We start from the raw sequence: 54,617 nt of genomic DNA on the forward strand, positions 1-54,617 counted from the left end.
CGCTCAAGCTTTAGTGGAATGATCGTCGTTGCTCCCAATTCAGTAGCTTTCTGCACTAGCCAATCCAATCGATCATTCTTACTAATCCCAACAGCTAAGCACACATTCACCGGCAACTCACTAATAGGGGTATCTAGGCTCTCTAATATAATAAGGTCGGCTTGCTTAGTCTCATTTGACTCCTCAACCTGGGCTAAATATAAGTGACCGGCTGAATCCACGATTTCGACCATATCGCCAGCTTTTGCCCGCATTACCTTGAATAAATGATGGTGATCCGTGTCCTCAAGTTCGACCAGTGAACTCGTCTCTAAACTACTTTCTGGTATAAAATATCTCTGCATCTTAGTCCTCAATTCGTTGATAGATATAACATAACCATTGTCCGGTAACAAAGCGGTGACTCAAGGAGAACGCATAGGCTTCCATGGCTTCTTCAATCTCTTGACCTTTGTCAACGAGTATGCCCGACAAGATTAGATACTTGCCGATGGCCAGTCTCTTCTCGGCATCCGCTAACATATTGACTAGAATATGGGGCAATATATTGGCCACAATGATATCCACTTGGTCTTCAAAGCCATGCATTAAGTCATTGACTTTGAAGTCTAATTTATTTTCATGAATTAAGCGATTGAGGGCCTGGTTCTCTTGTATTTTAAGATTTTCTTGGGCGGCATGAACCGCTTGTGGGTCTAAATCAAAGCCCCAAACCTGACTAGCTCCTAACGCACCGGCAATAAAACTCAAAATCCCTGATCCCGTTCCCAGATCCAGCACCCGATCGCCTTTACGTAGGACTAATTCCAGGGCCAAAGCTGATAGACGGGTGGTTTGATGGTTACCGGTGCCAAATGCTAGACCTGGATCAAGCTTAATCACAATTTCTTCTGGACTCGCCGCATAATCTTTCCATAAAGGGACAATCTTAATAAATCTTGAAAGATGTTCCACTTGATAATATTTCATCCAGTTGCGCTGCCAATCCTCTTCTTGGACGGTTTGATACTCTACTTTAAACTGAGGATAGGATGAATGGATTTGTTCAATAATTTGATTTAAATCGACTTGATCATCAAAATATGCTCTAATCATCGGGCTTTGACTTATGGGCTTGCTGACTGGTTCTTCTCGTATTTCACCAAATAAATTTAAATCGTTGTCTAAATATTGGTCAATTTCCTCATATTCGATACCTAGAGCCTGATATTCTGTCAGCAGATAAGTGACGTTCTCGATGACTAGCGGATCTTCTGTCAACAAACTTACTTCTATTTTATTCCACATAGTTGTCCTCACTCTTCTTTAAATAATAAACGATGGTCACTAAACAATTGTTTATCTTTCAATTGCTGACGAAGGGCCTCAAATTCCTGCGCATTCCATTCTAATGAGAAAGTTTGATTTGCTTTGTCTTCCTTTAGAAAGTTATACCAAGCAATCCTGACAGAAGCAGACAGGATTTTTAAATAGCGCACAATCGCCAAAGCATCTCCTTGACGAATTCCCTTATCCCAGTCGATGGGAAAAGCCATCAACGCTCCAGCCTTATCTAATTCAATTTCACGAGGATTATAAAAAACCACCGAAAATTGATAAAATATTTCTGGTTCAACACTTTCACCCTGATGATTATCCTCAAGATGGTAACCCTCTTCATTGGCCAAAGGACATTGCAGAACTAATTCAAAGTAAGATTCAGTTTGATCCCAGACCATAAACCATTGTCCATGAAAGTATTCTTCTTCCATCAGGTTTTTGATGAAATCATAAGCCCGCATTTGTATCATCTCATCACCTACTTATGCTTATTATGAAGCAATTTCTTAAATAATTCAATTATAGATATTTAACCCATTGATTTTTAAAATCTTTTGCACTAATATAATAATGATTTTAGAAATTTTGTATTTTTTTCAATTTCATAGTAAACTGAGAGATGTTAGATAGCAATCAATACAAATAAGAGGTGACGATATTGGCAGAAAAAAATCTGACAGCTAAAGATATCCTGCAGAAAGAGTTTACCAAAACCATGCGTGGATATAATACTGCTGAAGTAGATGAATATTTGGATAATATTATCCGTGATTATGATTCCTACCAGAAAGATGTCGTATATTTAAAAAATGAAAATGAACGCTTAATCTCAAAAGTTGACGAGTTGACGAAACAACTTGCACTGGCAAAGAAAAACGCCCCAGCAACGGTGGGCAGTGGCGTGACTAATTTTGATATTCTTAAACGCTTGTCCAATTTAGAAAAACATGTCTTTGGTTCAAAGATTGAGAATACAGATAACACCATCGACTATCATCAAACAAGATTATAAAATCAACGTGTAAATTTCAGGTAATCGCGGTCGTCTCGTCGAGATGGCTGAGGAAAGTCCATGCTCGCACAGACTGAGATGTCTGTAGTGTTCGTGCATAGCAAAGTCATAAGCTATGGTAACAAGATTTGTTAACGGCGGATGAAAGTCCTAAGGCTTAGCTAAGGGTCAGTAGTCTATAAAGTGCCACAGAAACGAGGCTTTCTAGAAATAGAAAGCGTGGAACGGGTAAACCCCTCGAGCGAGCAACCCAAACTTTGGTCGGGGCACCTCTATCATGCAGGAATTCAACTGGCTTAGAGGACACTTCGGTGTAGATAGATGATTACCCATTAGAATCTGGCCTATACTGATTCTAATGACAGAACATGGCTTATCGAAGTTTACATAATAGGCTTTGACTCTGTTTACAGAGTCTTTTTTATTAGATTTTTACAAGTTTATTATTCAAAGGAAAGGAAGACCTATGCAAACATATTCGCTAATAGCCACCTGCGCGGCCGGTATCGAGTCTATCCTCACTCAAGAGCTTAAAGATTTGGGTTACAGCACACAAACCGAAAACGGTCGGGTAAGATTTCAAGGAACGGCCAAAGATATTGCCTACACGAATTTATGGCTTCGAACCGCAGACCGAATTAAGATTTTGGTCGGCGAATTTCCGGCCCGTAGCTTTGAATCTCTCTTCGATCAAGTCTATGCCCTTGCTTGGCAAGATTTTCTGCCGATGGACGCCAACTTCCCAGTAAGTGGTAAATCAATCAAATCACAATTACATAGCGTGCCGAATGTCCAACGCATCAGTAAGAAAGCAATCGCCAAGAAGTTAATGGACTATTATCATCGACGTAGCCCTCTTCCTGAAACAGGTGCCCTATACCCGATTGATGTCGCCCTTCGCAAAAACCAAGTCGAAGTCAGCCTCGATACCAGTGGTTCTAGTCTGTTTAAACGGGGTTATCGCGCTGAGAAAGGCCAAGCCCCGCTCAAGGAAAATATGGCAGCAGCTTTGGTCAAACTTACCACTTGGTATCCAGATCGGCCCCTTTATGATCCAACCTGTGGTTCAGGAACCATTCTTATTGAAGCGGCCATGATGGCTCATAATATCGCACCTGGTTTATTCCGCCATTTTGCCGTGGAAGATTGGGAATATTTCCATCCTGAAATTTGGTCTGACCTGCGCCAAGAAGCTCGCCAAGCCCAGAATTTTGATCTGGACTTGGATATATTGGGGACTGATATTGATCCTAAGATGATTGAGATTGCTAAGCAAAATGCTGAAAAAGCTGGCGTTGCCGAAAGTATTCATTTCAAACAAATGCAATTGGCTGATTTCACCACCGATAAAGAATATGGAATTTTGATTGCCAACCCACCCTATGGCGACCGTATGCTTTCCACCAATCAAGTTCACCAACTCTATCAAGATATGGGAAATCTGTATCGTCCTCTGACAACCTGGAGTAAATATATCTTGAGTTCCGATGAAGCATTTGAAGAGTATTATGGCCAGAAAGCAACTAAGAAAAGAAAACTATATAATGGCGCAATTAAGGTTGATTATTACCAATTCTGGGGCAGTAAATAACATCAAAATATTTAGGTTTCCAAAATATTGATAAATACTTTTTTTATAGGCCCACTTGCTTACAAAATAATATCTTTTGCCCATTCTTTCGCAGATGTTATTGATTAATGACTTTCATATTTTCTCCAACCAGACCCTTTAAGCTAAAACAATAAACTTTCCTTGTTGGTTCAAAGCTTGACGGGCTAATTGATCGGCTCCCCTATTTTGTTTTTCCGGAATCCACTGACTTAAGAATAAAGGATAAGTTTCAATCCGAGCCAATATCTGATTAAGAATTGGCTGATACCGCTCGTCTTTAACATAATTTTTGTGTAGAGAGTCAATAACGAGTTGACTGTCAGAAAAATAGGAAATAATCGAGTCTTGCCACTCATTTTCCGCCAGAATTTTTAAAGCTTGGTCCATAGCCAGGAATTCAAGATAATGATTATCAGGAGCTTGACTTAGATAATACTTGTATTGAAACAGTTTTTGATGTTCAATGATAATACCTAAGCCTCCCGCTTTAGTTTGAGGCCGAAAAGCAGCATCTGTATATATTTTTATCATCATTAACCTCTTTCATGTTTATCTTAATTAGAGAAAGGATTATTATGGTTCAAATCAATCAATTTCCCGAACGATCAGAAGATTTTCTGAGAAAAGGACACCAAGCCCGAAGACAGGCTAAATTCGACCAAGCCCTCGAATATTACCAGAAAAGCTATCAACTGGAACCTACGGTCAGGGGTTTTGAAGAAATTATAGATTTAGCGTTTCATCTAGAGGACAATCAAACTTTGAAAGAATATTGGCAAAATTATGCCCCGAGTATCGAAGAATTTCATGATCATGAAGGCGTCTTCTTCTTATGGCTCGAGTCAATCGACCGAATCTACCCCTTATCAAGAGCGATAGATATTCTCAGCCAACAGATGATTATCTTGACCCAATTAGAGAGTCCTCAAGTTGGTAAAATTCAGCAAGCCTTGCAAAGCCGAATTAGTCTTAAAAATCAATTGAGTCAGATTCAAACTGACGATGTTCAGCAGATTCGCTCTTTTCTCGCTGACTTCCTCACCAAGCCCAGACAAGACCTGTTAGATCTACTTCAAAAAGTTTATCAATACGGGGCTAGTCCTCTTTTCTACCAAGAAATTCTAAAAGAACCGAAGATTGAAAATTTCATCAAAACTGATGTTCTTCATCACTTGATTAACTTGGACTGGGACTTTCCAGTCGAGTTGTCTTGGTTCAATGAAACGAAGCATGTTATGCCCAGCCAATTAACCGTATATTCTAAGCAAACAGCTTATCAAGATAATCTTAATGCACTAGAAAACTATTTCAACCGGGAGAATCCTATTTTCTACGATGAAGCCATCGATTTATTCCGCTTACATTATCTCTGTCTGTATCCCTACGCCGAGGAAATTTTGAACCCAGCCAAAGCCTGGCTCAATTATTTTCTTAAACATTATTTGTACATGAGGAATCGCCCCGTCCCTGACCACTTGGACCAATATATTCAACAAGCCGAAGTTGAATTACAGAATATTTTCCACTCTGAATATTGATGCCATATCAGCCAGTTTATCCGCGCACCGCACATGTATATTTAGTTTAATCAACAAAAAATCTCAGAAATTGCTGATTGACAATCAATTTCTGAGATTTCTTATTTAGTCTTGTTTTAGACTGTCTAAATCAATAATCTTTGGTTGGGGATCGAGAACTATACCATCATCTTCTGCTTGCGGAGGTAATTCAACAAAGGACACAATATCCTTAAAGTTGACAATGGTTCGATCTTCACATAGATCCTTCATGGCCGGATCGGACCGTTGCCAATAGATTTCAACCACCGCACTATTGGTTAAAAGTTTTGTAATAATACCGGTCATCGAACTTTCTCTAAATTTAAAAGTAATTTGATTGCCAATCTCAGGGCGAATATTGTCTTTGACCGCAGAAATTAAATCCATGCCTTCTTCATATGAGACATCCAATAAGGCAGCGATGCGCGATTTACTGGTTCCTCGTCTGAGTTCCCTTTCAATCAAGGCGCTTTGATTCTTGTTTAAGTTATTATCAGTCACATTGATCCCTCTCCTTGTCATACTACTAATAACTCAGCATAGTTATTATACCATACCTTGACAAGGATAGCGGACTTTTAGTCTTTAGCGCGAGGGACGTAGACGTTTAGAGCATTGGCTTCAACACTTAAATTCAATGGCAGATTAGGACCTGCATCCCCATCTACATTACTGGCTACCGGTGCTCCTTCCATTGATTCAATCAGAAATTCATGGTCTTTGAGAATTAATAATTTATCGGTCGGTAGATCGAGCAATTTATTTCCTAAGACAGCTACGCCCATTTCCAATAAGTTACTGTCCTTAAGAGCGGTTAAATACATTAGACCATCATTCACTTCAGCTTCCGTATTCATTTGTTCAAAGCCCCCCACCGAATTTGTCAAGCCAATCACTAAGATCGGTGTTTCAATCTCATGGATACGATCGCTAGAATCTTTGATCTTTAAACGATACGTTTGACCTTCAATGGCGGCGGCTAAACCATCGCGAATATAGGCTAATCGACCGATTTTATTCTTTTGATCAGATGAGGTATCGCCCACCGATTCTGCAATGGTGCCTATCGCAATCGTATTGACAAAATAAGATTGATTAATTTTGCCGATATCAATTTGTTGAGTCTCAACCTTTGCGAACTCGCGGATAAATTGGTCGGTATTTAAAGGCATATGGAGGGCACGGGCCAAATCATTAACTGTCCCCATAGGCACAAAGGAGAAATATGGCCTTTGATTCGGACTAGCCAAGATGCCAGCGACGGTCTTGTTAACTGTACCATCCCCACCCAAGCAAATTACCGTATCATAACCCTGATCAGCCGCTTGTTGCGCCCAATCAAAGGGATCATCCATATCTTCAGTTTGTCTTAACTCTACCTCCGATTGGTGACTCTGCACAAGGACCTTACGTAAGTCTTCGCCATATTTAACCGCTTGACCTTTACCTGAACCAGGATTAACAATTAATAATACTTTCTTAAGCATACTTGTACCTCTGTTCTTTATTTTTGTTCAACAATTACTTTACAAATCATTTACTAGCCGCATTCATTTAGCTAAATAATGATAAGCTATTCTGCTGAATGTAGGCTTCTCCTCCTCAGACTGTATCCGATTAAAGAATGATGAAACCTTGAGACCCTGTCAATAATTCGCTATAATATATCCTTAGAAATACTGTAGCTTGCAACTACAAGGAGGAAAATTTATGTCTAAACCTTATCGTGTTTTACTCTATTATAAATACCAACCCATTGAAAATCCAGAAGATTTTGTGGCCAAACACCTAGCCTTCTGTAAATCCATCGGGCTAAAAGGCAGAGTTCTAGTCAGCCATGAAGGTATCAATGGGACAGTGTCTGGTACTGTACACCAAACAGAAAAGTATATGGATTATGCTCACAGCTTGCCTGGTTTCGAAGACCTTTGGTTTAAGATTGATCAGGCAGAGGATTATGCCCACCGTAAAATGCATGTCCGCGTCCGCAACGAAATTGTCGCTTTAAATTTAGACAAGGATATCGATCATGATCCTAAAGAAATTACGGCGGCTTATCTGAGTCCGAAGGAATTTCACCAAGCGATTCTAGATGAAGATACCGTTGTATTAGATACGCGTAATGATTATGAGTATGATTTAGGTCATTTCCAAGGGGCGGTTCGGCCAGATATTCGTAATTTTAGAGAATTACCTCAATGGATTCTTGACCATAAAGAAGAATTTATGGATAAACGAGTGGTCATGTACTGTACTGGTGGAATCCGCTGTGATAAATTCTCTGGCTGGATGATGAAAGAAGGCATCGGCAAAGATATCGGTCAATTACACGGTGGTATTGATACTTATGGTAAAGATCCAGAAATCCGTGGCGATCTCTGGGAAGGCAAGATGTATGTCTTTGATGATCGCATTTCCGTACCGATTAACCATGTCAACCCTACGGTCATTGGTAAAGATTATTTCGATGGAAGTCCCTGTGAACGTTATGTAAATTGTGGAAATCCTGAATGTAATGAGCAGATCTTATGTTCTGCCGAGAATGAAGCCAAATATGTCCGCGGTTGCAGTCCTGAATGTCGCCGAAATCCTCGTAACCGTTATGTTGCCGAACATCATCTGTCACTAGAAGAATGGGAAAACCGCCTAAACCAAATCGGTGAAAGCCTAAAAGTTGATCATACTGCTTAAAAATTCCAAAGAAAGAGGGTGGATTCATGCCAGAATCGAAGTATCCCAAACAGCAAGACGGGAATACTGAAAAGCATGCTCATTCCCGCCGAAGACGAGACATTCATCAAAAAAATAAATTAAACGAATTTCGTTTCAAGGAAATTAATTTCCAGAAACATAAAAAACAGCCGTCTTCAAATTTTGCTTCAAGATGGAAACAATTCATTCAAGGCCTCCCTTTCGCAAATCAAAACCGTTCAAAAAAGACCGATACAAATGTTGATTCAGACAGCACCAAAAAACAAACATATTTTGTAAAAGAAAAATCAATGAATCCAAACGAAAGTGGATTACAGCTAAAACGCCGTCAAAATGAATCCACAAAGAAAGCGAATCCCTATCAAATTTCAAATCTTGATTCGAAAGAGCGTACCCTCTTTTCATTGAATGTCTTCTTAAATGTTATCGGTAAATTATTAATTTACTTATTAGCCATATTAATCCTAGGTGGTTCAGTTGGTTTGGGAGCCGGTGTTGGCTATTTCGCCCGACTAGTCTCTCAAACCCCACCCCCAAGTCAGGAACAAATGCTCGAAGATATTAATCGGTTAGAACAACAGAGTACCATTTATTACGCTAATGGCACACCGATAGCGAATGTGCAGTCGGACTTGGTCCGTAGCTTGACTCAACTGGATGAAATTTCGCCAGAAATTAAAGATGGTATCATTGCCACTGAGGACGAATATTTCTATGAACACCCTGGAATCGTTCCTAAAGCCATCCTACGGGCCGCGATTGAAACCTTGTTTAAAGGATCAGGAACCGGTGGGTCCACCATTACCCAGCAATTGGTGAAACAGCAAATGCTTTCCAATGATGTTACTTTCTTCCGTAAAGCCAATGAAATTTTGTTGGCCTTACGTTTAGAAAATAATTTCTCGAAAGATGATATCTTAACGGCCTATTTAAATGTTTCACCTTTTGGACGCAACAATAAAGGTGAAAATATTGCCGGAATCGCTAAAGCAGCCGAAGGAATTTTTGGTAGGTCTACCGAAGAGGTCAATTTGAATCAAGCTGCCTTCCTGGTTGGACTCCCCCAAGATCCTTATGCCTACACTCCATACAACCAAGATGGGTCATTAAGGTCCGACGAAGAATTGCAACGAGGTTTAGATCGAATGAAGACCGTCTTGTACCGGATGTACCGGGCGCAGAAATTAAGTAAAGAAGAATATGAACAAGCTTTAACGTATGACATTCGTAAAGACTTTATTCAGCCAGAGGCTAAACGCGAAGATCGACAATCTTATCTATATCAAGCCATGGCTCATGGAGCCATTGAGAAGTTGATGCACATCAACATCCTGGATGATGGTTATACTTTAGACCAAGTCTATAGTGATGATGAGTGGTATAATGAATATTATTTCAAAGCAGAAGAACAACTTCGTACCGGGGGTTATCGAATTTATACCACGATAGATAAAGAAATCTATGACCAATTACAACAATCTGCTCAAGCCTATGAAGATGAATTAGGCGTGCCTTATGAAGGGGTTTATGTCAATCCTGATACCGGTGAAGAAACTTACTACGTTGAACGGGTTCAAACTGGCCTAGTGGTCATCGAGAATCAAACTGGGAAAGTTCTAGGATTTATTTCGGGAACTAATTACGAAGATAATCAAATTGATCATGCTTTTAGAGTCCGTAGATCCCCAGGGTCCACGATTAAACCACTTGCTGTCTATGGTCCTGCGGTTGATAACGACATTATTAACCCATCAACGATTGTTCCCGACACACCTTTTGTTCAAACATTCGAAGATGGTAGTACTTGGGAGCCAACCAATTATGGGACAGCGGTCTCCAACACCTTTATGACCGTCCGCAAAGCTTTATTAAGATCGGACAACCTCCCCGCCGTGCGAGTTTACCAAGAATCATTACGTCAAGGTGTGCCGGTGATTGACTATCTTAAGAAAATGGGCTTTAATCCTGTAGATTCTTATACTGCCGAAGATACTGAGAATTTAGCCTTCGCTCTCGGTGGTGTCACCACTGGACCGACCGTCTTTGAAGAAACGCGAGCCTTCACTACCTTTGCTAATAATGGGAATTATGTGGATGGCTATTATATTGAAAGAATCGAAGACGCCTTCGGCAATACCGTCTTTCAACAAGATGCTGAACCTGTGCCAGTCTTCGCTGAAGACTCAAACTATTTAATGGTTGATATGTTACGAGATACCATGACCGAAGGTACAGGACGAACAGCTAATCAATATAAAGAAGTCCCAGGAGATTGGATTGCCAAGACTGGGATTAGTGAGAATTCAAAAGACATTTGGGTGCTTGCTTCTACCCCAGCTCTGACCGTGGGTTCATGGATTGGTTATGACAGTCGCTACGCTGAATATACAATTGATGTCAATGATGGTTATGGTTTAGAGAGTGTCCGCAGTCAAATTTATTGGGCACGGATTGTCAATGATTTATATGCACTCAGACCCGATATATTCGGCACTGATTTGACCTTTAAACAACCTGATTCTGTAATGCAAACCAATATCGTCGAAACTACTGGAACTTTACCAGGAACGACTGAATTTAATGGCATGCGCTTCAGCGTTAGCCAGCCACTAGTCCAAGAAATCTTTAAGACCAGTAACCCTGCTCCAAGACTCACCTATAACTTTATGATTGGGGCAAATGATGAAGAACTCGCTCAGTTCTGGTCAAATCTAAGAACTCAATATTATCAACAACAAAATTCAAACAATAATCAATCTACTGAAAGTCAAGAATCGACGGATGAAAGTAATGAATCAAGTCAGGATGAAACCGCATCGAGTTCAGAAGAAACCATTCTAGACACCGAAAATCAAGAATAATTCGCCGATCTTATTTGTAGAAACCGATAAAAAGGAGCCTATGACAAACGTCGACTACATTGACTTTGTCACAGGCTCCTTTTTAATTTATTCGATAACTTACTTTAAGAGAACCATTAGCTTACTTTCCGATTGAGGAAAGAACCGAAATTTATAAAGGAATAAAATCATAACAAAAGGTAATTGGTTTAATTGAAAGTGAAATTATAATAAAAGAAGAGATAAAAAGTTTTTTTATACTTCATCATTCAATCTATCCGTTGCTATTTTATAAACTGCATGGTCTGATCGCTTACCAATTGCAACAATTTGGATAATCTGAATCTTTCCCGCTTCTTCCGTAAAAATGATTCTTAATCCCGCTTTACGGTGTTTTAACTTGTTGCATGCTTTGAGATTACCTTGTAAAGGTTGTCCAGCTAACATACCCTTCTGACGGATTCTATTGAGTGATTTATCAATTAACAATTTCTGGCTGCCATCTAAATTTTGATAGTCTTTTTTAGAGAATTCGGTCCATGAAATTTGATACAAACTTATTCCCACCCATCATGATCATCAATAACGATTGGGTCGTTGGCAACAGAACCCCTTACCTGGAAATCTGAATAAGTCTTCACATCATGATTGTTCAATCGCATGGCAACTTCATAATTTAATATTTTTTCTTCAAGTAAATCAATGCGATGATTCAAAGTTTCATATTGCTCCTGACTGAGCATCACGCCACTCACAACGTTACGATTAAATACGTAGACACCTGTCTGTGCTTTTTTGGCTTGTTCGAATATTTTGTTTGGATTTTTCTTTACTTCGGTTACCGATGTGGTAGGTACGTCTAAAATCCTCATGTTAGCACCCTCTCTTTCATTTTTATTTATTCTATATTTATTATAAAACTTTTAAAAGTCTGTGTAAAGTTTTTTAAAAGAAATATAAAACAAGATTTCTCACACACATTGATAAAATCCACGTAGCTTACAAATACTTTACGACTTGTTGATTAGAACTTGTCTAGAGAATCTAGTCCGAAAATGCCAAAGCTATGAAAAAGAGTTACTTGCTAAGTTATTAATTGAATAATTTCTGACAGCAATTTTTATCAGCTATCGTTTTGACAAATTTATAATTCGCTATGCGCTAGCTGGGATTCACAACCAATGGATCAGCCTACTTTACTCACATCAATCCATTGAAGTCTCAGGCTTTTAGGAATTGAATCGTAAAATAAGTCTGAAGCTTAGCTGGCTAAGCGAAAGACGGTGCCCATCAGTTCTATAATCTCAGGTTAAAGACTATCGCGAAATATATTATGTTTCAGTATGATGAACCCTCTATTGGTCGCAGACAAGAATAAAGAGCCTAAGCATCTAAACTGCTCTAGGCTCTTTTGGTTGATAAGATTGAGGATATTTATAGAGTTGACCCTCGTTCAATTAATTGATGTGGTAATACAACTTGGCGTTCATCGACCTCTTCTTGGTTCATCAATTTAGTTAATAAGCGCATCGCTACAGCACCAATATCATAAAGAGGCAATTGAATACATGATAATTGTGGGCGAACCAGTTCAGCAATAATCGAATTATTACTTGAGAAGACAGCAAACTCTTCCGGAACCCTCATGCCTCTATCAAGGGCTGCATTCATCACCGCTGCCGCAATGGTGTCCTGGCTCACAACCACACTGTCCACACCTTCAGCTAGGAACCCGTCTAAGATAACATTCCCATCTTTTTCGGTATAATCTGCTTGAGCAATCAAGTTCTCATTGAATTCAATTTTATTAGCTGCCAAGGCATTTTTGAAACCGTTAAGCCGGACTTCATTATTCATATATTCACTTGGCCCAGTAATCAAACCAACTTTTCGATTACGTTTAAGTAATAAATCAGTGACTTCTTGAGTTGCTTTCTCGTAATCAATGACAACGGAATTAATTTCAGGATCTTCAATCACTCCACCCGCAAAGACGACTGGTGTATGGGTCCGTTTCACTTCATCGACCAAACGTTGATCTAAATTGTGACCAATAATGATAATGCCGTCGACTTGACTGGCTAAGAGAGAATTAAATACTTTGAGTTTTCTTTCCGTGTTCTCATCTGAGTTTGCTAGAATAATATTATAGCGATACATGGAAGCAATATCATCAATCCCTCGAGCTAAGGCGGCAAAGAAGATATTTGTCACACTTGGGATGACCACACCAACGGTCGTAGTCTTTTTGCTCGCTAGTCCACGGGCCACTGCATTAGGACGATATTGTAATCTTTCAATTACATCTGAAACTTTTTTCCTAGTGCTAGGCTTAACATTCGGGTTTCCATTAACGACACGAGAAACGGTAGCCATTGAAACCCCAGCTTCACGTGCAACATCATAAATTGTAATGGTTTGTTTATCCATCAGATGTCCTCCTAATAATCTATACTATAAATCAAAGAAATTTTACCATAGGAAACCTTTAGATGCAAGCGCTTCATTTACAAAAAAATGTTATTTTATGGCATTTTATATGAAAAAATAGAGCCTAGATCAACTAAGCCCTATCAATCAATATTTTTTATTCAAAATGAAATATTTTATTGTTGATCTTTTACTACGTCAACCGTTTCTTCGACTTCTTGCGCACTTTCTTGGGCTTCTTGGCCTAAATTCTCAGCTTCTTCTTTGACCACTTCGCCGAAGGCACCAAATTCGTCTTTAGTAGTGTTGACAACTTCGCTACCTTTTTCAACTAATTTGTCTTTTGATTTTGAGAATTCATCTTTCATCCGGTTCATTTCATGATTTGCTTCATGAGAAACATCTTCAAGTTGAGATTTCAATTGATCGGCTGAATATTTTAAATTCACTTTAATATCATCGGTCGCTTCCGCAGCAGCATCATAGAATTCCATACCACGTTCATAGGCATAATCTTTATAATCATTCGCCCGGTCTAACCAATCTTCGAATTCATCACGTAAGTCTTCTCTTAATTCTTCTCCAGATTTTGGTGCGTATAATAAGGCAGTCAATCCTGCTACCGCTGCTCCAAAAATTGCTCCTAAGAAAAATCCGCCATTATTATTCTTACTCATTGTTCATTCCTCCTAATTAATGAATGGTTATATCTCCAGCTGCACTGGCTGGGGTTTCGGTAGGTCGATAAGCTTCTAGTTTTGATGTTTCAAAGTCTACTGACTCAGGCTCATAATTCGTTTGATTAGGTTTCTTGCGCGACTTAAAGCGATTCAATGATGTTTGAACAATCTTATCAAAGGATGAAGTTTTCTTCTTACCGACCCCTTTCATTAAGTTCACAGTCATCTGTCTCGTGGAATCATTTAAATCTGAAACGGTAATTCCTAAGTCGCCAATGGCAGTAAATAATGGATCAGTCTTGGCAACTTTTCCATTCACATCATCCACTAACCCATTAGCCTTGTTAAGTAGACCCTCCACCTCAATCGATAAATTATCGACATCCTTGGTGACAATGTCTAAAGTTTTGTTCGCTCGTTGTACTGTGGTTTTTAGTTCATCCATGATTTTCATGAGTTTCGCTAAATTTAAGCAAAGATAGATTACTAATACTGCAAAGGCAATCGCAGCAATCAGTCCCGCAATCGCTCCCATTCCCATTAAACTTCCTCCTTTTCTTATCTTGATAGATTAAATATACCATGTTTTATCTTATCTTCCAAAAAATAAGACTTCTTTGTCATAAAGCTTTCATTTCCATTTATCAGGATTTTTGATATATTAAGATTGAGGTGAAGCTCGTGGAAAACTTAGGCTTAAAAATCAATCTTAATAAATTATTTCCCCAATTAAATGAGGCGACCATCAACTTATTATATGTCATTGGATCCTTTTTAGTAGCTAGTTTATTAGCCTTTCTGGCCAGTAAATTGATTCGATATCTTTTCCAATATCGTTTCCAGCAACACCTTTACGATAAGTTTAAGATTCATTCCGTTTCACGCTTGAAAACGGTTAGTGCCCTGATTGAGAATCTCTTATTATATATTATTTATTTTATCTATATTTATCATATCCTTACCCTGATTGGCATTCCCATCGGCACGCTCTTAGCCGGTGCCGGAATATTTGGGGTCGCCATTGGTTTAGGAGCCAAAGACCTCATTACAGATATTATTAATGGTTTCTTTATCATCTTCGAAGGACAGTTTGAAGTAGGAAATTTAGTCCAAATTTACAATCTTTCGATTACAGGAACTATCCTGAGTACCGGCTTAAGAACTACGAAAATTCGTTCCATTAGTGGTGAAGTTTTCTATATTCCTAATAGCGATATCTCGATAATTAATAATATGAGCCAATTAAATCGACAAATTATTATTGAAATTCCCCTACACCCGGAGAATAATTTGCACCTCTTTGAAGAAAATTTAAAAGCGACCAGTAAAATTCTTGAAGAAAACTATAAAGATTTAATTGTTCAATCAGCTAAACATGTTGGATTGGTAAAAAATAAGCAAAATGCGTTTGAATATCGGATATTTATTTCCGTGAAGAACGAATATTATTATGAATTGCTCAGTATCTTCTACCAAACTTATATCGAAAACCTACAAGCAGCTGATTTTAAAATTATTACCCAACCTGCCGTCTTACCGCTAAATTGACTTAAATGCATTAAAGGCTAAAAATTTGGTCTAATTGCGGAATCGGTTGATTATCTTCTGAGTAATAATTAACGATGACTTGATTATTTTCAATCGTTACTAATAAATAAGTTTTTCCTTGATAGTGTCCTCTTGGTCGATTCAAACTTCCTGGATTGGCTAAGAGGATGCCTTCTTTAACTTCTGCATATAGCTTATGAGTATGCCCATGGAATACAAAGCGACAGTTAGAATTCTTAGCTATAGCTAAAAGTTCATCATTGCCATAATTTACGCCGGTCAGATGGCCATGAACTAGAAGAACATTCCCTTCGGCTGTCTCAATGACTTGTTGACGGCGATATTGAGGATCAAAATCCATGTTCCCGGTGACGACGGCATCGACTTGATCCCATAAGGGATCATCGGCTGGAAATTCTGAATCACCGCAATGGAAGATATAGTCGACTTGGGGCCGCCAATGCTTAATAATCTCATCAACTAAAGGCCACTGGCCATGGTTATCACTCATCACTAGAAATTTCATCGTTTAATCCCTCCAACCATTTTGCGAATGCTTCTTGCAATTTTTCAAAAGCTTTAGCCCGGTGTGAAATTTTATTTTTTTCGGCTAAGGCCATTTGAGCAAATGTTCTATCTTGCTCGGGATAGTAGAACAAAGGATCATAACCAAAACCACTCTTACCTTGAGGTTGGTTCAAAATAGACCCTTCAACCTGACCCTCTACCACCAAGCTTTCATGTCCTGGATAAGCCGCGACGATACATGATACGAAGCGAGCGGTTCTTTGTCCCGGTTCAATCTCTGCCAATTCTCTGAGTAACTTTTGATTGTTTCGGTCATCATCTTTGGGTTCTCCGCTATAGCGGGCAGAGTAGACACCAGGCGCTCCGTTCAAAGCATCGACCATCAAGCCAGAATCATCGGCAATCACGACTTGGTGTAAGCGCTGGGCGATAGTTTCGGCTTTTAAACGTGCGTTCTCTTCAAAAGTTGTTCCCGTCTCAGCGACTTCTTCAATGTCAGGATAATCAAGTAAAGATTCAATCTCATATCCAGAATTCCCCAGTAGCGCCTTAAATTCTTCAACTTTCCCTGCATTATAACTGGCTATCAGTATCTTCAATGATCATCTCTCCTTTTATCCGGGCTTGTTTAACAGTTAAATATGGATCTTCCAACCAATTCCGAGCAAATCTAGCAAATCTTTCGGGGTCGCCAGTCGTGTAAATCTGGTGATGGACCCCGTAATCTGCCAAATCAGCTGCCGACCGACTAAGATTAAAATAATCCAAAATGGTCGACACTTCGTTAATCGTCTCAACCCCCGAGTCGATTAATTTAATATTTGGTCCGACGGCTTTTTGAATGGTATCTTTTAAATGTGGATAATGGGTACAACCCAATACGAGCGTATCAATATCCTTATCTTCAAAATAGCTTAAGTCTTCTTTAACTTGATGATATGTTTGGGGGGCTTCCACCCTATTTTCTTCGACAATTGAGACGAAACGAGGAACCGCATGGCTATAAACTTGCAAACGAGCATCTTTCGCTAAGAGTGTTTTGGTATATTGACCACTATGAATGGTTCCCTCTGTCCCGATAACTCCGATATGATTATTATTAGTATGCTTGATAGCAGCTCGACTGCCTGCATCAATCACGCCTAAGACAGGAATCGGCAGCGTCATCTTTAATTCATATAAGGCAGCAGCGGTCCCAGTATTACAAGCGATCACCAACATTTTGATACCTTTTTCCCTGAGGAAATAGGTCAATTGCCAGATAAACTTACGAACTTCAGCAAGCGGTCGAGGTCCATAAGGGGCTCGGGCACTGTCACCCAAGTATAAGACGGATTCATTGGGCAGTTGCTTCAAACATTGCTTAACAACGGTTAAACCTCCAAATCCCGAATCGATAATCCCAATTGGCAATTCTTTCATTTCAACACTTCCAATCTGCTACTTAACAGCAAAGACTTAGGGACTAGTCTTGTGCTTCTCTATCGCTCTTCCATAATTGGAAAGAACGTTTAAGGGTATTAATGACTCCTTTATCAGAATAAGTCAGCACATTACTCCGATAGAAGATTGTTGCAATCCAAAAACAAACAATCGAGAAGATCACTGAAATAATAATGGCAATAATTAATTCGTTTTGGGCCACTGTTTCAGTAGAAATTCTAAATGGCATCACAAAAGGCGTCGTTAAAGGAATATAAGACATGACTTTAACCACAATATTATTTGGGGATTGCATAGCAAACATTCCTGTATACAGTCCTGCTACAGCGAATAAGGTAATTGGTGTAATGGTTTTATTCACTTCTTCCACTTTAGAAACAAGCGAACCTAAGAATCCAGCTAAGGAAGCATAAATCAGGACACCCATTAAAGCGAAGACAGCACCTATTCCAATAATCCCTTTTGATTCAGCAAATATCTGCTTCAAATCAATAAATTCTAGACCTAAGTTAGCCATCAAATCCGTTTGATCAAAGACAAATTGTAATACTAAGAATAATACGATATAAATTACTATTTGAGTTAAAATAACTAAACTGATACCAATCATTTTGCCGTAAAAATGGGTCGTCGAAGAAACACTGGACAGAATGATTTCCATAATCCGCGACCCTTTTTCAGTGGCAATTTCCTGAGAAATGACCGACACATAATTCATAATAAACATAAAGACCATAAAGACGACGAAATAAGCTACGCCGTTGCGGATAAACACTTTAGGATCCTGACTGGATGTTTCCTTTGTTTGACCATCCTTGGATTCAGCTATATTAATAGTTTCTATATTAACGTTTGAACTTTGTAACTGAATAATCTCATCCTGATTGAGTCCAATCTTTTCAGCCATGTTCTTGATCTGTTCTTCATTTAAGGCTTGTTGAATTTTAGTTAAATTAATATTACTGCCGGTCGTGGATTTATAAAATTTAACCACAAAAGGATCTTTTTGTTCAATGGTAATATAACCATCAATTTTTTGATCCATTACGGCCTGACGGGCTTGATCAATACTATAATCTTTAATAATAGTATTCTCTTCATTCGCCGTTTCCACCAATTGTACAATCTCTGGCTGATCACTTATAATCGCAAGCCGGCCAGAACTTTGGCCCATTTCATCTTTACCAATAAAATAAACAATTAAACTAACTATAGCAATTGTAATAATCGGTCCAGCAATCATCCAGAAAAATGACCAAGATTGTACATTTTTACGATAAACTTCCTTAATAATAATCGCTAATTTACTCATAATGACCTCCTCCGGCCTTCATCTTGAATATTTCTTCCAAGCTTGGTGGTTGTTGGGAGAATGTGGCAATATATTGGTGCTGGGTGATGGTTTCGAAAAGTTGTTTACCGGTCTCAGCTTGATCAATTTCCAAACGGAAATGATGGGGGCGCAATTCTTTCACTTTCAATACACCCTCCAAGTTAGCTAGACTTTCTTTCGTCCAACCCGTAGTCTCAAGAAAAATCCGGGTCCGGCCAAAACTTTCGCGAACTTCCTCAACCGTGCCGTATAATAACTGCTCACCATTGTGAATCATTACCAACTTGTCACAGATTTCTTCCACATTATTCATGTTATGACTCGAGAAAATAATGCAAGAACCCTTGTCTTTGAGTTCGCTAATCCCTTGCATTAATAAATCTGCATTCACGGGGTCTAATCCTGAGAAAGGTTCATCAAGAATTAACACCTTGGGTTGGTGGATTAATGTCGCAATCAATTGTACTTTTTGTTGATTCCCTTTTGATAAAGTAGAAACGCGATCTGATCGCTTTCCTTTCACTTCAAACTTATCCATCCAATAATCAATTTGTTGATCAATTTCTGAAGGGGTCATTCCACGTAATTTAGCAAAATATGCAATTTGTTGCTCAATCGTTAGCTTCTCGTATAGACCACGTTCTTCAGGAAGATAACCCACCAAATTATAAATCTGCTGAGCCATCGGTCGACCATTCCAGAGTACTTCACCTTGACCCTCAGGCGTCAAAAAATCCAGAATCATGCGAAAGATAGTGGTCTTTCCCGACCCATTACGACCAATCATTCCTAATATTTGTCCATGATCAATCTCAAATGAGACATCATTGACAGCGACTAAATCGTCAAACGTCTTCCGTAAATGTTTTACTTCGAGCATAAGAGCCTCCTTCAAATCTACTTTGCCTATATCATAACATATTTATACTAGGCTAATCAGTCAATATTTATACCAATCAGCTAAACAATAAGCCGATCAATTGATCGGCTTAAGGTGATTCATCCTTACTCATTAATCTGCTTAATCTCTTTGATTTGGCCTTGTTCATTGGCCTTAAATTCAATCATTTGACCCTCTTTCATAAATGGGAGTTCTCGACTCAGATGGATATCTGCTTGATAAATGTCTCCATCAATCATGAAATAATAAACACTATTGCCATCCACTACGACAGCTTGAATGTTCTCAACTTGGCCTTGAATATCTTTCAGAACTTCCTCATTAGAAACCTCGGTAACATTGACGTTATTATCTGCTTGATACGCGGTTAATAATTGTTCTACAGAAGATTCTACATATACTTTTTGATAGTTTTGCGCATCCACCAAGGCATATTTACGAATCAAGCCTGAATTATCTTTCAAGGTCAATACATACATCGCTCGTCCGTCCAGATTGACTAGCAAGGGGAAAGTGGCTTGATACTCTGTCTCCTGAACACTCCCTTCTGCTGAACGCATGGCCGAGAATTCTTCTGCTGCATCTAAGGTATAAATCTTGCTCTCCTTGGTACGCAAATTCACTAAGACAAAACCAATATTAGAATCATCAGCAGCCACTGAAGTCAAGCCTGTATATAGATATAAATCATCTTTCAACGGAATATAATTATAACCTTCGGTGGGTTCGGTGACACCCGCTTTAGCAAATAATGAGTTAAAGAAGCCCCCCTGATAGAGGCCGCGCATACTGATTTGATGAAGCATAATATCAGCACTATATACACGGTCAATCCAACTTGGAGTGTCTTTCAGATTATATTTCTTCGTTTCGCCGGTCATCGCATTCACCAGGATTACCCCATCAGCTTCCGGCTCACGTAGAATGAAGTTTCGCCGATAAGTTGTCGCAATATAATACGGTTGTCCTTGGTCATCTACCTCAAAAGAAGGCCGTGAAAAGATGGAAAAAGGATAATTAAATCGCAAATGTCGCATAATATTCCGATTAAATTTATCTGCATTAGAATACTTAATCGGTTGGTCTGGCGTCATTACAGTAACATCGCCCGTGACTGTATCGACTTGCAAATAATGAGGAATTCCCGCTTGGAAATTATTTAGCCATTTAAAGAAACCGGCATATTTTAAAGGGGTGACACGCACCGGTTGACTCTTAATATTAATCTGAGTATAGTCATCGGCTACTTCAAATTGAGAGACCAATTTTGACAAGGAACCTAATTTACGACTCCCCAGGCGCATGGCTGTATCCCGATCAATCAGTGGCACCTGACTTAAATCAGTGGGTGGGAAATCCTCGGCAAAATTGGCTTCTTGAATCTTAATCATATTGGCATATTTATCAGCAATAAAGATGGGTGACGTTGCCAAATAGATTACTAAGCCAAGAAGGGCTATCAACGGCCACGGATACAAAAGACACTTGTATTTCAGACTGAGCCCTTTAAAATTCAGAGTTGAATGATCCGCAGACGATTTTATAAATTCACCACCATCATGTAAAAGTTCAATAACTACAATACCCGCAATACCGATGAATAAAAAAATCCAAAATTCTAAAACCGCATAATTTAAGGCCGGCAACTTGATATAGAAATAAAGGAACATAATCAGCGCCCAAACAATATATAAGTAACGAATATTCTTCGGTCCTTGTTTACGCCAATGGGCTTGCCAACGCTTGAATTTCTGCTGAAATCTTAATTTCGCTTCAACACTATCTGTTACATCTTTCATTTCTTATCCCTCACTCTCCAATCGTATGGAACCGCTTAAAGATATCACGCATAGGTATATATAAGACAGGAACGAGAATGGCCGTGACACAAGCCGTAAATAGACTCGCTGGCATGCCGGTCGCTGCTACCGCCAAAGCCGTAGACCAAGTCGCCTTTAATAAGAGTTGTTGAATCACAAATTTGACAAAAATCACCACTACCTTAACCAAGGCACCCACAATTCCCAAAATTATAATATTTTTCAGATCATCTTGTTTATGCATCCAGCTGGCATAAATCCAGTAAACCATCGCAATCACGATCAAATTTTCTAATACGGTAAAGCCGGCGACAGCGATATAGCCATTAAGTGCATCGAAAAGAAACAAGCCGATACAAGCCGCTAAACTGCCCCGCTTAAGCCCCATTAAGAGGACGGCCAATATTACCAGAGCATTCCCGGGATGGACAAAACTATTAGAAATTTCGGAAGGCATCGGTATACGAATATAGGTGATGGCCACAATGATTAAAGCAGCATAGATGCCAATTTGAATGGTTTTAAATAATTGATTAGACTTCAAAGTAATTCCCCCTCTTCAATATATCGTATTGTCTTAGGATAAGTATACTGTCAAAATTCTAGGCTGGTCAGCAAGTTTCTTGCTGCCTTTTTAATTGATCAAAATGATCAAAGATTTCGCCAATCTGGTTCTCAAAAGCAATCCCTTCTTGAGGCGGTTTGTCTTGACTTAGAGTGCTTGAGAGAATCTTTTCAATTAATTGAGCAATCCAAGTTAAACTTTGCTGAATCGAATCATTGTATAAAGCAGAAGCAGCTAACAAACTCACTGTTAAGTCGCCTGTCCCAAAGAAATTGAAATCAAAATAACGATGACTCATATAGTTGCCTGTCTGGTTCTTTGCCGAATAATGATAGAAACCAATCTGATCAGCCTCAAATTGCACGCCCGTTATAATCACATCTTTAATCTGCCCTTCGCCTAATTTAGTCGCGATTTCTAAGACTTCACTTTGAGAGAATTGATTTTTGTATGGGGTTCCTGTGAGTAAACAAGCTTCGGTTAAGTTTGGTGTCAGAATATCAATCATCGGGAATAAATCATGATAGGCTTTCAAATAGGATTCATCAAAACCAGAATAAAAATGACCATGATCTGCCATAATCGGATCGACAATTAATTTGGCCGGGTGGCCTTGCTTTAGTTCTCGTTGGTAGAAAGCTTGAACCTCCTGCAATTGGCTGGGATCAGCACAATAGCCGAGTAAAATTCCATCAAAATGAACTTGATTATCTTGCCAATGGCTAAAAAAGTCAGCAAAACTAGTGTCCAAATCATGTTCAATCGGTGGACTATAATACGATCCTGTCTGGCTGGATAATATTTTGGTCGGCAGGATGGCCGTTTCGAGCTGGCTAGCCACCAAGACGGGAACGTTCACGTTAGCCGCCACCTTGCCCGCTCCTGGAACGTCATTAACTACTAAAATTCTCTGATTCAAACAAATCCTCCTCGCACCATAAAAAATCTACATATCAAATAGCTTTAACCCATTTATGGCTTTCGTTTGATAATAAAACTAAATAGTATCTTTATATAAACAAGCTTGATCGAAAAAAATAAGACCCAACTAGGATGCATCGTCAAGCTAACTTATCAGTATGACCATGCCCAGGGATCTAAGATTTAATACAGTTTCGTTGGCAAATTTCTCTTAAAGACTGGATATGGTCCTATTTACCAAGAAATTTAGCAGAAGCTACACCGACTTAACCCACGATACCTTTACTGGTATCGACCGGTGTCATGATGTGTTCTAAAATTCCTGAAATTTTCTCTAAATCGACATTGCCCCCAGAAACTAGAGCCACTGTATTTTTATTTTTGATCCATTTAGAGTCAATTTTACCACTTAGTAAGGCAGCTGTCGATAAAGCCCCTGCCCCTTCAGTTACCGTTTTAGCACGTTGCATTAACATACGCATGGCTTGTTCGATTTCCACTTCATTAACTAAGACAAATTCATCAACCAAATTCGATACAATCTCGAACGTCAGATTACCAGGGACTTTAACATCACAACCGTCAGCCAATGTCGAATTGGTTCGGTGCGGAGTAATTTGACCTTCTGCAACCGACTTAGCCATGCCGTGGACATTTTCCGCTTGAACCCCAATTAAATGAATCCCCGGGTTGAAAGATTTTAAAGCAATGGCGATTCCAGAAATTAAGCCACCGCCACCGACTGGAACAATAACAGTATCCACATTCCAAAGCTCATCTAAAATTTCTAAACCAATCGTACCTTGTCCGGCAATAATGTAAGGATCGTCATAGGGATGGACAATGGTCAGATTTTTTTCGGCCGCCAATTTTTCCATATATAAGCGCGAATCGTTAAAGTTATCTCCTTCAAGGATGACCTTGGCTCCATAACCCTTGGTAGCCGCTTGTTTAGTTAAGGCAGCCTGTAGTGGCATAATCACCGTCGCATCAATCCCTAACTGTTGACAAGATAAAGCCACTCCTTGGGCATGATTTCCCGCAGAGACGGCAATAATTCCTCGATTTTTCTGTTCTGAACTCAAATGATTCATTTTATTATTAGCTCCCCGATATTTAAATGAACCAGTATATTGCATATTTTCTAATTTCAGGAATACATTACCTTCAGCCACGCTTTGGCTTAGAAAAGTAGAGCGAATTAGGGGTGTCTTACGTATATATGGTCTGATAATTGCCTTGGCTTCTTCAATATCTTTCAAGCTGCAAATATCCTGGATATTACGTAACTCGTTATAAACTAACATCACTTATTCCTCATTTCAACAAAAGATTTTGACAAAAACGCCCAATATAAGCGCTATCAAAATTCATTATATACTCTTATCGAGGCGCTTGCTAGGAGAATCCACTACTTCTAATCAGATTTATAAGCGTGTCTCATCTTCATAGTAAAGATTCATAACATTCTTATTTATCTAAGGATCAATGAAATAAGCTAACTTCCTTGAAAAATATAAAAGCCCGAATCCACATTCTTGGCAAAAAGAAATTTTGCCAAGAAATGAACTCGAACCCTTTTCTATAGTATCCGTCATTCATGGTTAATGTGTACTGATTACAATAATGATTTAAGGTCAGTATAAGGGAATTGACTCGTTTCAGCGACCCCTTCATGAGTTAAATAACCTTGATAAATATTCACCCCTAAGGCCACGGTCTCACTGTTTTGAATCGCTTGTTCAAGTCCCTGATTGGCAATCATGGTGACAAAACGAGCCGAAGCATTGGTTAAAGCCTGTGAGGCGGTTTGTGGCACAGCGCCTGGGACATTCGCTACCGTATAATGAATCACATCGTGCACCTTGTAAATTGGATCAGATAGTGTGGTTGGATGGGTCGAGGTCTCGATATTCCCTCCTTGGTCAATGGCAATATCGATAATCACTGATCCTGGTTCCATAGTTTTAACCATATCTTCACTCACTAGAACCGGAGCCCGGCGACCTGCTACTAGGACACAACCAATGACTAAATCCGCTTCAGCTACGGCTTCCGCAATATACACGGGTGAAGAAACTAAAGTTTGAACGCGATTATTAAATATATTCTCTAATTCAGCCAAACGCTGGGTATTGATGTCAAAAATTTTGACTTCTGCTCCCATCCCCAAGGCAATTTTAGCGGCACTTTCGCCAACATTCCCTCCACCAATTACAACAACCTTACCTCGAGCTACTCCAGGAACCCCGGCTAATAACTTCCCTTTTCCACCATTCTGCTGTTCTAGATAAAAAGCCCCTGCTTGAATCGCGAAACGACCAGCGATCTCTGACATAGGCTGAAGTAATGGCAACTTACCATTCTCAACCATCGTTTCATAGGCAATGCCGATGACCTTATGTTCAATCATCGCTTCAACCAAAGGCTCATTGGCTGCTAAATGCAAGTAAGTCAAAATGATTAAGCCAGGACGGAAATATTTGTATTCACTTTCAAGCGGCTCTTTTACTTTGACAATCATCTCAGCTTCTTGCCAAACTTGGTCCACCGGACAAATTTCAGCCCCAAAATCAATATAATCTTGATCAGGAAACCCTGAGCCCACACCGGCCCCGGCTTGAATTAAGACCCGATGTCCAGCATCTACTAAAGGTTGGACGTTCGCTGGGACTAAACCGACACGTTTTTCATTATCTTTGATTTCTTCAGGTACTCCAATAATCATTAGTTTTGCCTCTTTCCATTCTCATTGTTTTATAATTTAGCTATTATTATGCTATCATACAAAACCGATCAAATCGAGTCATTTCTGCTGAAATATTTTCACTATTTTAATTTTTTGCAGTATAAATTTTATAGTGCAACCATTATCGACTAAGTTTCTCAAGTTCAGGCCAATCACAAGGAGTGTAAGTCATATGAACATCCGAGCAACTCACAAAACTTAGCGACGTGTCACTTAGAAAGTGTCTAGTGGATTGAGTCCGGAAAAGCAAAACTTTAAAGAACGGTCACTCGCCAATTACACAGATTTATTTATCTTTTATTTGGGAGCTATTATTTTTTGAAAGTAACCAGCAAGGTCCACTTGCATAAATATCTATTGTAATTAACCAACTTTATTACTATCTCCATGACCAATCTCTCAGCTCAAAACAAAAAACCTAGGCAACATGCCTAGGTTTAATCATCAAATGTAAATAGAGTTTTTGAACTTCTAACTCTTTAATCAACTTCACTGAGTCTTTGGTTTAAATTGCTGAAGAACCTCACCATTCCGATTTAGGAATGTCTACATATATTGTTTCAAAATTTCTGATAAACGATTTTTATCGTGGAAGCCCACTAATTTTTCAACAACTTGACCGTCTTTTTTAACGATTAAAGTCGGAATTGACATAATCCCAAAAGAACGAGCTACTTCTGTCTGTTCATCGACATTCATTTTGAAAAATTCCACTTGGCCATCCAATTCTTGAGCCAATTCATCGACTACAGGGGATTGCATCCGACAAGGACCACACCAAGGAGCCCAAAAGTCAACCAGTACAACACCTTCTGCTGTTTTATTTTCAAAATCTTTATCTGTAATATCTAATACCATTTTATTTCTCTCCTCTCAAAGTGAAGTTATCTTAACACATTGCTTCTTAACTGTCATCGAATTTGCTTCTATTTAAAATATACCACAGTTGCTCCACTTCCTCCAGCATTGGCCAGAGCATATTCAAAACGGTCAACTTGGGGATGACGTTTGAGTAAATCTTGGATACCTTGTCGCAGCGCTCCAGTCCCTTTCCCATGGACAATAGTTACCATCGGATGGTGGGATAAGAGTGCCTGGTCTAAATATTTCTTAGTATTCTCCATCGCTGCATCAAATCGTTGGCCTCTTAAATCCAATTGTGTTTGAACCTTACTGCCAGCCTGTCGTTGAACATTGACTGTCACTTTAGGTTCAATTTTATTGAGTGGTTGCAATTCATCGGCAGGAATTTTCATTTTTAGAATACCCATTTGAACCACATACTCTTTATGGTCCAAGACTTCAATAATCGTTCCTCGCTGACCATATGAAAGTACTTCGACATCATCGCCAACCTTCAGCTTCTTAGCCCGCTTGGCCTTCTTCAAGACCCGATTTTTCTTTAAGCGTTCGGGTTGTTTTAATTGGTCAAAACGTCCTTTCTTATCAATGAGGACATGTTCTTTGATTGTCTTATCCTGACCTTGCTCTAATTGAAGATCACGAATTTCTTGAATAATCTTCTCAGCTTCAGCCTTCTTCTCTTCAACTTGAGCATTCGCTTGGCGCTTCGTCTTCTCTATGAGCTCATTTTTTTGATTCATGAACCGTTGATATTCTGTCATTAAATCAGCATGAATCTTCTCGGCTTCAGCCAAAATTTGTTGACTTTGATGATGATCTTGTTCGGCCAGACGATGTTCTCGTTCTAGCTGAGAAATCATCTCGTTAACCGATTGATCAGCTTGGGAGATTCCCGATTGAGCATATTGCAGGATCGAAGCAGGTAGACCCAGCCGTTGGGAAATCTCTAGGGCATTAGACCGTCCGGGAATACCGATTAACAAGCGATAAGTAGGCGATAAACTATCACTATCAAATTCCATACTAGCATTTACTGTATCTGCTGCTTGATGGGCATAAACTTTTAATTCTGGATAGTGAGTCGTCGCCATCACCATGACCCGATGTTGCCGTAAATGATCCAAGATGGCCATCGCTAAACTAGCCCCCTCTTGCGGATCGGTCCCTGAACCTAGTTCATCGAAGAGGACCAGTGAATCTGCGGTCATTTGTTCGAGAATCGACACAATATTGGTCATATGACCCGAGAATGTAGACAAACTTTGTTCAATCGATTGTTCATCACCAATATCCGCAAAAATTTGGTCAAACAAAGCTAATTGGCTCCCAGAATCACAGGGAATATGTAAACCTACTTGGCCCATCATCTGAATTAAGCCAAGTGTCTTGAGTAAGATTGTTTTCCCACCGGTATTCGGCCCTGTAATAATTAAAGCCCGATAATGTTGACCCAGAATAATATCATTAGCCACAATCTTATCCTCAGCAATTAAGGGATGACGAGCCTGCCACAAGGCGACATGCTGTTCCTTTGAAAAAATAGGTCGCACACCCTTTATCTCACGAGCATAAAAAGCGCGAGCCTGAATGAAATCTAATTGACCCAAACAAGTTTGATTATCCCTAATATCTTGGGAATAAGGCATCAAGGCTTGAGTATTTTCTTCAAGAATGCGTTCAATTTCTTTACGCTCAGCACTTTGCAAATCGGTCAATTGGTTATTTAATTGAACGACGGCTTGGGGTTCAATATATAAAGTCTGACCCGTAGAAGATTGGTCATGGATCGTGCCACCAAACTGATTACGATATTCGGCCTTAACAGGAACCACATAACGATTATTTCGAATGGTAATCAAAGCATCCGACAGATAATTAGCCTTGGACTTGAGTAATTGATTCAGCTGTTGGCGAATCTGACTTTCTAACTGATTTTGGCGACGCCGGATTCGAGCTAACTCACTGGAAGCTGTGGATAATATATTCCCCGACTCATCCACAATTAGATTAATTTGTTGCAACAATTTAGGCTGTAGAATCAATTGATCCGCCCAGAATTGCAAGGCTTCGATCATAACTTCTTCAGCAGCTAATTGCTTAAAGAAATTGCCTAAGTCGAGAACCGTTTTTAACAATCTCCCAATCTGAGCAAATTCTGGACCATTTAAGCTCGCACCGAGTTCTAAACGCTTCAAAGCAGCAGTTAGGTTATCAATTCGCCCAATCGGCATCGATTTGTCTTGCAGAATTAAATCTAAAGCTTCCGCTGTTTCGGCCTGCCATTGTTCCAGTTGGTTTACATCATCAGACATCTTCATTGCGCTAATATGCTCTTTGCCCATAGGCGTTTGTGCATATTGACTCACTTTCTCTTGAATCCGAGCGAATTCTAAAGTCTGGTATATTTTTGGGGTGTTCAATGTCTACTCCTTTCTTATTATTTAATAAATCCCATTAGCTAAATGGGTTTGCATTCAGCCAAGCATTGGCCGCCAAATCCGATAAGATTGGCGTCTGGGAAACAATCCAATATAATAAAGGATTATTCACAAATTGTTGTTGAATCCATTCAATGGGCAATAAAGATAAGACAAATAAGAGTAAAAATACCATGATATAAGTAATTAATAAATTGACAATACCACCAGCAATCCCGTTGGCCGAATCGAGTAAGTTATAATATTGCACCCGACTGAAGAAGACGGAAACAATTCGAGTCACAATATAGCCAATGACTAAAATGAAAATAAATGAAACCACCCGATAGAAGGCATCATTAATCAGGAAGCTAGTTGCTTCATTATATAAGGTAAATTCGGTATCTGGCTGAATCGCTGGAAAAGGAATCAACATTTCGGCCCATTTTGAAATGGCCTCATAATAACGACTGGCCACAAAAAAACTGATTAAATAACCCAGCAAGCGAATTAACTGCATGGCCAGGCCTTGACGGTAACCTTGATAGAAACCAAGTAATAAAATAATTAAAACAATAATTGTAAACATACTTCCACCTCAAAACGAACTATCCATGATGAAAAGGAATCGTTCGATCAAATTTCTGACTTTCTTTCGTCGGATTTGGTTCATGTCCTACAGAATTCATATCACTATATTCGGCTAAGGCATGTTCCAATTCCATTATTTTTTGTTCTTTAATAAGCTGATCAGACACTGCATTCACTGCCATTAATAAAGCCTTATCTTGAGAAGATAAACGACGATCTAATTGACTCAGTTGCTTTAATTGGGAATTTACAATTTCTACGACGGCTTCAATGTGCTGAGCTGACTGGCGACCAATAATCGTATAATCGCGACCTTCAATCGTCACTTTCACTCTTCGTTTACTTTGCATGCGACATTCCCTTTCACTATATTATATACTCCGATGGTATAGATGCTTAATTCATATTTTAACATTTATCATTGATTAAGTATAATAGATAATAAGTGAAGATGAAAGGAATTTTCTATGAATACAGTGACACTAACTTTAACTGCTCAGCAAATTCAAACGCTTAAAGCCTTATACCCTCAGGCAAAAATTAGCGCCGTTCCCTATGCTCATTATCGCTTGCAAATACCTCAACTTACGATTACTGCCTATCATTCTGGTAAGGTCGTATTTCAAGGAAAGCTCGCCCAAGACCATGCTAATCCTTGGCAAAGCAAGTCCTCCACCTGGCAAAGTCCTAGTAAAGAAAAAAATAAACCTCGGAAAAGTTCAATCCACTCTACCAGTGTATTGATGGGTTCGGATGAGGTAGGTAATGGATCCTATTTCGGTGCCCTAACAGTGGCTGCGGTGTTCTTAACAGCTGATCAGATTAAATATGCTCAGACTTTAGGTATTAAAGATTCAAAACACTTGAACGATCAGCAGATAATTAAACTGAGTCAGATTATCCGGTCTGAATTCAAACATAGCCTACGGGTTTGTAATCCTAGCGAATATAATCGATTAATTGGGCCCTATAATGCAGTCAGTCTTAAGGTCCACCTTCACAACCAAGTCCTCTTAGACCTATTGAACAAGCTCAATCCTAAAGAAAAGTCGCTTCTCCAAGGCATCCTGATTGATCAATTTACCTCTCCGGCTAATTACTATAAATATTTAAATAAAGAAGAGACCCCGCTGAAGCAAGGTCTCCACTTTAAAGTTAGATCAGAATCAATTCATCTATCTGTCGCCAGTGCCTCGATCCTTGCTCGAGCCGCTTTCTTGCAATCCTTACAGGATTTGGGGCAAGCTTATCACACTAAACTGCCTTCCGGTGCGGGTCTACAAGTTGACAATTTTGGCCGACAATTGGTCGCTCAATGGGGCCCTGAAGTTCTAAAAAATACCGCAAAGTTACATTTCAAAAACACACAAAAAATCTTAAATCTTAATACTCGCTAACCGATAAATCGAGAAAGACAAATGATCGGGTGGGATCGACACTCTCCACCTGCCATCTTGAATGGTAGACCACTTGTTCAGTAACTGGATCGAAGACTTCTAATTGATATTCTGTCGCTGAGATTTGTTGTGCTAAATAAATCTTGCCCGCAGCTAAACATACTGATTGATAATCCTCACCAAATTCTTTTATTTTTTCTAATTTTTTATTTTTCAAGTTAAAGCTGGAAAGAATTCCTTTACCCATCGCTGGCATTTGACCTTGCCAAGACAGGGATTCTTGAGGAATTTCTGCTGACTCGTATAGATAAACATGGCCTTCGTGGACCCAATAATGTTTAGTCGATTGATCGATAAATCCTTCGTCGGGTAAATCGACTTCTTTTTCCCCTTGATAATTATATAACTCGTAATTGGGCTGGATTGAATGATAACTAACTGTTTCTGGATTCGTTGATCCATCCTGATAGGCCGAAAGAACCATATATTCCGGATAAATGCCCATCATCGGCCGACTATACTCTAGGTAAAGATTCTGTTGAGGTCGAGAAATTTCTGCGACTTTACTGACTTCCCCGGCTTCGACATCTAAGGTCAATAGCAGCCAATCGCCGGCTGCTTGATATATCCCTGCATTATCCGGTGCTATTCTTTCTATTAATATATTGATCACTTGTTCATGACGGACAAATCCGAGAAATTTATAGTCGTAGTCTCCAGGTTCGAGCGAGTATGCTTTATCGGCAAAGCTTTGTGAGGCTTGGTCGAAGATGGCATAATTGAAAGTCTGCTCGACATTCAACCAATAAGCTAAATGAAGGGGAATCCAGATTTCTTTACCTTTATTCTCAGCCACTTTTGTTAAAGAATCTTGTTTGCTCCGTTTATTCGGAGCGATTTTTTTGAGTTTTTTCTCCCAGACATAGCGGTCGAGTTTCATAATCATTGGATTATCGACTGCTTGTTCAACCCGTCCCTGGTCGATAACAAAATCCAATTCAATGGCATCTTTGTCTTCGGTTGGCTTTTCCTCGAGGACGGAAGTCCGTAACAGTACCTGATCCAGCAAGCTAGAATCGCCACTTGCTTCAATTTGCTTGAATTTCACCGGAACATGATAAGGCATCATTAAGATAATAAAACCAAGACTAGCCAAAATGATTAAACTGAGGGTATATCCTTGACGTTTCATAAGCGCCTCCTTATATGCTGATAACTCGTTGACTGATAAAGGACATCCATAAGCCTTGCAAGAGATTGATAAATAAGAGTTGCCAAATCAGCCAGACGAAAGTTTCCCGATCCGTTAAATGAAATACAACTGAATCCAACCAAATCGCAAAAACGATTAATAAAATGGAAAGAATCAAATAAATCCCTGTCAGGCTGATACTTCGTTTCATTGATTGTTGTTTCAGACTATTAAATAAAATTTGAAGATTACTAGAAATCAAAATAACTAGTGAGATGAGTAAAGCGATAAAGGCAAATCCCTTCAAATTTAAAGGAATCAGTACATTTAAGGGGGTCAGATTTAAGAGTTCTAATCGCCATCCCATACTGATGTAGTTATCAAACAGCGCTTGACAAAGTTGATCCACAATGATGAAAACCAACCATTGAATCACAATCATCGTTAAGGACATTAACATGCTGGCGGACCATTTAGCCCAGGAAATGGCTAAACGAGAACCTGGCAGGCTCAATAATCGATAGATAAATCGCCCCTGTAAATGCCACTCACGAAACCAAATATAATGAACATATAGAATGGTAACCGCTAAACCGACGGCCACAATCATCCAAAAAAGATTGTTCTCAGCAAATAGATTTTCTAAACCAAAATCTTTCTGAGGCTGAAATACTCCTTGAAATTTGATCATGCGGACAAAACTTAGCCCCTCAGCGATTAATAAAATCATCACAAAACTCACGAAGAAATGTTTACTCCGATTCATTTCATCTACAAAAAGATTCCAAAATTTCTTCATTTAATTCACCTCCCGCATCACATCAAGAATAGATTGCCCTTGTTCTTCTCGGCGCTCCTCTGCTTTGAAATTCTCAACGATTTCTCCATCTTTAAGAATTACCACATTATCAATTAAACTTTCAATTTCATTCACTTCATGCGTTGAAATTAAGACCCCCCGCTGTTCCATCAAATTTGAGGTGAAGACTTGAAGAATTTGTTCGCGGGCTAAAGCATCGATCCCAGAAAAGGGTTCATCCATGATTAAATAATCGGTATCGAGGGTCAAACCTAATAAAAGATTCATCTTAGCTACATTCCCTTTGGAAAGACTGCCAATCTTGTCTTCTCGCTTCAAACGAAAGAATTCTAATAATTCACTAGCCCGACGTGGATTATATGTGGAATAGTAGCGTTGCATCATCGCCAAACTTTCTTGGACGGTCATCGAATTTAAGACAATAATTTGATCGGGCACATAGGATAAGCGATCCAAACTATCCGGGCAAATCACTTTCCCATCGATGGTAATGTCCCCACTCTGCCAAGGTAATAAACGCATGATTAAATTCATCAGGGTCGTCTTGCCTGAGCCATTTAACCCCACTAAGCAGGTAATTTCACCCCGAGGGATTTCAAAAGAAATATTATTGAGCACTTGCTTTTTGGCATAAGCATAACTTACTTGATTAATCTTGATCATCTACTGACTCACTCCATTCTGCTTTATTCAAATATTCAATCGCTTCTTGACGTGAAATGTGCATGGCACGAATTTCCTTAACAAACTGACTGACTGCTTGGCCGACCATTTCCTCCCGTAACTGGGCCAACCTTTCTGGGTCCGTGGTTAACTGACTGGGAACATTAGCTTGAGTGACGATCAATGCCTGCTCTTCCATTTCTTTAAAAGCTTTTTGAACGGTATTGGGATTAATCTTGAGTTGTTGAGCAATCTCTCGCCGAGAAGGAAGTGACGCTCCAGGTTGGTAGGCTCCACGAACAAAAGCTAGTTTAAATTGGTGGATCAGTTGTTGATAGATTGGTATCTGCGCATCAAATTTCATAGGCACCCTCCTCTTTTGTATTACCTATGTAATACATCTCGCTTGTATTATACAATTAATACAGATAAAATCAATCACAAAATAAAATTTAACAGAATTTCCAGATCTGTAGCATAAAACATAGCTCTTACACAAAAATACAGCACTAAAAGAGACCCTCAGTAAAACCAGTGATGACTATCCAGGTTTTAGTGACGGTCTCGCTTAAGAAAGCCTTTCATGCATTTATTCAATTAGAAAGTAAAACTGTATTTATTAGCTCATCTTAGTTATTTAGCTTAACAGCTTAGTCTATCATTAAACGGAATTATCCTATTTGTATTAACGAATTTCTAAGCCATCAATCGTGGCTAGCGCTTGATAAATCTTGTCCATAGCCCCATTAATTTCTTCATCACGAATTGTGGCCTCGGGATTTTGGAAGGTCAAATGGTAGGCCAATGACTGCTTGTCCGCATCAATTTGTTCCCCAATATATTGGTCAAATAACTCGACCTCTTTCAAATAACTTCCTCCGTGGCTTTCCAGTAACTTAACAATTCGACCATGTTCAATAGATTGTGGTAAGACCATGGCAATGTCTCGTGTGCTGGCCGGATATTTGGCTAAGGCCGGTGTTTTCTTTATGGTCCGTTCAGTCTTTTGGATTGCTTCCAAGTCCACTTCCATGAAATAGGTCGCTTTGGCTAAATCGTATTGATCACAAATATTAGGATGAACCCGACCCATAAAGCCGATCACTTGCCCATCCAACACGATACTGGCTGTTTGACCCGGATGCATGACCGGAATTTGGTCAGATGGGACAAATTCAATACGATTAAGAAGATTAAATTGAGCAAAATAGGTTTCAACCATACCTTTTAAAGCATAAAAATCATAGGTATTTTCAGAACCATACCAAGTTTTAGCTTGTTCTTGACCGGAAACCATGATGGCTAAACGTTCTTGCTCTAACGGTTGTTGGTGACGGCCTTGATGAATAAAGACCCGTCCCATTTCATAAATAGCAATATCTTTGGCTTGTCGAGCTAGATTATATTGAGTGACTTCAAGCAAAGCAGGAAACATACTTTGTCTTAAGGTTGTTCGATCCGAACTCATTGGCAAGGCCAAATGAACAAGTGGTTGAGCTACGGGTTGAAATAGTTTGGCCTTGTCCTCGGAGGTCAAGATATAAGAAATGACTTGATTCAGACCCAAGCCCTCTAGAATATCCTGACTTCTTCGATTGAACTTCTGATTGGCAGTTAAGGCTCCTGGTTGACCCTTGCTTGCTGGTAAACGAGAAGGAATCCGATCGTAGCCATAAATTCGAGCAATTTCTTCGAAAATATCAGCATCGATATGCAAGTCTCCTCGCCGACTTGGAATCCGAACCGTAAAATCAGCTTCACCATAACTCACTTCAAAATGAAGGCGATCGAAAATTTCTTTCAAGGCTTCACGACTTAGATCAATACCAATTTTTCTAATAATATCCTGATAAGGAATGGTGACTTGATGTTCTGTTTGATCAATGTGTTCAAGGTGGCTAATAGCCTGAACTGAATCCGCTTCGGCATACTGACCAATCAGCTGACCAGCTAATTGACTGGCAGCCAATACCCGAGCAGGATCCAAACCTTTCTCATTTCGTAGACTGGCCTGAGAACGTAGATGATATTTATTAGCCGTTCTACGAATTATCGTCGCCATAAACATGGCCGATTCTAAGAGAATTTCACGTGTTGACTCCGTTACTTCCGTATCAAAACCGCCCATCACCCCGGCTAGGCCGATCGCTTGGTTATTTGAACTAATCACGATATCTTGATCAGTAAGTTGCCGATCTTCACCATCTAACGTCTTTAGCTGTTCATCTGGCTTGGCCAGACGTACGGTAATATCTTTGCCTGGCAATTTCTCATAATCATAAGCATGCAAGGGTTGCCCCAGCAGTAACATGACATAATTGGTCAGATCGACAATATTATTTAGCGGCCGTATCCCCATTTTCATCAAGCGAATTTGAATCTTCAAAGGACTTTCCTTAACGGTCACACCAGAAATATGTCTTAGCGAGAAAATTGGCGCTAGTTTCGAATCAGCCAGCTTAATCACTGTATCTTGCAGAGGTGTTTCTTCGATTTCAGGGAGACCTTGTTGTATGGCAGACAAATTAACGTCTTGTTTCAAAATAGCTGCCACTTCATAAATTAAACCATGCATACTTAAAGCATCGGCTCGGTTGGGGGTCAAATCTAATTCTAAGATTGGATCATCTAAAGCAAATAATTCGACGATGTCTTGACCTACTTCAGCTTCTTCGGGAAGCAGATAAATTCCTTGAGCATATTTCTTAGGCACTACGCTATCGGCAAAACCTAACTCTTGTAGGGAACAAATCATCCCTTGGGAAGCGACTCCTCTTAATTCTGTGGATTGAATCTTGATGCCACCAGGTAGCTTCGCGCCAGGTACAGCGACGATAACTTTCTGACCTTGACCAATATTAGGTGCCCCACAGACTATCTGTAAGGGACTTGATTGACCAACATCTACTTGCGTAATCTTTAAGTGATCACTATCGGGATGAGGTTGACAATCTAATACATAACCAACTTTCAATTGATCTAGATTTTCGCCATAATTATGAATTGTCTCAATTTCAATCCCTGTGCGTGACATTTGTTCGGCTAAATCTATCGCTGACACACCCGTTAAATCTAAATATTCTGCTAACCATTCTAAAGATAAGTTCATTAATAAGCGCCTCCCTTATACTGTTGAAGAAAACGAATATCATTTTGATAGAAGTGGCGAATATCATCGATATTATTTCTTAACATAGCCACCCGTTCAATTCCCAAACCAAATGCAAATCCAGAATAAATACTTGGATCTATGCCTGACATCCGTAAGACATTGGGATGCACCAAGCCGGCACCGAGAATCTCAATCCAACCACTCTTCTTACACATAGCACATCCTTGACCATGACACTTGAAACAAGTCACATCAACCTCTACAGAAGGCTCTGTAAAGGGAAAATAAGAAGGACGTAGGCGGATTTCAGTTTCCTCGCCAAACATTTGTTTTGAAAAGGCTAGTAAGGTACCAGATAAATCAGCCATAGTAATTCCTTGGTCGACCACTAAGCCTTCAATTTGTTGGAATTGGTGAGAATGCGTTGCATCATCGTCGTCGCGTCGGAATACCTTACCTGGAGAAATCATCTTCAAAGGCCCTTTAGAGAAATCATGGATTTCTAAAGTCCGTGCTTGAACTGGCGACGTATGAGTCCTTAACAATACTTCTTCATCAATATAAAATGTATCCTGCATATCGCGAGCTGGATGATCTTTAGGCAAATTCATACGTTCGAAATTATAAGCATCTAATTCGACTTCTGGTCCTTCGATGACTTGATAACCCATACCTAAGAAGAAATCCTCAATTTCTTGTCGCGTTTGGGTCAAGATATGACGAGTGCCATATTTTCTACGTTTACCTGGGAGGGTAACGTCAAGAGCTTCTTTAGCTAAGGCTTGAGCCATTTCTTCGGCCTGAATAGCTTCACTGGCTTCGGCAAAAGCTAGATTAAAATCCTTTTGGAAATGAGAAATCGCTTGGCCAAGTTGCGGTTTTTCCTCCGCAGACAATTGTCCCATTTGTCTGGTAAATTGATTTAAACTTCCTTTCTTACCGGTATATTTCACCCGGATTTGTTTTAACGCATCACTTGAATCTGCTTGATTAATATCGGTTAAGGCTTGTTTCAGTAACTCTTCCATTGCTTGAATTAAGTCGTTAATCTCTTTCATCACAATCATCTCCTTGAATAAAATAAAAAAAGCCCATCCCCCGAAAGGGACGCGCTACCGTGGTACCACCCTTATTTTTAAATCTTTATTACCTAAAAATTCAAACTCTTAAATCTTTAACCGGGATAACGGGATCCTTTTCAACAGATGTCTTAACAGATCAGCTCGGAAATTGAAGGTTGATAACGACTTACTGATCTAGTTTCAGTCATGCTAAATCTCCCTGTGCTTAGCGTTTCAACGGATTTCGTCAAGGCCTTTATTAATTATAGTATAGCGAGATTTAGCTCAAGGGTCAATCAGTTATTTATTTTAAGGAATTAGAAAACCGAAAAGCTGGTTTAATTAATGAACGATAAGTATCCGCAGCTTGCCGCCATTCATTCACGAAGACGGAAAGATAACCATGATACAATTCACTAATCGCGGCTTCTTTATCCATTAAGGTGACAACCCAGCTTTCAGCATAACGTGGTAAATCTAAGGTCGCCCCAAACATATGTTTCAAAATAATATCTTGTTCCATATCTGATAATTCTACCAACTTGATCGCATTAGCCAAGGCTATCCGTGGATGCTCGTAATTATGCCCTTTACCTCCTACGGTTGATTTCTCATGACTTTCATAGAAAAATAAATCATGCAACAAGCCTGCCCGGGCAATCGACCGTCGATTTAAGCCTAGACGCCGCGCCCAACGAAATGAGCGATAAGATACAGAAATTGAATGAGCCAACCGATTGGTAAAACGATGATGGACATACTTCTCTAGACCTTTAACTTCTTCTAGATTCATGATTTCTTCCACAATGGACATATATTCACGATCTGCTTGCCAATTTAAAGTCATCAACAATCCTCCAATACACTATTTCTCAATACCACAGCTATTATAGAGAACCGATGTAAATTATTCATGAAGGATTGGTTAATTTATTGTAAAAATTATGTAAATCTGCCAATCCTGTGTATGTTACCCAAAAAAATCCTCCATGAAGTAGCTTAAAATCAATGTTAGCAAGCTACTTAAGGAGGAGCTTTTAATTTAAAATAGTAATATTTATTAACCTCAATGCGGTCATTTTGCTATGGATAAATAAATATTTTTGAACTTTATTTTTCAATAAAAATTTTCTTTTGAATGAATCTGATGGGCATTGAACAAACTCTTTAGCCTAATCATAGTTCAGTCTCAGGCAAAGAATGAAACATTAAAATGCTGGCTGCCACTGCTGCATTCAAAGATTCAGCTTGACCCGGCATCGGGATATGGACAAGACCATCACTTAAGGCTTGGATTTCTGGCGAAACTCCCTGACCTTCATTGCCAATCACATAAGCTAGGTCTTGATCTCGAGATACTTGCCGATAATCTAGCGATGTCTGATCAAGCGCTGAACTATAAACCTTAATTGCCGCGGCTTGTAATTTTGGGATTAAATCAGCTAAAGGATAACTGATGCAAGGAAGATGCCAGAGAGAACCTTGGGTCGCCCGAATAACCTTGTCATTATAGATGTCCACGGTTTGCGGACTCATAAAGACCGCTGAATAATTCGCAGCATCCGCGGTTCGCATCATGGTTCCTAAATTTCCCGGATCTTGGATATTATCTAAAATTAGGAAGCGACTCCCTTGATTGATTAAAGTTTCAAGATTCACAGAATCACGGTTATTTTTAATTACTGCAAAAATACCCTGGTTTTGTTCCGTCTGACTGATTTCTTTAGCAATCTCTAGGCTAATTTCAATAGCTGGACAACGATCTTGCCAGCTTGGTCTAATAAAATTAGGGTCGATGACCATCATATTCTGAAGTTGACAACCCGCTTGAATAGCTTCTTCTACCAAATGAAATCCTTCAATCAAATAGGCTTGAAATTGTTTACGACCTTTAGCGGTATGCAATTTTTTCCATTGTTTGACTTGAGGATTCTGCTTGGATTGAATCTCTTTCATACTATCTTGTAAGCTCATAAATCGCTTCAGCATAAATAGCCGTTGCTCGTAATAAATCTTTAACCGCTAGGAATTCATTAGCCTGATGCATGGTGTCGATCGAATCAGGGAATAAAGCTCCATAGGCAACGCCACGAGGCATTAGTCGACCATAAGTTCCGCCACCAATCGTTTGTTCGTGAGCTGGTAAGCCGGTTTGACGATGATATACATCCAGTAAAGTGGCTACAAGTGGGTCATCAGCTGGCACATAGTGAGGTTCTTTGTGGGCACCCATTTCAAAACTTAAAGCCGTGTATGCCGTCAATTGATCTTGCATTTGTGTCAGCATTTTTTCTGGATCTGTACCTTCAGGGAAGCGGAAATTCACATTCATTGATACGCCATCTTCAAGGTTGAAATTAACAATGCCAACATTCATTGAAACGTCGCCCATTACTGGATGATGGTGTGCTACGCCCACTTTACTCGCATCAAAACCTTCAAATAATTCTTGACTTAATAATTGAATCAATTGTTGAGCATCGAGACGCGTCCAAGAATAGTCAGCTAAAAATTTAGCCAAATGAGTCGCTGCGTTGATCCCTTTTTCTGGAGTAGATCCGTGTGCGGATTTCCCAACTAAGGTTAAATCAGCGATTTGATCCTTAATATCTATTTGACCCTTAAATTGATGTTGATCGAGGTAATGATTGAAAGCATCTGTCAAAGTCTCTGGTGATAAATTAGTATCAACAAGTTTTACTTGGGCTTGGGCCGATTCCGGCACCATATTCGGTCTTAAACCAGCTTGCCAATTGACTAATTCTAGTTGGCCAGATTGTTCTTCAGTATTCTTGGAAGAGAATAGAGCCGAAACATTCCCTTTCTCTCCATTGATAATTGGGAAATCAGCATCGGGTGAGAATCCTAAGTCTGGCATTTCAGCATGTTTAAAGTAATAATCCATACATTGCCAGCCACTTTCTTCATCAGTTCCAACGATGAGGTGAATGCGTTTATTAAATTCAACCCCTAGTTCACGTAGCAATTTCAAAGCGAAAAAGGCGGCAACGGTTGGCCCCTTGTCATCACTTGAACCACGAGCATAGATCCGTTCATCTTTGATTACCGGATCGAAGGGATCAGTTTGCCAGCCCGAACCTGCAGGAACAACATCCAAATGTCCTAATATTCCGACTAACTCATCTCCCTGACCAAGTTCGATGCGTCCGGCCCAAGGTCCAAATTTTTGGGTCGTAAAGCCATCTTCCTCAGCCATCTGCATAAATTCATTCAAGGCTTTCAAAGGTCCTGGTCCCACAGGAGCTTCTTCACTCGCTAAAGCATCATCGCGAACTGATTCAATCTTTAATAGTCGAAACAGATCGGCTAATAAATCCTCTTTTCTCGCAGTCACTTCGTCTAACCAATGAATTTTTTCCATTTTCCCACTCCTTTTATTCTATTAAGCCAAAAGGCTTTAATTGTTGCATTTCTTCAGGCTTCAAAGGACGGTACTGTCCTAAAGCTAAATTAGGGTCTAAGACTATCGGGCCCATTTGAATCCGTTGCAAAGTCACAACTTGATGATCAAAGGCTGAAAACATGCGCTTGACTTGATGGAATTTCCCTTCATAGATTTCAACTTCAATATATGTCCGATCTTGTGCCGGATCATAATTGATAATCGATAGCTGTGCCGGCAAAGTGATAAAATCGCCTAAGTCAATCCCATCTGCAAAGGCTGTGATGACATTCGCTTCAACCCGGCCTTGGACCCAAGCTCGATAGACTTTACCAATCTCTTGCTTGGGCGATAATAATTGATGGGCTAATTGACCATGGTTGGTTAATAACAATAAACCCGTGGTATCCCGGTCCAAACGGCCGACCGGAAATAAGTCGACATGACTATAATCTGCAGCAACCCAGTCAATGACAGTTTCATAATAATGATCCTCAGTCGCTGAAACGATGCCTGCCGGTTTATTCAGCATCAGATAATAATATTGCTGATAGTGAACAGCCTGCCCTTCACAGGTAATATCAACCAATTTCGGATCTACCTGAAAAGCCGGATCTTTAATGACCTCTTGGTCTATTTCTACTGTACCCGCTTGAATCATCTTTTTGACTTGGCGCCGAGTACCTAATCCTGCATGAGCTAGTAGCTTATCTAATCTCATAGTTTTATCCTAATCTTTTCTTGTAAGGCTTGGTAACGATCACCAATCAAGATTGATAACATCCCCTGAACGGCCAGTAAGACGATATAAATAAAGACAGCGATAAGGACTACCATCATGACCTTAGAGAAGGTTAGCAGACGTCCCACAGGTCCAAATAAAAGATTGAAGACCCGATTCCACATCAAGGCAGCAACCCCCATCAACAGGGCTGGTACCAATATCTTGATGAAGTCTAAGGTTAACTGATAAGTGTTAAATTTCAGAACTCGGTTGAGTTTGATCCACATCAGTAAGCATGAGATCGCCAAAGCAAACATTGTTGATAACAAAGCACCATGAGCCTGGAAGAAGACCACTAATGGATATTGCAAGAGAATCTTAACAATTATTCCGACGACTAAGAAACGAACTGCTAAGCGTCTAAAGTTCATCGATTGTAGAATCGTCGATAAGACCGTATATAACCCTAGAATAATCGCCGTAAAAGAGCCGGTAATTAAGAGTGCTGGCCCCATTTCACTACCTAGGGGGTAGAATAATTGATAAATATTATCTGAAATGGCCATTAAACCAATTGCGGATGGAATCATCACCATAAAGAATACAGAAAGAATATGTTGGACCATTTTGGCCGTTTCTTGATATTTCTTCTGAGCGAATACTCCAGTTAATGAAGGAACAAAGGCTGATGAGAGCGCAATTGATAAGGAAATAATAATCATGATCAGCTTATCGACGTCCAAACTCATGACGCCATATAACTCATCGATTTCGGTAAGCAATAGAATTGAGCTCTTTTCTAGAATTTTACCGAAACTATAGGTATCAATTAATTGCATAATGATAATGCCTGATCCCAAAATGATAAACGGGATGGAATCAAAGGTCATAATTTTTAGACTATCTTTAAAATCAACGGTAATCTTATCTTCGGATTGTTCTAGCAATTGCTTAATATCAGGCAAACGACGAAGATAAATAATTACTAAATAGACCATTGATACAAGCGCACCAATAAAGGCAGCAAAGGTTGACTGTACCACCGCTGGCGTTACCTCGCCCTTCATCACGACCATAATCGCGTAAGTTGCCACTAACATATAAATGACCCGGGCAAATTGTTCAAGTAATTGAGAGACCGCCGAAGGTTTCATGTCATTAAAGCCTTGGAAATAGCCTCTAAATAGACTCATCATCGGTAGAATAAGCAAGGCTGGGACTAAAGATCTTAGAACCAAGACTGCCCCTTCTTTATTAACATTAGGTGACATTTCAGCCAAGAAAGGGGCTAGGATAAATAAGATTAAACCAGAAATTAATCCCGTGGCCAGCATAATCATTAAACTATGCTTGAAGAGTCGATCAGCCACGCGATATTCACGTTTTGCATGATACAAGGCCATTTGCTTGGCAATTGCCGAAGGGAATCCAGCCGTACCAATCGCTAAGAATAAAGAATAAGGCTTATATCCGGCACTATAAAGGGTATTGGCTTGCTTCCAACCTTCGCCAAACCAAGTCGCCCAAGGAATCACATATAAGGCCCCTATCACCCTGGAAATTACGTAACCGACCGATAGCCAGGCCGCCCCTGAAACAAAATTATCTTTTTTAATCAGTTTATCACTACGATCAATCTCATCTTTCTCTTCATGAATCTGTTGTTCAATCGTAATATCTGCTTCAGCAGTCACATCACTCAAGACCGTATCCGTCAAAATCGGTTCTTGGAATTCAGCGGTTGCTGATAATACTTCTTCTTCAAGGTTATTCTGGTTTTGATCAGCAGATATGCTTGGTTTTTCAGTCTGTTCTTCTTCCGGTTCAGTCTTCACAATCGCTTGTTCTTCTTCGCTACTTTCAGCAGAGATATTCGGCGTCGAAGGCGTCGTTTCAATCTCAACCGGATCTACTTGATCAAACGACTCGTTTTCGTTATCAGCAAGTTCAGAACGATCCATATTTTCTCGATCACGAACATAATAGACCGTTTGATCTTTTTCAAGTTCTTGAGTGGCTATTCGATTCTTATCTTGGATTTCAGCTTGATCATTCTGCTTCATGGATTCAGCTGATGATGGATGATCCAGTCCTGTTGCATCTTGCCGGAAGTTTTTAATTTTCATTTTTGCTTGGGCAATAGAATCTAGAAAACTTTTCTTCTTTTCTTTTCGTTGGACAATTTGCTCACTTGAAGCTTGTAAGTGATTAATCGAACGACGTAAGGCTTGAAATATTCCAGGCGAAGATTCTGCATCGCTTGGTGATGCTTCAATCGCAGAAGCTTGACTTTCATTCAGATCAGCGTTTTGTTCAAACTCCTCATTGGAATTATCTGCGACAGGGGTCTCTTCCTTCTCTGCTTCTTCTGGAAACTGATTGTAGGATTCGATCGGTTCTAATTTATTTAGATCGTAGTATTCCTCATAATTCTTTTGAAAAAGGTCACTTAATAAGTTACTTTTTCGATGAACACGACTTTGTTCTTGTCGTTGTCGAATTAAATCATCTTTAATTGAATGATAGCGGAATTCATTCTCTGAAGCTTTTTGTTTAGACGCTTGTAAATCATGAAGCTCTTGATAAGTGAAATAATCATCATCTAAAGGTTGCTTGTTCTTTTGTCGATAGGATACCTGACTTAACTCCTCATTGGCATCCATATCAGGGTCTTGATTCAGTTTATTATTCTGATCATTGTCATTTAAAGGACTCTTCAAGAAAACACCTCCTTAAACTATTTAACCACTATGTTCACTAACCGATTTGGAACCACAATCACTTTCTTAATTTCTTTGTCTTGGCAAGCTTGTTTGACTTCATCTAGAGCCAGTACTTTCTCTTCTACGGCATCTTTAGCCATATCTTTTTCTATTTGAAGTTTTGCCTTTATTTTACCATTAATTTGAACAACAATCTCAATCATTTTCTCTAATGTTAAGCTTTCATCATAACTTGGCCAAGTTGCCAGGCTGATAGATTCTTGATGACCTAAATATTGCCAAATTTCTTCCATCAGATGAGGCGCAATTGGTGCTAAGAGTTTAACAAAACCTTCAATATAGTCACGTGGAAGAATTTCTTCATCCTTCGCTTGGTTTAAGAAAATCATAAGTTGTGAAATCGCTGTATTGAAATGTAGGATTTCGTAATCTTGGGTGACTTTTTTAACGGTTTGATGATAGATTTTCTCTAAATTAGGATTGGCCGCATCTTGGATACTTGCTTGCAAGCGATCATTTTCTTCATCGATAATTAGGCGCCAGACACGGTCAAGGAATCGCCGGCTACCCTCTAGACCATTCTCACTCCAAGCAATCGAAGCATCCAGAGGTCCCATAAACATCTCATAAACCCGAAGCGTATCTGCTCCATATTCTTTAACCACATCATCAGGATTGACCACATTTCCTTTAGATTTTGACATCTTCTCATTGTTTTCACCCAGAATCATTCCTTGGTTAAATAGCTTTTGGAAAGGTTCTTTCGTGGTAACTAGACCCAAATCATACAGAACTTTATGCCAGAAGCGAGCATAGAGTAAATGGAGCACAGCATGTTCCACACCACCAATGTATAAATCAACATTTTGCCATTTTTCCATCGCTTCTTTCGATACTAATTCCGCTTGATTATGAGGATCCATATAACGAATGAAATACCAAGAAGAGCCAGCCCATTGCGGCATGGTATTTGTTTCTCGACGACCTTTCATTCCGGTCTCAGGATCGGTCACATATAACCAATCTTCAATATTGGCCAGTGGGGATTCGCCAGTTCCTGACGGTTTAATATTGTCAGCTTTGGGTAGAACGACTGGTAAGTCGGTTTCAGCAACTGCCGTCGTTGTACCGTCTTCCCAATGAATGACTGGGATAGGTTCTCCCCAATAACGTTGACGAGAGAAAATCCAATCCCGAAGCCGGTAATTAACCTTTCGCTGACCTCGATCATGTTCTTCAAGCCAAGCGATCATTTTCTCACTCGCTGCTTGATTATTTAGACCATCTAAAAATTGCGAATGAATATGGATGCCATCTTCAATATAAGCCTCTTGACTTATATCCCCTTCAATCACAGCTTTCAGAGGTAATTCAAAGTGATGGGCAAATTCATAATCTCTTTGATCATGAGCAGGTACGGCCATCACCATGCCGGTTCCATAGCTGGCGAGTACATAATCGGCAATCCAAATGGGGAGTTTCTCTTGGGTCACTGGATGAATGGCGTAAGCTCCAGTAAATACCCCTGTTTTTTCCTTAGCGAGTGAGGTCCGATCTAGGTCAGACTTACTAGCAACTTGTGCTTGATAGGCTTCTACTTGTGCTTTTTGTTCATCCGTAACGATTTGACTTACAAGCTCATGTTCCGGTGCTAAGACAATATAAGATACACCAAAAAGCGTATCAGGCCGTGTAGTAAAGACTTGGCATTCTAGTTCTGCATAACCATCTACTGCAAATTTAACCAAGGCGCCTTCGGACTTGCCAATCCAGTTTCGTTGCATATCTTTAACATTCTCTGGCCAATCGATCTCATCCAAATCTTCTAACAAGCGATCGGCATAGGCCGTAATTTTTAAGACCCATTGTTTCATAGGTCGGTGTACAACTGGATAGCCGCCTCGTTCTGAAACACCATCAATAACTTCTTCATTAGCTAAGACCGTTCCTAGAGCTTCACACCAATTTACCATAATGTTATCTTCATATGCTAAGCCCATTTCAAAGAGTTTAGTAAAAATCCATTGAGTCCAACGGTAATATTCTGGATCTGTGGTATTAATTTCCCGATCCCAGTCATAGGAAAATCCAAGTGAATTAATTTGTCGTTTGAAATTTTTAATATTATCTTGAGTAAATTCGGCTGGGTCATTACCGGTATCTAAGGCATATTGCTCAGCCGGCAAACCAAAAGCATCCCAGCCCATTGGATGGAGTACATCATAACCTTGCGCACGTTTCATCCGCGCCATCACATCCGTCGCTGTGTATCCTTCAGGATGTCCCACATGTAATCCTTGTCCTGATGGATACGGAAACATATCTAAAACATAGTATTTGGGATGATCTATTCCTCGATTTTGTGTTTTAAAAGTATGGTTGTCTTGCCAATATTTTTGCCATTTTTTCTCAATGGATTGATGTTGATAGGTCATATAATGCTCCTCCTAATGATTCTAATTCTTATTATACAAAAAAACCCCACATTATCTAGCTTTAGCAGATAATATAGGGCGAGTTAACGCGGTACCACCTATTATTCGGGATAAATCCCCTTAAAATCTTTAACGCAGAGTTTACGATTCTTCTTACTATCGTTCAGAAGAACAAGTCTGTTTGACGAGTTCAAAGCGATGATTACTTACTCGCAGCAAATGTAAGCTCTCTTAAAATCATTACACTTCTAATACTTCAAACCTTACACTATTTAATTTAAACTAAAACAACTTGACCTGGTAAAATCAATTGATCATACCCGGAAAATCCGTTTAAAGTCACTAATTCATCCAATGAAATACCATTTTTACGGGCAATCGCATATAATGAATCCCCACGTTGAACAACATACGTTCCTTGTGAGCTAGCGCTAGTAGCCACGCTGTTATCAGCCACAGTAGTTTCAACCGGTTGAGCTGTTTCAGCAACAGACTCGGCTGGTGTTGTTTCTGCTTGATTATTTGTTTGGGCTACTACAGCTTGGCCATTAATGGCTAAACTTTGACCTGGATAGATAAAATTATTAACAATACCATTGGCACTTACTAGACTATCCATTGAAATGCCAAAGCGATGAGCAATGCCCCAAACAGAATCTCCAGCTTTAACGGTATAAGATGAACCTGACAGTGAACCCGCCGAAGTTTCTGTCACATTCGTTGCATCAATAGCTTGACTTGGTATTTGTTTTTGAACTTGGCCAGCATTGACTTGCAGAACTTGACCTGGATAGATAAAGTTATTACTAATTCCATTGGCTGAAGTTAAAGCTTCCATAGATATTCCATAGCGATGGGCAATACCCCAGACTGAATCTCCAGCTTTAACTACATAAGAACCAGCAGCTGCTTCCGTGCTATCAACGGTAACTGAATCCGTTCGATTGTTTACAGCTTGGCTTGGTTGACTTGCAGTGCTTGTTCCGCTAACAGCTAAGACTTGGCCCGGATAAATAAAGTTACCTGATAAGTTATTAGCTGCTCGTAAAGCTTCCATGGTCATGCCATAACGATGAGCAATGCCCCAGACTGAATCTCCAGCCTTGACTTGATAAGAACCAGCACCCACAGCTTGTTGCGTGGATTCACTTGGTGTAGCTGCTTGTGTTTCAACCGCTTGAGCATATCCGCCATCATATTGAGTCAAATTATAATTCGCAATTAATTGGTTTAATTTCTGCCCATACGAAGTATCGGTAGCATAGCGACCCGTTAACCAACTTGTAGCATCGGTATATGAACTGGTATTACTCTTACGGGCACCCTTATAGAAATTATAACGCCAAGAATCAGGGTTATTATCTCCGGTTAATACACTCGCATAATCGGCTAATGATTGACCATAATTGTCATAAACTCTAAAACCATCAGTAATTCCATAGTAATTACCACTACCATCATCTTCTAAGGTGTTCATTTGAGCTGATTGACCATTATAAGATCCTTTAATCCCAAATAAATTGTGATAGTTTGTCGCTAATGTCGAATTTCCCCAGCCTGATTCCAAGGCTGCCTGGGCAATCATTACTGAGGCATATAAGTCATTTTTAGCAGCAACTTCTTTAGCATATTCGGCCACCAAACCTAAAAATTGACTTGGAGAATTTTTCGCTTCTACCGTTTTGGTTAGTACAGGAAGTGTATTTGTTGGTTTAACATTTTCCAGTACGAACACGCTTGATAAAAGCATCATACTCACATTAACTTTACTAAAAAGTTTTCTGTTTTTTATCCGACGGTTTTTTTGTGCCTTTTGGCAAATTATTTCTCGTCTACTCGTCACTATTGTCCCTCCGTTACCAACAAAATTTTAATTTCTCACAATTTTTATTATAATACTAAATAAACAAGTATAGGTGGTTTTGCGTTTGATTTATTAAAAGCTTAACAAATGTAATTCACTTGTAACATTAGGAGGCCTTGTTTTGCTAAATGCACTTCATTATAGTCATCAGCTATTACAACAACTGATCCAAAAGTTCCCTGCAGGCAACTTTATCGACGCAACCTTAGGTAAAGGACACGATTCACAATTGATACTCCAACAAGCTCACTTTCAAGGAAAGCTGTTTGCTTTTGATATTCAGGAAGCGGCCCTTACCTATTCACTCGAGAAATTAAATCAATTTAAGAATTTCCAGGCTTTTCTGGCTAATCATGACCAAGTGGACCAATATCTTCCTGAAAATTTACCCATCCATGGAGCCATCTTTAACTTGGGCTATTTACCAGGAGCCGACCATCAAATTACTACCCAGTATACTTCAACAATCACAGCCGTCGAGAAAATTTCCCGACAGCTCGTTTCACAGGGCATGATTATTATCGTCGTGTATTCTGGACATCCAGCTGGAAAAATAGAAAGAGACCGACTCCTTGAAGTACTCAAAGAGTGGTCCCAAGAGGAATATAGTATTCTCCAATACAATTTTATCAATCAAAAAAATAATCCGCCATTTACTTTAGTCATTGAGAAACGTTAGGCTTTTTGCATAAAGTTTTGAATCTCTTGCACTTTATCGAGTCGTTCCCAAGGCAAATCAAGATCTATCCGACCAAAATGACCATAGGCGGCAGTTTGACTATAGATTGGTCGTCTTAGTTGTAAATGATCGATAATGCCCTGCGGGGTCAAATCAAAAACTCGTTCAATCATTGCTTCAATCTTAGTTTCTGAATAATGACCCGTATCAAAGGTATTCACATTAATTGAAGTTGGCTGGGCCACTCCAATCGCATAAGATAATAAGATTTCACAGCGATCAGCTAGACCTGCGGCCACAATATTCTTGGCTACATAGCGAGCCATGTATGAGGCTGAGCGGTCTACTTTGGTCGCATCTTTCCCAGAGAATGCCCCACCCCCATGATGGGCAATACCACCGTAGGTATCAACAATAATCTTCCGACCTGTTAAGCCGGAGTCACCTACCGGGCCTCCAATGACAAATTTGCCAGTTGGATTAATGAAATATTTAGTTCGCTCGTCTAACCATTCGGCTGGACAGACTGGTTTAATTACATGTTCGAAAATGTCTTTATGCAGTTGTTCTTGACTAATTTCTTCCGCATGTTGACTGGAAACTACAATATTGTCAATCCGCCGTACATTCATTGCTTCATCATATTCAATGGTAACCTGAGTCTTACCATCAGGACCTAAATAAGTTAAAGGTCCCATCTTACGAACTTCAGCGAGTTTTCGGGCTAAACGGTGGCTTAAATCAATCGGTAAAGGCATATAGCTTTCAGTTTCTCGGCTAGCAAAACCAAACATAATCCCTTGGTCACCTGCACCTAGGGTTTCTGCAGAGTTATCAACTTGATCCCGACTCTCAAGAGCTCGGTCAACACCCTGAGCAATATCGGCTGATTGCTCATCTAAACTTACTAAGACAGCTACATTATCAGCATCAAAGCCATATTTACGATCGGTATAGCCAATTTCTGCAATTTTCTGACGGACAATCTTTTGAATATCGACATAAGCACTGGTTGAAATTTCCCCAAAAACAAAAACTAGACCCGTCGTAACGGCTGTTTCAACTGCGACACGTGCATTAGGGTCTTGGATTATGATAGAATCTAGGATAGCGTCACTAATTTGATCGGCAATCTTATCGGGATGCCCTTCAGTGACAGATTCAGAAGTTATTAATTTTTTATACATTAAGCGTTCCCCCATTTTCTTTATTGGTTACAAGGCATATTCACTGATTTGTGAACCCTTTCGGGAATTTTTATTGTAACGAGCTTCATTATATCTTATTATAGAATACAATGAAATAGTAATTCTAAACGAAAGGTCAATTTTATGAAATCATTTATCAAGATATTACAGAATCCCTTTGTTAAATTATTCTTAGCGCCAATGGCCCTGATGCTTTTTGGTAGCGTATTGGGCGCAAGACAAGTGGGGCAATTTCACATTAAAACATTTTTACTCCTTTATATGATAGTAGCAATCCTTGAGGTGATCAATCATTTCTTAAGGATTCGGCTAGATCAAAAGATGAGTGAACAGGCACCCAACTTCATTCTCATCGCTTGCGAAGTCATCTTGCTAATCTTATATGTCATATTTGCTCTCAGCCAACACTGGATTATTAATGTCCTCGTTCTTTTAGCCATCGCCTATAATCACTTAATTTATTTCCCATATAAATTTACCACGAGTATCTATCATCTCGTCTTAAATGTGTTCTTTAATGGATTTATCTGGCAAGTTATTGCCTATTTCTCACAAAGTTCAGCCTTACATGCGGACTTCTTGCTCAAAGTCATTCCAATCACAATGGCATTCTTGGCTTTAGAATTAGAAAGTAATCAACTGAAAATCAGACAGATGCCAGATAGAAGAAATCCACAATTCCCTTTTAATAAATATATAAGTGCAGGTCTAGCTTTGCTTGCCATTGGTTTAGCCAGTTACGATTCACTTCCAAGTCATTCATTTTTCTTGGTTCAGATTGTATTTGTGATTCTATCTCTACTAGTTTTTGCCCCTCTTTTGGTCGAGTCAACCCAACAACACCAAGTTCAAAATAAATTAAATTATTTAGCCAGTATTTTTTTAATTTTTAACATTGGCTATACCCTGAGCTATATCTTTTAAGCAGAAGGACTGAAGCAGTAACAAGCTCCAGTCCTTTTTATAATGATCTAAAACTGTTAATGAAAATCAGAAAAATGACTACTCATGAACAATCCTTGATATATCAGTTAACTCTTTTATTAAGTGCAAATTCTTTTAGAAAAAAAGCTGAATTGACGTCGTAATAGGCTAAAAATATGCAAAATAAAAAGACCTTTTAAAGGTCTTAACAAAGCGGGTGAGGAGAATCGAACTCCCGACAACAGCTTGGAAGGCTGTAGTTTTACCACTAAACTACACCCGCAAAATGAAAGATTGCGGGGGTAGGATTCGAACCTACGACCTTCGGGTTATGAGCCCGACGAGATGCCAGCTTCTCCACCCCGCGATCCATTGTTAAGGAGGATGTGGGATTCGAACCCACGCACGCTTTTACACGCCTGACGGTTTTCAAGACCGTTCCCTTCAACCGGGCTTGGGTAATCCTCCATTGAATAAGTATATAGTCCGTACGGGATTCGAACCCGTGTTACCGCCGTGAAAGGGCGGTGTCTTAACCACTTGACCAACGGACCAAGATAATAAATTTGCTGTGTTAGGTAGTGCTTATACTAAAAATTCACTGAGTTGGTCTTCGAAATACGTTATACCAAATTTGTAGCATAACCACTTTCAAACGGACCAACATAATAAGAATAAAGCAAAAATCACGGAGAAGGAGGGATTTGAACCCTCGCGCCGTATTAAAACGACCTACACCCTTAGCAGGGGCGCCTCTTCAGCCTCTTGAGTACTTCCCCATAGCCAATATAACAGCTATGGGCCTGAATGGATTCGAACCATCGACCTCACCCTTATCAGGGGTGCGCTCTAACCGACTGAGCTACAGGCCCGTATAGTGGACAAAGCGGGTGAGGAGAATCGAACTCCCGACAACAGCTTGGAAGGCTGTAGTTTTACCACTAAACTACACCCGCATAGTATAAACGGTCCGGACGGGATTTGAACCCGCGATCTCCTGCGTGACAGGCAGGCATGTTAACCCCTACACCACCGGACCAATTGCGGGGGTAGGATTCGAACCTACGACCTTCGGGTTATGAGCCCGACGAGATGCCAGCTTCTCCACCCCGCGATAATAATATAAAAAGGAGGATGTGGGATTCGAACCCACGCACGCTTTTACACGCCTGACGGTTTTCAAGACCGTTCCCTTCAACCGGGCTTGGGTAATCCTCCAGAACTGAAATGGACCTTGTAGGACTCGAACCTACGACCGGACGGTTATGAGCCGTCAGCTCTAACCAACTGAGCTAAAGGTCCAAAGTCATATAGCGGCGAAGGGGATCGAACCCATGACCTCCCGGGTATGAACCGGACGCTCTAGCCAGCTGAGCTACACCGCCAACAAAAAAATGGAGAATAGCGGGATCGAACCGCTGACCTCCTGCGTGCAAAGCAGGCGCTCTCCCAGCTGAGCTAATCCCCCATAATAATATATATCGGGAAGACAGGATTCGAACCTGCGACCCCTTGGTCCCAAACCAAGTGCTCTACCAAGCTGAGCTACTTCCCGGATATATACACCCTACAGGAGTCGAACCTGTAACCTTTTGATTCGTAGTCAAACACTCTATCCAATTGAGCTAAGGGTGCACTATTCAATTTTACACAATCAAGTGCAATGCCGAGGACCGGAATCGAACCGGTACGGTGTTAACCACCGCAGGATTTTAAGTCCTGTGCGTCTGCCTGTTCCGCCACCCCGGCAAAATATTGCCAACATAATGATTCAGGCTAAGCGGAAAACGGGGTTCGAACCCGCGACCCCAACCTTGGCAAGGTTGTGCTCTACCACTGAGCTATTTCCGCGTAAATGCCGGCTAAAGGACTTGAACCCTCGACCCTCTGATTACAAATCAGATGCTCTACCAACTGAGCTAAGCCGGCAAATTATTTTCTAATGCGGGTGAAGGGACTTGAACCCCCACGCCTTGCGGCGCCAGATCCTAAATCTGGTGCGTCTGCCAATTCCGCCACACCCGCAGATTCTAAATCGAATTCAGAAATGACCTGTGCAGGAATCGAACCTGCGACCCACTGATTAAAAGTCAGTTGCTCTACCGACTGAGCTAACAAGTCAAAATATAGTGGGGGTTAACGGGATCGAACCGCTGACCCTCTGCTTGTAAGGCAGATGCTCTCCCAGCTGAGCTAAACCCCCAAATCATTAAGCGAAAATTACCCTGCGCGGCAACGACCTACTCTCACAGGACCAAAGGTCCCACTACCATCGGCGCTAAGAAGCTTAACTGCTGTGTTCGAGATGGGAACAGGTGTGTCCTTCTTGCCCTCATCACCACACAGGTAATCTCTTCGCTGAGTGAATGATCACTCAAAACTGAATATCAAATCTCCCTCAAATAATTCCCATCACTTCCCTCGAATCCGTGGTTAAGTCCTCGACCGATTAGTACTAGTCCGCTCCATACATCACTGTACGTCCACTCCTAGCCTATCTACCTGATCGTCTCTCAGGGGTCTTACGAATTGGGAAATCTCATCTTGAAGCTGGCTTCGCACTTAGA

The 54,617-nt window shown here is 39.9% G+C and carries 48 protein-coding genes, 21 tRNA genes, 2 rRNA genes, 1 other RNA gene, 1 riboswitch and 1 other annotated feature (1 of these 74 only partly in view); of the genes, 10 read left to right on the plus strand and 62 right to left on the minus strand.

Features of this window, described 5'->3' with window-relative positions; all coding sequences use genetic code 11:
• The 3 genes in view from BMX34_RS01805 to BMX34_RS01815 are tightly spaced (at most 8 nt apart) and all read right to left on the minus strand, a layout consistent with a single transcriptional unit that may run on beyond the window.
• Positions 1–344 carry the beginning of an RsmE family RNA methyltransferase gene (locus tag BMX34_RS01805; RefSeq protein WP_092570182.1) on the minus strand. It extends 436 nt beyond the left edge of the window, so only the first 344 of its 780 coding nucleotides appear in the window; it begins with the start codon at positions 342–344; its stop codon lies off the left edge, out of view.
• Between the two features lies 1 nt (position 345).
• Positions 346–1,287: a 50S ribosomal protein L11 methyltransferase gene (locus BMX34_RS01810; RefSeq protein ID WP_092570184.1), complete on the minus strand. Its 942-nt coding sequence runs from the start codon at positions 1,285–1,287 to the stop codon at positions 346–348.
• An 8-nt stretch (positions 1,288–1,295) separates the two neighbouring features.
• Positions 1,296–1,790 (minus strand): DUF3013 family protein, encoded by a 495-nt coding sequence (locus BMX34_RS01815; protein WP_092570186.1) that lies wholly within the window; start codon positions 1,788–1,790, stop codon positions 1,296–1,298.
• 188 nt (positions 1,791–1,978) lie between these two features.
• Between BMX34_RS01815 and gpsB the strand changes: the two genes are divergently transcribed.
• The 3 genes from gpsB to BMX34_RS01830 all read left to right on the plus strand — a co-directional run bounded on the left by gpsB (position 1,979) and on the right by BMX34_RS01830 (position 3,923).
• Positions 1,979–2,332: a cell division regulator GpsB gene (gene gpsB, locus BMX34_RS01820; protein ID WP_092570188.1), complete on the plus strand. Its 354-nt coding sequence runs from the start codon at positions 1,979–1,981 to the stop codon at positions 2,330–2,332.
• Between the two features lie 12 nt (positions 2,333–2,344).
• Positions 2,345–2,713, plus strand: an RNA gene (gene rnpB / locus BMX34_RS01825) — RNase P RNA component class B.
• 85 nt (positions 2,714–2,798) lie between these two features.
• Positions 2,799–3,923, plus strand: a complete 1,125-nt coding sequence (locus BMX34_RS01830; protein ID WP_092570191.1) for a THUMP domain-containing class I SAM-dependent RNA methyltransferase — start codon at positions 2,799–2,801, stop codon at positions 3,921–3,923.
• A 138-nt stretch (positions 3,924–4,061) separates the two neighbouring features.
• Here BMX34_RS01830 and BMX34_RS01835 read toward each other — a convergent pair whose 3' ends face one another.
• The gene (locus BMX34_RS01835; RefSeq protein WP_159428813.1) at positions 4,062–4,475 is read right to left on the minus strand and encodes a ribonuclease HI family protein; all 414 of its coding nucleotides are present in this window, start codon (positions 4,473–4,475) and stop codon (positions 4,062–4,064) included.
• A 44-nt stretch (positions 4,476–4,519) separates the two neighbouring features.
• On the opposite strand from BMX34_RS01835, the gene BMX34_RS01840 reads away from it, so the two are divergent.
• Positions 4,520–5,482, plus strand: coding sequence for a hypothetical protein (locus tag BMX34_RS01840; RefSeq protein WP_092570195.1), 963 nt, complete (start codon positions 4,520–4,522; stop codon positions 5,480–5,482).
• Positions 5,483–5,587: 105 nt separating this feature from the next.
• Here BMX34_RS01840 and BMX34_RS01845 read toward each other — a convergent pair whose 3' ends face one another.
• Entirely contained in the window at positions 5,588–6,004 is a 417-nt protein-coding gene (locus BMX34_RS01845; protein WP_310795417.1) for a DUF2187 domain-containing protein, read from the minus strand.
• Between the two features lie 77 nt (positions 6,005–6,081).
• Positions 6,082–6,990, minus strand: coding sequence for a diacylglycerol/lipid kinase family protein (locus tag BMX34_RS01850; protein WP_092570198.1), 909 nt, complete (start codon positions 6,988–6,990; stop codon positions 6,082–6,084).
• A 223-nt stretch (positions 6,991–7,213) separates the two neighbouring features.
• Between BMX34_RS01850 and trhO the strand changes: the two genes are divergently transcribed.
• Positions 7,214–8,194, plus strand: a complete 981-nt coding sequence (gene trhO, locus BMX34_RS01855) for an oxygen-dependent tRNA uridine(34) hydroxylase TrhO (RefSeq protein WP_092570200.1) — start codon at positions 7,214–7,216, stop codon at positions 8,192–8,194.
• 26 nt (positions 8,195–8,220) lie between these two features.
• Complete coding sequence (locus tag BMX34_RS01860) at positions 8,221–11,076, plus strand: transglycosylase domain-containing protein (protein WP_092570202.1); 2,856 nt, start codon at positions 8,221–8,223, stop codon at positions 11,074–11,076.
• A gap of 234 nt (positions 11,077–11,310) precedes the next feature.
• Here BMX34_RS01860 and BMX34_RS01865 read toward each other — a convergent pair whose 3' ends face one another.
• From BMX34_RS01865 to BMX34_RS01885, 5 genes are all read right to left on the minus strand, one after another.
• Entirely contained in the window at positions 11,311–11,610 is a 300-nt protein-coding gene (locus BMX34_RS01865; protein ID WP_092570204.1) for a type II toxin-antitoxin system RelE family toxin, read from the minus strand.
• 2 nt (positions 11,611–11,612) lie between these two features.
• Entirely contained in the window at positions 11,613–11,927 is a 315-nt protein-coding gene (locus tag BMX34_RS09985) for a type II toxin-antitoxin system Phd/YefM family antitoxin (protein ID WP_092570206.1), read from the minus strand.
• Between the two features lie 562 nt (positions 11,928–12,489).
• A complete protein-coding gene (gene ccpA, locus BMX34_RS01875; protein WP_092570208.1) occupies positions 12,490–13,485 on the minus strand; it encodes a catabolite control protein A in 996 nt (331 codons plus the stop codon).
• A gap of 176 nt (positions 13,486–13,661) precedes the next feature.
• Positions 13,662–14,162, minus strand: coding sequence for a YtxH domain-containing protein (locus BMX34_RS01880; RefSeq protein ID WP_092570210.1), 501 nt, complete (start codon positions 14,160–14,162; stop codon positions 13,662–13,664).
• Between the two features lie 16 nt (positions 14,163–14,178).
• On the minus strand, positions 14,179–14,706 hold the full coding sequence (locus BMX34_RS01885) for a DUF948 domain-containing protein (RefSeq protein WP_092570212.1): 528 nt from the start codon (positions 14,704–14,706) through the stop codon (positions 14,179–14,181).
• A 140-nt stretch (positions 14,707–14,846) separates the two neighbouring features.
• On the opposite strand from BMX34_RS01885, the gene BMX34_RS01890 reads away from it, so the two are divergent.
• Positions 14,847–15,713 (plus strand): mechanosensitive ion channel family protein, encoded by an 867-nt coding sequence (locus BMX34_RS01890; RefSeq protein WP_159428814.1) that lies wholly within the window; start codon positions 14,847–14,849, stop codon positions 15,711–15,713.
• A 10-nt stretch (positions 15,714–15,723) separates the two neighbouring features.
• Here the strand turns inward: BMX34_RS01890 and BMX34_RS01895 are convergent, their stop codons facing one another.
• The 14 genes from BMX34_RS01895 to BMX34_RS01960 form a co-directional block, all read right to left on the minus strand.
• The gene (locus tag BMX34_RS01895; RefSeq protein WP_092570215.1) at positions 15,724–16,239 is read right to left on the minus strand and encodes a YfcE family phosphodiesterase; all 516 of its coding nucleotides are present in this window, start codon (positions 16,237–16,239) and stop codon (positions 15,724–15,726) included.
• Positions 16,217–16,840, minus strand: a complete 624-nt coding sequence (locus BMX34_RS01900) for an XTP/dITP diphosphatase (RefSeq protein ID WP_092570217.1) — start codon at positions 16,838–16,840, stop codon at positions 16,217–16,219. The genes BMX34_RS01895 and BMX34_RS01900 overlap by 23 nt, the downstream gene beginning before the upstream one ends.
• On the minus strand, positions 16,815–17,663 hold the full coding sequence (gene racE / locus BMX34_RS01905; RefSeq protein WP_092570219.1) for a glutamate racemase: 849 nt from the start codon (positions 17,661–17,663) through the stop codon (positions 16,815–16,817). The genes BMX34_RS01900 and racE overlap by 26 nt, the downstream gene beginning before the upstream one ends.
• A 43-nt stretch (positions 17,664–17,706) precedes the next feature.
• Positions 17,707–18,996: an ABC transporter permease gene (locus tag BMX34_RS01910; RefSeq protein ID WP_092570222.1), complete on the minus strand. Its 1,290-nt coding sequence runs from the start codon at positions 18,994–18,996 to the stop codon at positions 17,707–17,709.
• Positions 18,989–19,897: an ABC transporter ATP-binding protein gene (locus BMX34_RS01915; RefSeq protein ID WP_092570224.1), complete on the minus strand. Its 909-nt coding sequence runs from the start codon at positions 19,895–19,897 to the stop codon at positions 18,989–18,991. The genes BMX34_RS01910 and BMX34_RS01915 overlap by 8 nt, the downstream gene beginning before the upstream one ends.
• A 125-nt stretch (positions 19,898–20,022) precedes the next feature.
• Complete coding sequence (locus BMX34_RS01920; protein WP_092570226.1) at positions 20,023–21,717, minus strand: hypothetical protein; 1,695 nt, start codon at positions 21,715–21,717, stop codon at positions 20,023–20,025.
• Positions 21,718–21,727: 10 nt separating this feature from the next.
• Positions 21,728–22,282, minus strand: a complete 555-nt coding sequence (locus BMX34_RS01925) for an ECF transporter S component (RefSeq protein WP_092570227.1) — start codon at positions 22,280–22,282, stop codon at positions 21,728–21,730.
• A gap of 67 nt (positions 22,283–22,349) precedes the next feature.
• Positions 22,350–23,222 carry a pyridoxamine kinase gene (locus tag BMX34_RS01930; protein WP_159428815.1) on the minus strand — a complete coding sequence of 291 codons (873 nt, stop codon included), beginning with the start codon at positions 23,220–23,222 and terminating at the stop codon, positions 22,350–22,352.
• A 268-nt stretch (positions 23,223–23,490) separates the two neighbouring features.
• Positions 23,491–24,531, minus strand: coding sequence for a bifunctional threonine ammonia-lyase/L-serine ammonia-lyase TdcB (tdcB, locus tag BMX34_RS01935; RefSeq protein WP_092570231.1), 1,041 nt, complete (start codon positions 24,529–24,531; stop codon positions 23,491–23,493).
• 311 nt (positions 24,532–24,842) lie between these two features.
• Positions 24,843–25,952: an alanine dehydrogenase gene (gene ald / locus BMX34_RS01940; RefSeq protein WP_092570233.1), complete on the minus strand. Its 1,110-nt coding sequence runs from the start codon at positions 25,950–25,952 to the stop codon at positions 24,843–24,845.
• A gap of 567 nt (positions 25,953–26,519) precedes the next feature.
• A complete protein-coding gene (gene trxA / locus BMX34_RS01945) occupies positions 26,520–26,831 on the minus strand; it encodes a thioredoxin (RefSeq protein ID WP_092570235.1) in 312 nt (103 codons plus the stop codon).
• A 68-nt stretch (positions 26,832–26,899) separates the two neighbouring features.
• Positions 26,900–29,257, minus strand: a complete 2,358-nt coding sequence (locus BMX34_RS01950) for an endonuclease MutS2 (RefSeq protein ID WP_092570237.1) — start codon at positions 29,255–29,257, stop codon at positions 26,900–26,902.
• Positions 29,258–29,291: 34 nt separating this feature from the next.
• The gene (locus BMX34_RS01955; protein WP_092570239.1) at positions 29,292–29,843 is read right to left on the minus strand and encodes a CvpA family protein; all 552 of its coding nucleotides are present in this window, start codon (positions 29,841–29,843) and stop codon (positions 29,292–29,294) included.
• A 19-nt stretch (positions 29,844–29,862) separates the two neighbouring features.
• Positions 29,863–30,195 carry a cell division protein ZapA gene (locus tag BMX34_RS01960; RefSeq protein ID WP_092570241.1) on the minus strand — a complete coding sequence of 111 codons (333 nt, stop codon included), beginning with the start codon at positions 30,193–30,195 and terminating at the stop codon, positions 29,863–29,865.
• Between the two features lie 117 nt (positions 30,196–30,312).
• Between BMX34_RS01960 and rnhC the strand changes: the two genes are divergently transcribed.
• A complete protein-coding gene (gene rnhC / locus BMX34_RS01965; RefSeq protein ID WP_092570243.1) occupies positions 30,313–31,242 on the plus strand; it encodes a ribonuclease HIII in 930 nt (309 codons plus the stop codon).
• Here rnhC and BMX34_RS01970 read toward each other — a convergent pair.
• The 13 genes from BMX34_RS01970 to BMX34_RS02030 all read right to left on the minus strand — a co-directional run bounded on the left by BMX34_RS01970 (position 31,229) and on the right by BMX34_RS02030 (position 49,110).
• Positions 31,229–32,434, minus strand: a complete 1,206-nt coding sequence (locus tag BMX34_RS01970; protein ID WP_092570245.1) for a hypothetical protein — start codon at positions 32,432–32,434, stop codon at positions 31,229–31,231. The genes rnhC and BMX34_RS01970 overlap by 14 nt on opposite strands.
• A 10-nt stretch (positions 32,435–32,444) precedes the next feature.
• The gene (locus tag BMX34_RS01975) at positions 32,445–33,233 is read right to left on the minus strand and encodes a hypothetical protein (protein WP_092570247.1); all 789 of its coding nucleotides are present in this window, start codon (positions 33,231–33,233) and stop codon (positions 32,445–32,447) included.
• Positions 33,234–33,917, minus strand: a complete 684-nt coding sequence (locus BMX34_RS01980) for an ABC transporter ATP-binding protein (protein ID WP_092570249.1) — start codon at positions 33,915–33,917, stop codon at positions 33,234–33,236.
• Positions 33,904–34,281 carry a GntR family transcriptional regulator gene (locus BMX34_RS01985; protein WP_092570251.1) on the minus strand — a complete coding sequence of 126 codons (378 nt, stop codon included), beginning with the start codon at positions 34,279–34,281 and terminating at the stop codon, positions 33,904–33,906. Before BMX34_RS01985 ends, BMX34_RS01980 begins: the two co-directional genes overlap by 14 nt.
• A gap of 321 nt (positions 34,282–34,602) precedes the next feature.
• Positions 34,603–37,026 carry a phenylalanine--tRNA ligase subunit beta gene (gene pheT, locus BMX34_RS01990; RefSeq protein WP_092570253.1) on the minus strand — a complete coding sequence of 808 codons (2,424 nt, stop codon included), beginning with the start codon at positions 37,024–37,026 and terminating at the stop codon, positions 34,603–34,605.
• Positions 37,026–38,087: a phenylalanine--tRNA ligase subunit alpha gene (gene pheS, locus BMX34_RS01995; RefSeq protein ID WP_092570255.1), complete on the minus strand. Its 1,062-nt coding sequence runs from the start codon at positions 38,085–38,087 to the stop codon at positions 37,026–37,028. Before pheS ends, pheT begins: the two co-directional genes overlap by 1 nt.
• A gap of 307 nt (positions 38,088–38,394) precedes the next feature.
• On the minus strand, positions 38,395–38,937 hold the full coding sequence (locus tag BMX34_RS02000; RefSeq protein ID WP_143440715.1) for an HD domain-containing protein: 543 nt from the start codon (positions 38,935–38,937) through the stop codon (positions 38,395–38,397).
• A gap of 329 nt (positions 38,938–39,266) precedes the next feature.
• Positions 39,267–40,046 carry a TrmH family RNA methyltransferase gene (locus tag BMX34_RS02005; RefSeq protein WP_200793393.1) on the minus strand — a complete coding sequence of 260 codons (780 nt, stop codon included), beginning with the start codon at positions 40,044–40,046 and terminating at the stop codon, positions 39,267–39,269.
• Between the two features lies 1 nt (position 40,047).
• Positions 40,048–41,472, minus strand: a complete 1,425-nt coding sequence (gene pepV / locus BMX34_RS02010) for a dipeptidase PepV (protein ID WP_092570259.1) — start codon at positions 41,470–41,472, stop codon at positions 40,048–40,050.
• A 13-nt stretch (positions 41,473–41,485) separates the two neighbouring features.
• Positions 41,486–42,214, minus strand: coding sequence for a pseudouridine synthase (locus tag BMX34_RS02015; RefSeq protein ID WP_092570261.1), 729 nt, complete (start codon positions 42,212–42,214; stop codon positions 41,486–41,488).
• Positions 42,211–44,937: an oligosaccharide flippase family protein gene (locus tag BMX34_RS02020; protein ID WP_092570263.1), complete on the minus strand. Its 2,727-nt coding sequence runs from the start codon at positions 44,935–44,937 to the stop codon at positions 42,211–42,213. The genes BMX34_RS02015 and BMX34_RS02020 overlap by 4 nt, the downstream gene beginning before the upstream one ends.
• A gap of 17 nt (positions 44,938–44,954) precedes the next feature.
• Entirely contained in the window at positions 44,955–47,375 is a 2,421-nt protein-coding gene (leuS, locus tag BMX34_RS02025; RefSeq protein WP_092570265.1) for a leucine--tRNA ligase, read from the minus strand.
• A 71-nt stretch (positions 47,376–47,446) separates the two neighbouring features.
• Positions 47,447–47,651: a binding site (T-box leader), on the minus strand.
• A 1-nt stretch (position 47,652) separates the two neighbouring features.
• Positions 47,653–49,110, minus strand: a complete 1,458-nt coding sequence (locus BMX34_RS02030; RefSeq protein WP_159428817.1) for a LysM peptidoglycan-binding domain-containing protein — start codon at positions 49,108–49,110, stop codon at positions 47,653–47,655.
• A 250-nt stretch (positions 49,111–49,360) separates the two neighbouring features.
• Between BMX34_RS02030 and BMX34_RS02035 the strand changes: the two genes are divergently transcribed.
• Positions 49,361–49,918, plus strand: a complete 558-nt coding sequence (locus BMX34_RS02035) for a tRNA 5-(aminomethyl)-2-thiouridylate-methyltransferase MnmM (RefSeq protein WP_092570269.1) — start codon at positions 49,361–49,363, stop codon at positions 49,916–49,918.
• Here BMX34_RS02035 and metK read toward each other — a convergent pair.
• The gene (gene metK, locus BMX34_RS02040) at positions 49,915–51,105 is read right to left on the minus strand and encodes a methionine adenosyltransferase (RefSeq protein WP_092570271.1); all 1,191 of its coding nucleotides are present in this window, start codon (positions 51,103–51,105) and stop codon (positions 49,915–49,917) included. The two genes, BMX34_RS02035 and metK, sit on opposite strands and share 4 nt — an antisense overlap.
• Positions 51,103–51,189, minus strand: a riboswitch (SMK box riboswitch). It overlaps the preceding gene by 3 nt.
• A 60-nt stretch (positions 51,190–51,249) precedes the next feature.
• Between metK and BMX34_RS02045 the strand changes: the two genes are divergently transcribed.
• Positions 51,250–52,050 carry a hypothetical protein gene (locus tag BMX34_RS02045; RefSeq protein WP_092570273.1) on the plus strand — a complete coding sequence of 267 codons (801 nt, stop codon included), beginning with the start codon at positions 51,250–51,252 and terminating at the stop codon, positions 52,048–52,050.
• A gap of 212 nt (positions 52,051–52,262) precedes the next feature.
• On the opposite strand, the gene BMX34_RS02050 is transcribed toward BMX34_RS02045, so the two are convergent.
• From BMX34_RS02050 to BMX34_RS02160, 23 genes are all read right to left on the minus strand, one after another.
• Positions 52,263–52,333, minus strand: a tRNA-Gly gene (locus tag BMX34_RS02050).
• 11 nt (positions 52,334–52,344) lie between these two features.
• A tRNA-Met gene (locus BMX34_RS02055) sits at positions 52,345–52,417 on the minus strand.
• 11 nt (positions 52,418–52,428) lie between these two features.
• A tRNA-Ser gene (locus tag BMX34_RS02060) sits at positions 52,429–52,518 on the minus strand.
• Positions 52,519–52,532: 14 nt separating this feature from the next.
• A tRNA-Glu gene (locus BMX34_RS02065) sits at positions 52,533–52,604 on the minus strand.
• 135 nt (positions 52,605–52,739) lie between these two features.
• A tRNA-Ser gene (locus BMX34_RS02070) sits at positions 52,740–52,829 on the minus strand.
• Between the two features lie 19 nt (positions 52,830–52,848).
• A tRNA-Ile gene (locus BMX34_RS02075) sits at positions 52,849–52,922 on the minus strand.
• A gap of 13 nt (positions 52,923–52,935) precedes the next feature.
• A tRNA-Gly gene (locus BMX34_RS02080) sits at positions 52,936–53,006 on the minus strand.
• A 10-nt stretch (positions 53,007–53,016) separates the two neighbouring features.
• Positions 53,017–53,089, minus strand: a tRNA-Asp gene (locus BMX34_RS02085).
• Between the two features lie 2 nt (positions 53,090–53,091).
• A tRNA-Met gene (locus tag BMX34_RS02090) sits at positions 53,092–53,164 on the minus strand.
• Positions 53,165–53,178: 14 nt separating this feature from the next.
• A tRNA-Ser gene (locus BMX34_RS02095) sits at positions 53,179–53,268 on the minus strand.
• Positions 53,269–53,278: 10 nt separating this feature from the next.
• Positions 53,279–53,352 (minus strand) — tRNA-Ile (locus tag BMX34_RS02100).
• A gap of 9 nt (positions 53,353–53,361) precedes the next feature.
• Positions 53,362–53,435 (minus strand) — tRNA-Met (locus BMX34_RS02105).
• Positions 53,436–53,445: 10 nt separating this feature from the next.
• Positions 53,446–53,518 (minus strand) — tRNA-Ala (locus BMX34_RS02110).
• Positions 53,519–53,531: 13 nt separating this feature from the next.
• A tRNA-Pro gene (locus BMX34_RS02115) sits at positions 53,532–53,605 on the minus strand.
• Positions 53,606–53,611: 6 nt separating this feature from the next.
• Positions 53,612–53,685 (minus strand) — tRNA-Arg (locus tag BMX34_RS02120).
• Positions 53,686–53,714: 29 nt separating this feature from the next.
• Positions 53,715–53,799 (minus strand) — tRNA-Leu (locus BMX34_RS02125).
• A 30-nt stretch (positions 53,800–53,829) separates the two neighbouring features.
• Positions 53,830–53,901 (minus strand) — tRNA-Gly (locus BMX34_RS02130).
• Positions 53,902–53,906: 5 nt separating this feature from the next.
• Positions 53,907–53,979, minus strand: a tRNA-Thr gene (locus BMX34_RS02135).
• 14 nt (positions 53,980–53,993) lie between these two features.
• Positions 53,994–54,075: transfer RNA gene (locus BMX34_RS02140), tRNA-Leu, on the minus strand.
• Positions 54,076–54,098: 23 nt separating this feature from the next.
• Positions 54,099–54,171 (minus strand) — tRNA-Lys (locus BMX34_RS02145).
• Between the two features lie 9 nt (positions 54,172–54,180).
• Positions 54,181–54,253: transfer RNA gene (locus BMX34_RS02150), tRNA-Val, on the minus strand.
• A gap of 24 nt (positions 54,254–54,277) precedes the next feature.
• A 5S ribosomal RNA gene (gene rrf / locus BMX34_RS02155) occupies positions 54,278–54,393 on the minus strand.
• Positions 54,394–54,479: 86 nt separating this feature from the next.
• Positions 54,480–54,617, minus strand: a 23S ribosomal RNA gene (locus tag BMX34_RS02160); the annotation flags it as partial.

The organism is Ignavigranum ruoffiae, from assembly GCF_900110675.1.
In the GTDB taxonomy this organism is placed as follows: Bacteria; Bacillota; Bacilli; order Lactobacillales; family Aerococcaceae; genus Ignavigranum; species Ignavigranum ruoffiae.

Bases quoted from the DNA above. Each gene is read 5' to 3' on its own strand.
- metK (WP_092570271.1), bottom strand. From the start codon at position 51,105: ATGTATAAAAAATTAATAACTTCTGAATCTGTCACTGAAGGGCATCCC.
- BMX34_RS01840 (WP_092570195.1), top strand. From the start codon at position 4,520: ATGGTTCAAATCAATCAATTTCCCGAACGATCAGAAGATTTTCTGAGA.
- pheT (WP_092570253.1), bottom strand. From the start codon at position 37,026: ATGAACTTATCTTTAGAATGGTTAGCAGAATATTTAGATTTAACGGGT.
- BMX34_RS01895 (WP_092570215.1), bottom strand. From the start codon at position 16,239: ATGAAATTTCTAGTGATGAGTGATAACCATGGCCAGTGGCCTTTAGTT.
- BMX34_RS01960 (WP_092570241.1), bottom strand. From the start codon at position 30,195: ATGCAAAGTAAACGAAGAGTGAAAGTGACGATTGAAGGTCGCGATTAT.
- BMX34_RS01830 (WP_092570191.1), top strand. From the start codon at position 2,799: ATGCAAACATATTCGCTAATAGCCACCTGCGCGGCCGGTATCGAGTCT.
- BMX34_RS01835 (WP_159428813.1), bottom strand. From the start codon at position 4,475: ATGATAAAAATATATACAGATGCTGCTTTTCGGCCTCAAACTAAAGCG.
- BMX34_RS01860 (WP_092570202.1), top strand. From the start codon at position 8,221: ATGCCAGAATCGAAGTATCCCAAACAGCAAGACGGGAATACTGAAAAG.
- BMX34_RS01910 (WP_092570222.1), bottom strand. From the start codon at position 18,996: ATGAGTAAATTAGCGATTATTATTAAGGAAGTTTATCGTAAAAATGTA.
- BMX34_RS02045 (WP_092570273.1), top strand. From the start codon at position 51,250: ATGAAATCATTTATCAAGATATTACAGAATCCCTTTGTTAAATTATTC.
- BMX34_RS01880 (WP_092570210.1), bottom strand. From the start codon at position 14,162: ATGAGTAAGAATAATAATGGCGGATTTTTCTTAGGAGCAATTTTTGGA.
- BMX34_RS01915 (WP_092570224.1), bottom strand. From the start codon at position 19,897: ATGCTCGAAGTAAAACATTTACGGAAGACGTTTGACGATTTAGTCGCT.
- ald (WP_092570233.1), bottom strand. From the start codon at position 25,952: ATGATTATTGGAGTACCTGAAGAAATCAAAGATAATGAAAAACGTGTC.
- BMX34_RS02005 (WP_200793393.1), bottom strand. From the start codon at position 40,046: ATGAAAGAGATTCAATCCAAGCAGAATCCTCAAGTCAAACAATGGAAA.
- BMX34_RS01975 (WP_092570247.1), bottom strand. From the start codon at position 33,233: ATGAAGAAATTTTGGAATCTTTTTGTAGATGAAATGAATCGGAGTAAA.
- trhO (WP_092570200.1), top strand. From the start codon at position 7,214: ATGTCTAAACCTTATCGTGTTTTACTCTATTATAAATACCAACCCATT.
- BMX34_RS09985 (WP_092570206.1), bottom strand. From the start codon at position 11,927: ATGAGGATTTTAGACGTACCTACCACATCGGTAACCGAAGTAAAGAAA.
- trxA (WP_092570235.1), bottom strand. From the start codon at position 26,831: ATGGTATTAGATATTACAGATAAAGATTTTGAAAATAAAACAGCAGAA.
- racE (WP_092570219.1), bottom strand. From the start codon at position 17,663: ATGAAAGAATTGCCAATTGGGATTATCGATTCGGGATTTGGAGGTTTA.
- BMX34_RS01810 (WP_092570184.1), bottom strand. From the start codon at position 1,287: ATGTGGAATAAAATAGAAGTAAGTTTGTTGACAGAAGATCCGCTAGTC.
- leuS (WP_092570265.1), bottom strand. From the start codon at position 47,375: ATGACCTATCAACATCAATCCATTGAGAAAAAATGGCAAAAATATTGG.
- tdcB (WP_092570231.1), bottom strand. From the start codon at position 24,531: ATGTTAGTTTATAACGAGTTACGTAATATCCAGGATATTTGCAGCTTG.
- BMX34_RS01970 (WP_092570245.1), bottom strand. From the start codon at position 32,434: ATGAAACGTCAAGGATATACCCTCAGTTTAATCATTTTGGCTAGTCTT.
- BMX34_RS01850 (WP_092570198.1), bottom strand. From the start codon at position 6,990: ATGCTTAAGAAAGTATTATTAATTGTTAATCCTGGTTCAGGTAAAGGT.
- BMX34_RS02015 (WP_092570261.1), bottom strand. From the start codon at position 42,214: ATGAGATTAGATAAGCTACTAGCTCATGCAGGATTAGGTACTCGGCGC.
- BMX34_RS01815 (WP_092570186.1), bottom strand. From the start codon at position 1,790: ATGATACAAATGCGGGCTTATGATTTCATCAAAAACCTGATGGAAGAA.
- BMX34_RS01920 (WP_092570226.1), bottom strand. From the start codon at position 21,717: ATGAAAGATGTAACAGATAGTGTTGAAGCGAAATTAAGATTTCAGCAG.
- BMX34_RS01885 (WP_092570212.1), bottom strand. From the start codon at position 14,706: ATGGGAATGGGAGCGATTGCGGGACTGATTGCTGCGATTGCCTTTGCA.
- BMX34_RS01985 (WP_092570251.1), bottom strand. From the start codon at position 34,281: ATGAAATTTGATGCGCAGATACCAATCTATCAACAACTGATCCACCAA.
- BMX34_RS01955 (WP_092570239.1), bottom strand. From the start codon at position 29,843: ATGTTTACAATTATTGTTTTAATTATTTTATTACTTGGTTTCTATCAA.
- pepV (WP_092570259.1), bottom strand. From the start codon at position 41,472: ATGGAAAAAATTCATTGGTTAGACGAAGTGACTGCGAGAAAAGAGGAT.
- BMX34_RS02000 (WP_143440715.1), bottom strand. From the start codon at position 38,937: ATGACTTTAAATTGGCAAGCAGATCGTGAATATATGTCCATTGTGGAA.
- pheS (WP_092570255.1), bottom strand. From the start codon at position 38,087: ATGAAAGAGATTAACGACTTAATTCAAGCAATGGAAGAGTTACTGAAA.
- BMX34_RS01980 (WP_092570249.1), bottom strand. From the start codon at position 33,917: ATGATCAAGATTAATCAAGTAAGTTATGCTTATGCCAAAAAGCAAGTG.
- ccpA (WP_092570208.1), bottom strand. From the start codon at position 13,485: ATGGATAAACAAACCATTACAATTTATGATGTTGCACGTGAAGCTGGG.
- rnhC (WP_092570243.1), top strand. From the start codon at position 30,313: ATGAATACAGTGACACTAACTTTAACTGCTCAGCAAATTCAAACGCTT.